The organism is Bradyrhizobium iriomotense (genome assembly GCF_018129405.1).
GTDB lineage: Bacteria > Pseudomonadota > Alphaproteobacteria > Rhizobiales > Xanthobacteraceae > Bradyrhizobium > Bradyrhizobium iriomotense_B.
The window spans coordinates 1-51,621 of record NZ_JAFCLP010000034.1 but is presented as its reverse complement, the minus strand read 5'-3'; the positions used below and the strand labels follow the sequence as shown (position 1 = coordinate 51,621).

Annotated in this window: 50 protein-coding genes and 2 pseudogenes; 32 read left to right on the top strand and 20 right to left on the bottom strand. The window is 62.1% G+C overall.

Annotated elements, in window-relative coordinates; translation table 11 throughout:
- Window positions 1-1,497: adenylate/guanylate cyclase domain-containing protein (locus JQ592_RS36930; RefSeq protein WP_349630524.1), on the top strand; the 1,497-nt coding region annotated here is incomplete at its 5' end.
- Between the two features lie 228 nt (window positions 1,498-1,725).
- On the top strand, window positions 1,726-2,652 hold the full coding sequence (locus JQ592_RS36925; protein ID WP_211407617.1) for a dienelactone hydrolase family protein: 927 nt from the start codon (window positions 1,726-1,728) through the stop codon (window positions 2,650-2,652).
- A gap of 326 nt (window positions 2,653-2,978) precedes the next feature.
- Here JQ592_RS36925 and JQ592_RS36920 read toward each other — a convergent pair whose 3' ends face one another.
- The gene (locus JQ592_RS36920; RefSeq protein ID WP_211407616.1) at window positions 2,979-3,803 is read right to left on the bottom strand and encodes a VOC family protein; all 825 of its coding nucleotides are present in this window, start codon (window positions 3,801-3,803) and stop codon (window positions 2,979-2,981) included.
- Window positions 3,804-4,393: 590 nt separating this feature from the next.
- Between JQ592_RS36920 and JQ592_RS36915 the strand changes: the two genes are divergently transcribed.
- Complete coding sequence (locus JQ592_RS36915; RefSeq protein WP_211407615.1) at window positions 4,394-5,239, top strand: class I SAM-dependent methyltransferase; 846 nt, start codon at window positions 4,394-4,396, stop codon at window positions 5,237-5,239.
- Window positions 5,240-5,481: 242 nt separating this feature from the next.
- A complete protein-coding gene (locus tag JQ592_RS36910; protein ID WP_211407614.1) occupies window positions 5,482-5,871 on the top strand; it encodes a hypothetical protein in 390 nt (129 codons plus the stop codon).
- A gap of 953 nt (window positions 5,872-6,824) precedes the next feature.
- Here the strand turns inward: JQ592_RS36910 and JQ592_RS36905 are convergent.
- Both JQ592_RS36905 and JQ592_RS36900 read right to left on the bottom strand, forming a co-directional pair.
- A complete protein-coding gene (locus JQ592_RS36905) occupies window positions 6,825-7,166 on the bottom strand; it encodes a cupin domain-containing protein (protein WP_211407613.1) in 342 nt (113 codons plus the stop codon).
- A gap of 211 nt (window positions 7,167-7,377) precedes the next feature.
- Window positions 7,378-7,887, bottom strand: a complete 510-nt coding sequence (locus JQ592_RS36900) for a methyltransferase family protein (RefSeq protein WP_211407612.1) — start codon at window positions 7,885-7,887, stop codon at window positions 7,378-7,380.
- 121 nt (window positions 7,888-8,008) lie between these two features.
- On the opposite strand from JQ592_RS36900, the pseudogene JQ592_RS38515 reads away from it, so the two are divergent.
- Window positions 8,009-8,101 (top strand): annotated as a pseudogene (locus tag JQ592_RS38515) (methyltransferase); the annotation flags it as partial.
- Between the two features lie 12 nt (window positions 8,102-8,113).
- Here JQ592_RS38515 and styB read toward each other — a convergent pair.
- Together styB and styA are read right to left on the bottom strand one after the other, a co-directional pair.
- Window positions 8,114-8,617 (bottom strand): styrene monooxygenase NADH-dependent flavin reductase subunit StyB, encoded by a 504-nt coding sequence (gene styB / locus JQ592_RS36895; protein WP_246821017.1) that lies wholly within the window; start codon window positions 8,615-8,617, stop codon window positions 8,114-8,116.
- 6 nt (window positions 8,618-8,623) lie between these two features.
- A complete protein-coding gene (styA, locus tag JQ592_RS36890; protein ID WP_211407611.1) occupies window positions 8,624-9,874 on the bottom strand; it encodes a styrene monooxygenase subunit StyA in 1,251 nt (416 codons plus the stop codon).
- Between the two features lie 105 nt (window positions 9,875-9,979).
- Between styA and JQ592_RS36885 the strand changes: the two genes are divergently transcribed.
- Genes JQ592_RS36885 through JQ592_RS36875 form a run of 3 tightly spaced genes read left to right on the top strand, consistent with a single transcriptional unit; the run spans window position 9,980 to window position 12,405 of the window.
- Window positions 9,980-10,933, top strand: a complete 954-nt coding sequence (locus JQ592_RS36885) for a LysR family transcriptional regulator (RefSeq protein ID WP_211407610.1) — start codon at window positions 9,980-9,982, stop codon at window positions 10,931-10,933.
- Window positions 10,934-10,938: 5 nt separating this feature from the next.
- Window positions 10,939-11,961, top strand: coding sequence for an LLM class flavin-dependent oxidoreductase (locus tag JQ592_RS36880; RefSeq protein ID WP_211407609.1), 1,023 nt, complete (start codon window positions 10,939-10,941; stop codon window positions 11,959-11,961).
- 15 nt (window positions 11,962-11,976) lie between these two features.
- Window positions 11,977-12,405, top strand: coding sequence for a Rid family hydrolase (locus JQ592_RS36875; protein ID WP_246821016.1), 429 nt, complete (start codon window positions 11,977-11,979; stop codon window positions 12,403-12,405).
- A gap of 13 nt (window positions 12,406-12,418) precedes the next feature.
- Here JQ592_RS36875 and JQ592_RS36870 read toward each other — a convergent pair whose 3' ends face one another.
- The 5 genes from JQ592_RS36870 to JQ592_RS36850 all read right to left on the bottom strand — a co-directional run bounded on the left by JQ592_RS36870 (window position 12,419) and on the right by JQ592_RS36850 (window position 18,222).
- Window positions 12,419-13,462 (bottom strand): zinc-binding dehydrogenase, encoded by a 1,044-nt coding sequence (locus tag JQ592_RS36870; protein WP_211407608.1) that lies wholly within the window; start codon window positions 13,460-13,462, stop codon window positions 12,419-12,421.
- Between the two features lie 13 nt (window positions 13,463-13,475).
- Window positions 13,476-14,141 carry a class I SAM-dependent methyltransferase gene (locus tag JQ592_RS36865; RefSeq protein WP_246821014.1) on the bottom strand — a complete coding sequence of 222 codons (666 nt, stop codon included), beginning with the start codon at window positions 14,139-14,141 and terminating at the stop codon, window positions 13,476-13,478.
- Window positions 14,142-14,249: 108 nt separating this feature from the next.
- Window positions 14,250-15,317 carry a tripartite tricarboxylate transporter substrate-binding protein gene (locus JQ592_RS38880; protein WP_433996449.1) on the bottom strand — a complete coding sequence of 356 codons (1,068 nt, stop codon included), beginning with the start codon at window positions 15,315-15,317 and terminating at the stop codon, window positions 14,250-14,252.
- Window positions 15,318-15,339: 22 nt separating this feature from the next.
- Window positions 15,340-17,427, bottom strand: coding sequence for an acetate--CoA ligase family protein (locus JQ592_RS36855; protein WP_211407606.1), 2,088 nt, complete (start codon window positions 17,425-17,427; stop codon window positions 15,340-15,342).
- Window positions 17,428-17,430: 3 nt separating this feature from the next.
- On the bottom strand, window positions 17,431-18,222 hold the full coding sequence (locus tag JQ592_RS36850; protein ID WP_211407605.1) for an enoyl-CoA hydratase/isomerase family protein: 792 nt from the start codon (window positions 18,220-18,222) through the stop codon (window positions 17,431-17,433).
- Window positions 18,223-18,418: 196 nt separating this feature from the next.
- On the opposite strand from JQ592_RS36850, the gene JQ592_RS36845 reads away from it, so the two are divergent.
- Window positions 18,419-19,204 (top strand): IclR family transcriptional regulator, encoded by a 786-nt coding sequence (locus tag JQ592_RS36845; protein ID WP_211407604.1) that lies wholly within the window; start codon window positions 18,419-18,421, stop codon window positions 19,202-19,204.
- 60 nt (window positions 19,205-19,264) lie between these two features.
- Window positions 19,265-19,618, top strand: coding sequence for a hypothetical protein (locus JQ592_RS36840; protein ID WP_211407603.1), 354 nt, complete (start codon window positions 19,265-19,267; stop codon window positions 19,616-19,618).
- 64 nt (window positions 19,619-19,682) lie between these two features.
- Here the strand turns inward: JQ592_RS36840 and JQ592_RS36835 are convergent, their stop codons facing one another.
- Together JQ592_RS36835 and JQ592_RS36830 are read right to left on the bottom strand one after the other, a co-directional pair.
- On the bottom strand, window positions 19,683-20,057 hold the full coding sequence (locus JQ592_RS36835) for a hypothetical protein (protein WP_211407602.1): 375 nt from the start codon (window positions 20,055-20,057) through the stop codon (window positions 19,683-19,685).
- Window positions 20,058-20,201: 144 nt separating this feature from the next.
- Window positions 20,202-21,104 carry a hypothetical protein gene (locus JQ592_RS36830; protein ID WP_211407601.1) on the bottom strand — a complete coding sequence of 301 codons (903 nt, stop codon included), beginning with the start codon at window positions 21,102-21,104 and terminating at the stop codon, window positions 20,202-20,204.
- A gap of 386 nt (window positions 21,105-21,490) precedes the next feature.
- Here JQ592_RS36830 and JQ592_RS36825 point away from each other — a divergent pair, with 386 nt between their 5' ends.
- The 4 genes from JQ592_RS36825 to JQ592_RS36810 all read left to right on the top strand — a co-directional run bounded on the left by JQ592_RS36825 (window position 21,491) and on the right by JQ592_RS36810 (window position 30,193).
- Window positions 21,491-23,788 (top strand): MHYT domain-containing protein, encoded by a 2,298-nt coding sequence (locus JQ592_RS36825; RefSeq protein ID WP_211407600.1) that lies wholly within the window; start codon window positions 21,491-21,493, stop codon window positions 23,786-23,788.
- 549 nt (window positions 23,789-24,337) lie between these two features.
- Window positions 24,338-29,161 (top strand): NAD-glutamate dehydrogenase, encoded by a 4,824-nt coding sequence (locus tag JQ592_RS36820; protein ID WP_211407622.1) that lies wholly within the window; start codon window positions 24,338-24,340, stop codon window positions 29,159-29,161.
- Between the two features lie 57 nt (window positions 29,162-29,218).
- On the top strand, window positions 29,219-29,539 hold the full coding sequence (locus JQ592_RS36815; protein WP_211407599.1) for a hypothetical protein: 321 nt from the start codon (window positions 29,219-29,221) through the stop codon (window positions 29,537-29,539).
- Window positions 29,540-29,866: 327 nt separating this feature from the next.
- Window positions 29,867-30,193, top strand: a complete 327-nt coding sequence (locus JQ592_RS36810) for a GYD domain-containing protein (protein WP_211407598.1) — start codon at window positions 29,867-29,869, stop codon at window positions 30,191-30,193.
- A 263-nt stretch (window positions 30,194-30,456) separates the two neighbouring features.
- Here JQ592_RS36810 and JQ592_RS36805 read toward each other — a convergent pair whose 3' ends face one another.
- Window positions 30,457-31,035 carry a hypothetical protein gene (locus JQ592_RS36805; RefSeq protein ID WP_211407597.1) on the bottom strand — a complete coding sequence of 193 codons (579 nt, stop codon included), beginning with the start codon at window positions 31,033-31,035 and terminating at the stop codon, window positions 30,457-30,459.
- A gap of 180 nt (window positions 31,036-31,215) precedes the next feature.
- Here JQ592_RS36805 and JQ592_RS36800 point away from each other — a divergent pair, with 180 nt between their 5' ends.
- The 4 genes from JQ592_RS36800 to JQ592_RS36785 all read left to right on the top strand — a co-directional run bounded on the left by JQ592_RS36800 (window position 31,216) and on the right by JQ592_RS36785 (window position 36,792).
- Window positions 31,216-34,065: a penicillin-binding protein 1A gene (locus tag JQ592_RS36800; protein ID WP_211407596.1), complete on the top strand. Its 2,850-nt coding sequence runs from the start codon at window positions 31,216-31,218 to the stop codon at window positions 34,063-34,065.
- A 10-nt stretch (window positions 34,066-34,075) separates the two neighbouring features.
- Window positions 34,076-35,083 carry a hypothetical protein gene (locus JQ592_RS36795; RefSeq protein WP_211407595.1) on the top strand — a complete coding sequence of 336 codons (1,008 nt, stop codon included), beginning with the start codon at window positions 34,076-34,078 and terminating at the stop codon, window positions 35,081-35,083.
- Between the two features lie 472 nt (window positions 35,084-35,555).
- Window positions 35,556-35,990 carry a CBS domain-containing protein gene (locus JQ592_RS36790; protein ID WP_246821012.1) on the top strand — a complete coding sequence of 145 codons (435 nt, stop codon included), beginning with the start codon at window positions 35,556-35,558 and terminating at the stop codon, window positions 35,988-35,990.
- Between the two features lie 427 nt (window positions 35,991-36,417).
- Window positions 36,418-36,792 (top strand): hypothetical protein, encoded by a 375-nt coding sequence (locus JQ592_RS36785; RefSeq protein ID WP_211407594.1) that lies wholly within the window; start codon window positions 36,418-36,420, stop codon window positions 36,790-36,792.
- A 36-nt stretch (window positions 36,793-36,828) separates the two neighbouring features.
- Here JQ592_RS36785 and queD read toward each other — a convergent pair whose 3' ends face one another.
- Both queD and JQ592_RS36775 read right to left on the bottom strand, forming a co-directional pair.
- Window positions 36,829-37,185, bottom strand: a complete 357-nt coding sequence (gene queD, locus JQ592_RS36780) for a 6-carboxytetrahydropterin synthase QueD (RefSeq protein WP_211407620.1) — start codon at window positions 37,183-37,185, stop codon at window positions 36,829-36,831.
- 668 nt (window positions 37,186-37,853) lie between these two features.
- Window positions 37,854-39,443, bottom strand: coding sequence for a recombinase family protein (locus JQ592_RS36775; protein ID WP_211407593.1), 1,590 nt, complete (start codon window positions 39,441-39,443; stop codon window positions 37,854-37,856).
- A 187-nt stretch (window positions 39,444-39,630) separates the two neighbouring features.
- On the opposite strand from JQ592_RS36775, the gene JQ592_RS36770 reads away from it, so the two are divergent.
- Window positions 39,631-39,837 (top strand): hypothetical protein, encoded by a 207-nt coding sequence (locus JQ592_RS36770; protein ID WP_211407592.1) that lies wholly within the window; start codon window positions 39,631-39,633, stop codon window positions 39,835-39,837.
- Between the two features lie 408 nt (window positions 39,838-40,245).
- On the opposite strand, the gene JQ592_RS36765 is transcribed toward JQ592_RS36770, so the two are convergent.
- On the bottom strand, window positions 40,246-40,467 hold the full coding sequence (locus tag JQ592_RS36765; protein ID WP_211407591.1) for a cold-shock protein: 222 nt from the start codon (window positions 40,465-40,467) through the stop codon (window positions 40,246-40,248).
- Window positions 40,468-41,432: 965 nt separating this feature from the next.
- On the opposite strand from JQ592_RS36765, the gene JQ592_RS36760 reads away from it, so the two are divergent.
- The 5 genes from JQ592_RS36760 (at window position 41,433) to JQ592_RS36740 (ending at window position 45,468) form a co-directional block, all read left to right on the top strand.
- Window positions 41,433-41,615, top strand: coding sequence for a hypothetical protein (locus JQ592_RS36760; RefSeq protein WP_211407590.1), 183 nt, complete (start codon window positions 41,433-41,435; stop codon window positions 41,613-41,615).
- 363 nt (window positions 41,616-41,978) lie between these two features.
- Window positions 41,979-42,221, top strand: a complete 243-nt coding sequence (locus JQ592_RS36755) for a DUF6894 family protein (protein ID WP_211407589.1) — start codon at window positions 41,979-41,981, stop codon at window positions 42,219-42,221.
- Between the two features lie 72 nt (window positions 42,222-42,293).
- Window positions 42,294-42,428: a hypothetical protein gene (locus JQ592_RS38690; protein WP_283816235.1), complete on the top strand. Its 135-nt coding sequence runs from the start codon at window positions 42,294-42,296 to the stop codon at window positions 42,426-42,428.
- Window positions 42,429-43,104: 676 nt separating this feature from the next.
- Window positions 43,105-43,695, top strand: a complete 591-nt coding sequence (locus JQ592_RS36745) for an RNA ligase family protein (RefSeq protein ID WP_211407588.1) — start codon at window positions 43,105-43,107, stop codon at window positions 43,693-43,695.
- A gap of 489 nt (window positions 43,696-44,184) precedes the next feature.
- Window positions 44,185-45,468 (top strand): amidohydrolase family protein, encoded by a 1,284-nt coding sequence (locus JQ592_RS36740; RefSeq protein ID WP_246821010.1) that lies wholly within the window; start codon window positions 44,185-44,187, stop codon window positions 45,466-45,468.
- 203 nt (window positions 45,469-45,671) lie between these two features.
- Here the strand turns inward: JQ592_RS36740 and JQ592_RS36735 are convergent.
- Window positions 45,672-45,772, bottom strand: a pseudogene (locus tag JQ592_RS36735) (transposase); the annotation flags it as partial.
- Window positions 45,773-46,070: 298 nt separating this feature from the next.
- Here JQ592_RS36735 and JQ592_RS36730 point away from each other — a divergent pair.
- From JQ592_RS36730 to JQ592_RS38810, 3 genes are all read left to right on the top strand, one after another.
- A complete protein-coding gene (locus JQ592_RS36730; RefSeq protein ID WP_211407587.1) occupies window positions 46,071-46,235 on the top strand; it encodes a hypothetical protein in 165 nt (54 codons plus the stop codon).
- The gene (locus tag JQ592_RS36725) at window positions 46,232-46,456 is read left to right on the top strand and encodes a hypothetical protein (protein ID WP_211407586.1); all 225 of its coding nucleotides are present in this window, start codon (window positions 46,232-46,234) and stop codon (window positions 46,454-46,456) included. Before JQ592_RS36730 ends, JQ592_RS36725 begins: the two co-directional genes overlap by 4 nt.
- A gap of 161 nt (window positions 46,457-46,617) precedes the next feature.
- Entirely contained in the window at window positions 46,618-46,935 is a 318-nt protein-coding gene (locus JQ592_RS38810) for an NAD(P)H-binding protein (protein ID WP_349630523.1), read from the top strand.
- 156 nt (window positions 46,936-47,091) lie between these two features.
- On the opposite strand, the gene JQ592_RS36715 is transcribed toward JQ592_RS38810, so the two are convergent.
- Both JQ592_RS36715 and JQ592_RS36710 read right to left on the bottom strand, forming a co-directional pair.
- Entirely contained in the window at window positions 47,092-47,838 is a 747-nt protein-coding gene (locus tag JQ592_RS36715; RefSeq protein WP_246821006.1) for a C13 family peptidase, read from the bottom strand.
- Window positions 47,839-48,088: 250 nt separating this feature from the next.
- Complete coding sequence (locus JQ592_RS36710) at window positions 48,089-48,553, bottom strand: MaoC/PaaZ C-terminal domain-containing protein (protein WP_211407585.1); 465 nt, start codon at window positions 48,551-48,553, stop codon at window positions 48,089-48,091.
- A 515-nt stretch (window positions 48,554-49,068) separates the two neighbouring features.
- Here JQ592_RS36710 and JQ592_RS36705 point away from each other — a divergent pair.
- The 5 genes from JQ592_RS36705 to JQ592_RS38875 all read left to right on the top strand — a co-directional run bounded on the left by JQ592_RS36705 (window position 49,069) and on the right by JQ592_RS38875 (window position 50,988).
- Window positions 49,069-49,281, top strand: a complete 213-nt coding sequence (locus tag JQ592_RS36705; protein WP_211407584.1) for a hypothetical protein — start codon at window positions 49,069-49,071, stop codon at window positions 49,279-49,281.
- Between the two features lie 380 nt (window positions 49,282-49,661).
- Window positions 49,662-50,114 carry an Hsp20 family protein gene (locus tag JQ592_RS36700; RefSeq protein WP_211407583.1) on the top strand — a complete coding sequence of 151 codons (453 nt, stop codon included), beginning with the start codon at window positions 49,662-49,664 and terminating at the stop codon, window positions 50,112-50,114.
- A gap of 83 nt (window positions 50,115-50,197) precedes the next feature.
- On the top strand, window positions 50,198-50,521 hold the full coding sequence (locus tag JQ592_RS36695; RefSeq protein WP_211407582.1) for a hypothetical protein: 324 nt from the start codon (window positions 50,198-50,200) through the stop codon (window positions 50,519-50,521).
- Window positions 50,522-50,543: 22 nt separating this feature from the next.
- Window positions 50,544-50,762 (top strand): hypothetical protein, encoded by a 219-nt coding sequence (locus tag JQ592_RS36690; RefSeq protein ID WP_211407581.1) that lies wholly within the window; start codon window positions 50,544-50,546, stop codon window positions 50,760-50,762.
- A 1-nt stretch (window position 50,763) separates the two neighbouring features.
- Window positions 50,764-50,988, top strand: coding sequence for a Lar family restriction alleviation protein (locus tag JQ592_RS38875; RefSeq protein WP_211407580.1), 225 nt, complete (start codon window positions 50,764-50,766; stop codon window positions 50,986-50,988).
- Here the strand turns inward: JQ592_RS38875 and JQ592_RS36680 are convergent.
- Window positions 50,917-51,459 (bottom strand): tyrosine-type recombinase/integrase, encoded by a 543-nt coding sequence (locus JQ592_RS36680; RefSeq protein WP_246821003.1) that lies wholly within the window; start codon window positions 51,457-51,459, stop codon window positions 50,917-50,919. The two genes, JQ592_RS38875 and JQ592_RS36680, sit on opposite strands and share 72 nt — an antisense overlap.
- Between the last annotated feature and the right edge of the window lie 162 nt (window positions 51,460-51,621).

Genomic DNA, 51,621 nt, shown 5'->3' with positions numbered 1-51,621 from the left:
GTGCTCCTTGTCTTTGGCGCCCCTTGCCAGCTTCGCTTGCTGGCGGGGCAGGAGCACGGCCGGACCATCCCATTAGCAGACATGAGCAGCTGGGGCCTCGCCTCACTAACCCATGAGCTTCTCGCCGCTCAGTTGCACTGCTTGGCCGTTAACCGTAAGCTACCCAGCGGGCTAGGCTTGAGGGAAGCCATGGTTGTCGAGACGCGCTATGTGACCAGCGGCGACGTCTTCGTCGCGTATCAAATATCCGGACAGGACGGTCCGGACTTGCTCATGACGCCGGGCTTTGTATCGCATCTCGAGCAGGCGTGGGAGAATCCCAACGTCGCGCGCTTCCTCAACGACCTCGGCTCGTTCTCGCGACTGATCCGATTCGACAAACGCGGCACGGGTCTCAGTGATCGTGGTGTCGGTGTCCCGCATCTCGATGAAAGGATCGACGATATCCGCGCCGTGCTCGACGCCGCGGGTTCTAAGAGGGCCTATTTGTTCGGTGTCTCGGAGGGTGGGCCGATGTCTATCCTGTTCACGGCGACCTATCCTGGGCGGGTCGCTGGTCTCATCCTGTTCGGCACGTATGCGCGCACAGTGGGCGCGTCCGTTCCGTTTGACGATTTTGCGGCCTTGGAGCGCGATATCCGGTCCAACTGGGGAACCGGCAAGAGTCTGCCAAGTTTCTCTCCGTCGGCAGCCGCAATTCCCGGGGCCATTGAGCGGTTCGCCAAGTTCGAGCGCTCGGCGGCCAGCCCGTCTGATGTGATCAACTTGATGCGCATGAACCGCGAGATCGACGTGACGGCCATCCTGCCGTCGGTCCGTGTTCCTACGCTGGTCATGCATCGGCGCGACGACGTGCGCATTCGCGCACTCGCCGGCCGCGAGCTTGGAGAGAGAATTTCTGGCGCACGCTACGCCGAACTACCAGGTAACGATCACCTCCCATGGTTCGGAGATCAGAATCGGCTCGTCGAGGAGATCAGACAGTTCATGGGTGTTTCCGCTACCGCCATCGAGGTTGATCGCGTCCTCTCGACTGTGCTGTTCACCGATATCGTCGATTCGACAAGGAAAGCCTCGTTGGTGGGCGACAGGCAGTGGCGTTCAACTCTGGAAGCGCATCATGCAGCGGTGCGTTCGGAACTGGAGCGGCATCGCGGTCGCGAAGTTAAGACTACGGGCGACGGATTTCTGGCCCTATTCGACGGCCCGGCGCGCGCTGTTCGCTGCGCCCAAGGGATCGTCAGCGCGGTGCGGCCGCTCGATCTCGAAGTGCGGGCCGGCGTTCACACGGGTGAGGTCGAGATGATGGGCGACGATGTGGGCGGCATCGCTGTGCACATCGCAGCACGGGTAGCTCAGCATGCGAATGCGAGCGAAGTGCTGGCCTCGAGCACGGTAAAGGATCTAGTGGCAGGTGCCGGCCTCAAGTTCGTCGACCAAGGACCGGCCGAGCTTAAGGGTCTCGCCGAGCCCATGCGCCTATTCGCAGCCGTCTGAATGAGTTTCGATGTCGCCGGAAGTCGCCCGGCGTAGCCATCGTCGATGGCTTGTGACCCCGAGCAGACATTCGGTCACCATTTTTGCGCCGACTGCCCAACGTGGAGGCTGAGCTGCAATACCCCATGCGCATAACGCAATCAGAGCCACCAGTCAGCGAATTTATCAATAGCCGCCGACCGCATAGTTGTAAGTGCGTACCTGAGGCAAACAATCTGGGAGGGGGCGATGCCTGCACTCAATGACTTGGTGGCACGCACGGAATTGCGCCCGTTCGAAAGCCTGACTCTGACGGATCAACAGTTTCTGACAGGCGACAAGAACGGAAAGGCCGTTACGCTCGCCGGCGAGTTGCGGCTGCCGCGAGGCGCTTCGGACCGCTTGCCGGCGGTCATCCTCGTACATGGGTCGGGAGGCACGGGGTCTCGCGAGGAATTCTGGGCGAAGTACTTCAATGAGATGGGGATCGCGTCCTTCGTAATCGACAGCTTCTCCGGACGTGGTTTGGTCGACGTAAATCCCGATCAGGAACAACTCGGACGGTTCAACATGGTGCTAGATGTGTACCGGGCCTACGACGTGCTCATCGGTCATCCCAGGATCGACCCCGCACGCATCGTACCGATGGGGTTCTCACGCGGCGGACAAGCCGTGCTGGCCGCCAGCTTTACGCGCTTCCAGCAGACCTGGCATCCAGGCATCGAATTTGCGGCGTACATTCCGTTTTATGCGTCATGCAGTATCGCGATCATCGGCGACACCGAAGTCAGCACGGTGCCCATCCGGCAGTTCCATGGCACGGCAGACGACTACAACCCGGTAGCTCCTTGCCGTTCCTATTTCGAACGCCTCCGCGCCACCGGCAAGGACGCCAAGCTGATCGAATTCCCGGACGCACACCACGTCTTCGATAATCCGCTCGCACCGAAGACACCGACCGTATTGAAGGGGGCGCAGACTGTACGTGCGTGTAAGTTGAAGGAAGAGCCTCTCGGCATCATCATCAATGTCGAGACCGGCCAGCCGTTTACGTACGCGGACCCTTGCGTACAGACCGATCCTCACATCGGCTACAACGAAGCCGCCGCAGCTGCGGCCCGCGAGGCGGTGAAGGGACTCCTGCAGACAGTGTTCAGGCTCCAACGAGACCCTTAGTAAGGCTTCGAGGTCCGGAATTGGCCCTTAGGGTCGAACCTCAACCCTCACCTTGGTGTCGGCTCTTTGGGGTAACCGGACGTGGTCGCGCTCTTGGCCAATCGACGCGAATGACCCGACTGAGACATCGAGGTCCGCAATGCTTTCAGCGCCGGGCACGGCATTAGCGGGTCTTGCCGCGTATCGCATCCCACCACGGACAGGTGCCCGCCATGCGTTCGTAGTTGCCTTCCATCACCTGAACAGGGGCGCGACGTGGACCGATCTCCGGCGCGCCCGAGGGAGGCGCGCCAATATCTTCAAATAGGCCCTTGTGGCCCCAGAAGCTACCGACGCTGGTCATCTCCACCGGCGGGCGTTGTGTCGTCGACCTCCTTGCCGCCCCAGCCGCACTCCACGTAGATCTCTGACGGAGTGCGCATGTAATACGACGTCATGAGATCATTCGGGTGGCGGCCGAGAGTGGCGACAATTTTCTCCGGGCTACCCTGTAGCAGGTCATACCCCTGACCGACGTCGTCGAGCAGATAATATTCGACAAGCAGGTGATGCATGCTGCGCACTGGCGCGGCCACGAGAGCCACGCTGTGGTGGCGTGCGTTGACATGCATGAAGTAAGCCTTCAGCGGGGCAACCATGAAGTCGCTAATGCGAAACCCCAGCAGGTCCTTGTAGAAGGCCAGGGCGGCATCGATGTCTGGGAATGTCAAAAGGGTGTGGCCCATGCCTAGTGGGCCGGTACGGAAGCCGGAGACGTCGCGGCCAGGCTTAAAGACCGTGTCAGCTACTTGGGCGCCGTGGAAAGCTTCCAAACGATTGCCGGCGGGATCGGCAAAGGAGATCAGCTCCGTCACACAGCGCTGGTCCGCCAGCTCTGCGGGTTCGCGCTTCACGGCGACGCCAGCGGTTTCGAGGCGGGCAGCGAGTGAGTCGAGAGCCGCGGCATTGGCGACTTCCCAGCCGAAGACCTGAGCGCCCGGCTCAACGGCTCGGTCGATGAACAGGCGCTGTTTGCGGTCGTCCATACGGAAGGCACGCATCGAGCTGACGCGGTCCACGGCCTGCATGCCAATGTTTGATGTGGCGAATGTGGCCCAATCATCGAGGTTCGACGCGCCGACGCCGAGATAACCGAAGGCCTGGATTTCCATGGTGTATCCTCCCCGGTTGTTTTCTTGACAAGGGTAAGAGACAGCGAGCGCCATTGCAATCGGAGTATTGGGGCGTTCGCTCGTCACAGGACAGCTAAAATTCCTGTGGTCGCGACAGCCGGAATAGCGAACATCACAAATTCACGCCGCCAAGTTGGCTGGGCCCAGGCTGTGTGAGAACCCAACCTCGACGCTGCTTAGGCGTCTGCTGCTGTCGGCGGACAGCATCGAAATAGTCAAGGCGCGGTTGCGAGCGCGCCTTCCGGCCGACGCCCAAGGCCGGATTACGTACAGCGCTCGCGCCAACATGATTAAGTGACGAGTCCCGGTTGGCCCCATGTCGCAATTGTTCGTCGCACTTGACGGTGAGGAACCGTGAGCACGATGGAGTCCGGATTTGGCCCGTGGCTGACCCCAGCTCAGAGCGCCGCGAAGTCTGCTTCCTGATGGTGACCCGAACAGGGCCATGCAAGCTAGCCAAGGCAGCCTTTGACCCGTTGCAGACATTTCAGTCTTGCGTTCGATCTGAGATTTCGTGCAGCCTGTGAGGATAACTCCATCGACCATTTCAGAACGAAGGACATTTGCCAATGCCAGCACCCACGCCAAACACCCGTGGAGCAGAGTTTTGGAACAGCACCATGGGTCACTCATGGGTTGCGCAGCAAGCCGTGATCAGTGACGTCTTCACGTCAGTCACGAGCGTCAGCTTAGACGCCGCGGCCGCAAAGCCGGGCGAGCGCGTGATCGATATCGGATGCGGCACCGGCGACACACTGTTGGCCTTTGCCAGGATTGTTGGACCATCAGGCGCTGTGTTGGGCGTCGACGTCTCGGTCCCGATGCTTGACTTCGCCAAACATCGTGCCGCCGAGGCGACACTTAGCAACGCCGCCTTTGCACTGGCCGACGCGACGAGCTACGCCTTCGAACCGCGCTGGGCGGATCTAGTTTATTCGCGATTCGGCGTGATGTTCTTCGATGACCCTATCAGGGCCTTCACCAATATCCGCAGCGGCATGAAGGCAGGCGGGCGGCTGGTGTTCGTCTGTTTTCGGACCATGCCGGAGAGTCCGTGGTTTCGCGTACCGATCGAGGCGGCACGGCCGCATGTGCCGCCTCAGCCGCCGGTGGATCCATTGGCGCCGGGGATGTTTTCACTCGCGAGCGAGGAGCGCCTGCGCGGCATCCTGACTAGGGCTGGGTTTCGCGAAGTGGTGCTCAAGGCGACCGATGTGCCAATTGACGGCAAGGACACCGAGCAAAGCATGGCATTCATCACGCAGGCTGGTCCGTTGCCTGCTCTGCTCGAAAATGCCTCTAGCGAGCAACGGATGCGCGCCACAGAAGCGGTTCGCAACGCGCTCGCCGCAAATATCGGAGCAGACGGGCGCGGCCTGCATGTGGGTCTGTGGCTTGTGTCGGCGTTAGCCTAGCGAAGCCAATCCGCCTCAAGAGCAGCATTTGCCAAGTCTGCTCGTGGCCCCAAGCTGAACACCACGAGAGCCGTCTCGACGTCTGCTGTCTGAGGGAAACCGGACGCCGCCCAACCGATAGGCTGAGCCCGCTTTTGACCCTGGCTGTGTTTGCACACAACCAAGACCCAAAGCAGACATCGCATTGCACACACAGAGGCCACACCATATGCTTAGCGAGATGGAGCGATTGGAGGCCAGGGATGAAGTGCCTGCGCATATATGCAACGCCTGACGGGGAGTCCCATTTCGGAGAAGTCGATATCGCGACGACACTAAAGCCATCATTTCCCAATGAAGCGCCGTTTGAACTGTCGGCTTTCTACCCAGCGTCACGCATCCGTTTTTCTCACATCCCCGCCGGGGTGCGCGATGTGGGCTTTCACACGCCGCCGGATCGACTCCTCGCCATATGGCTGGATGGCCACGTGGAGTTTGAAACGAGCGATGGGGAGGTGAGACGCGTTCCAGCGGGAAAAGCTGTTCTCGTCGAGGATACGCACGGAAAAGGACACATCTCGCGCCACCCCGAGGAAGGACAGAACGTTATCATAGTCATACTGCCGAGCGGCCTTGATGCACCACTTGATTAATCGGCTTATGGCCCATCAGCGAAGTGACGGGACACTCATTGAGGTCCGCTAGTGGGGGCATAGCGGACTAGATTTGCTCAGGTTGAGCTCTTCGCATTTTGCCCCTTAGCGGTCCTCGACACGCAGTCAATCGAAGGGTGACCAGACCGGGCCCGCTACCGCAATAGGATGTTAGCGTTGGATGATGTCCGGCGGGTATGATCGAAGAGGACGCCCAGCCACAAAGGCTTGAGCCAAGGCTCCACAGCGCTGCGATGCCGGTGCACTCATCGCATGCTTCCAAGCCTCACCAGCAGCGTTACGCAATCGTAACACCTCGGCGCACGGCGCCTGCGCTTTGGCCTGAACTCCGAGCCCGAGGAGCACGATTATCGTGAGGACTGGCACTCCTCTCATCGGACTTCCTCCAAGCGTCCGCGCAAGAGTTTCACTAACTCGGCGGGTTGCTGGTGGCAGCGCTGACGAGTGTCTTCGTTCCATTAGATGGAACCATCGCACTCTTCGAAGGTGCGCGAAACATTTCCCATCCCTGTAACTTAAGTTAATCGTGGGGCCCAATCGAAAAAGGTCGCGATATGGAACCGACCAATCGAATATCGGACCACATCGACCATAAGACTGCCCGGTCGATCTGTGACGAGGTGGGTGAGAGATTGCAACAGAAACTATCTCACGAAGTCTCGCCTCTGCCGCCCTACCTCGAACGTCTAGTCGATGAATTGCGCAAACAGGAGCGTCGTCCAATTGATGGCGTCTCAGCGCCCGCTAACCGTTTCCTTCATGCGACGCGGCGGGTAGTCGCGGCCGTCTGAGCGCGAAGTCATGGCGGGAGGACTGAACCGACGCGATTGACCAAAAGCGGTCCTCATCCACGGCGGTGCATCACCGTGCGCGGATGCGGACCAATAGACTGGTCGATCTCCGCACTCGGCTGATCCGATTGCGATAAGCGCTCACTCGAAATGGACGGCGAGCCAGACAGTTGGCTGTTGCGGCTCCGTCCACTCGACGCGATGGCGTTTCCTTGCAGGGATGAAGACGTAATCCCCCACGCCCAGCGATCGCGCGGCAAGCTCATGTTCGAACTGCAATGTGGCGCGCCCTTTCAGCACGATCACCCACTCGTTCCACGCCTGATCATACCAGAAGCCCGGCGGACTGGTTTGCCCCTGCGATACAATCCGCTCGATCTTCAAGCCAGGCCGCGCGAGGATTTCGCTGAACGCCTCTTTCCCTATGTTGGCGGCCGAAACATCCGCCACATCCGCGAATAGATTGCCTGGCTGGATTGTCATCGATATTCCCACGCCTTTCCAGAGCCGAAATACCTACAAGCCCACGTAGCGCCCCATTCAGGTCCGTTCAACGGAGCATAGCGGACTGGATATGCTCACGTTGAATTCTTCGCATTTTGACCCACAAGAGACATTAGCCGGATCGAAATCCCGCAATGCGAGATGGGCGCTACGCGCCCCCGATCTGGGACATGTTGCCCCTCGCGGTCGATCAGGACGACGCCGACGTAGAGCCGGGCAAGCGTGGCAACCAGCGCGACACGTTGGCGCAATAGGTGTCGTACTCCGCTCCAAATGTCCTACGCAGCGTCGGCTCCTCATAAGCCAGAACGAAGATGTGGAAGCCGATCCACAGGAGCGCGCCGTAGACCAGAAGCCTCGCGTTTCCGAGGATCAGTCCTTGGCCAAGTACAATCGCCACCAGGGCAAGATAGATCGGATTGCGGACATAACGATTGGGGCCGGTGATCACCAAATGTTGCGTTGGTGCGACCGGCGCTGGCGTGCCGCCGCCTTGCAGCGCAAATCGTGTGAAGGTTTCGACCAACACCGGAATGCCGAGCAGGATCAGAACCACGCCGAACCATCGGATGACCTGGAGATCGAAGAACGGCGCTTGCAGACGCCATTGCGAAATCCACCACGGCACGACACCGGCGACCGTTGTGGGGGCAATCAGAAAAAAGACCGCCGACCCCAGAGCTGCCGAGCCTCTCGTCATGAAGTTGCTCCGGCCTCACAAATCCCAACGTGCACCCGCGACAGCGACGCGGTCGCGAAACGCCGGCCTCATCGTAGCAGCCGGCGATTGGGGCGACTAGGATTGACTGGCCCGGGTCACGCGGGATGAAGCAATTTTGCGCGACGCCGGCTTCTCCGATCCAACCCCGTTTTACACCGGCTTCACTTTCCGCGGCTGGGTCGCCTACGCCTGAGGTGCGCAATTCTCACCGATCCACCGGCACGCCCGGCCCGAAATGATACCGGCTGGAAAAGAACACCAGCGGCGTGGTGTCGCGATAGTCGCAAGCCGAGACCTCGGCGATGATCAGCGTGTGGTCGCTGACGTCGACGTGGCGCGTGACCTCGCAGGCGAACCAGGCCATGCAGCCGGACAAGCGCGGCAGTCCGTCCACGATGTCGTAGTCGGGAGCGGCTCCGCTGTTCGGCTGACTGGCGAAATGCAGTGACAGGTCCCGGCCATGGTCCGGCAGGACGTTGACGCAATAGCGGCCGGTCGCCGAGATCGCGCGGTGCATGCGTCCCGGCATGACCGAGACCAGCACGGTCGGCGGCGACAGACTGACGGTGACGAAGCTGTTCGCGGTCATGCCGCAGACGCGCCCGTGCTCGTCCAGTGCGGTCAGCACCGCGACACCGGTCGCAAAGCGCGAGGCGGCTTCGCGGAAGGACGCCGGATTGGCGCGCGGCATGTCACTTGCCGTCCGCATCGATCCTCACGCAATGGCCCTGACCGGCTGCGATGGCGCCGACATGCGCTCAATCCAGGCCTGGATGCGCTGCGGCGTGGAGATGCGGTCCCACTGCCGGTCCGGGTAGTTGAAATTCTCGGTGAATTCGTTGGCCAAAGCCGGATTCTGGCTCATCGCGCCGATCAGCATGCCCAGCGCTTCGGTCGGCGGCTGCAGCATCACATTGGTCCAGCGCGAGGCCGCCAGCACGCGGTCCTGCCGCTTCAGGTCGATCTTCTCGCAGAGGCGCGCATCACACGCGTCGGAACTGACGATCTCCTCACCGAGCACGAAGGCCGCATAGGAGGCCACATTGGCGCCCTGCCCCATCATGGGATCGACGATGGCATGGACGTCGCCGAGCGCGATCGCGCATTTGCCGTCGTCGAACGCGACCACCGTGTTGCGCACGGTCGGGACCACGCCGCCCTGCAGAAGATCCTGCGGCTGCGCGAGATCGAAACGCGCGGTATCGATGCGGTCATAGGTGGTCGGGTGATGCTTCTCCAGCTTGCCCAGCAGCACCTTCAGGAAGTGCTTCGGGTTGTCGTCGTAGCTGAGCGTCGCCAGTTCCTCCATGTCGCCGCCCGGTACGTTCTCCATCAGCAGCGCGTTGGCGATGCCGCCGAAGGTGACGGTGGGGATCACGATCATCTCGCCATGGCCGGGCGACACCGAGAGTGTGACGTTCATGGGATCGGGCTGGTGCACGCCGGTGTAGAGGCCGACGCACAGCCGGCGCTGCGGCTGTGAATAGGGGCTGTGCTCGGGACGATAGGTGAAGAGCTGGCCCAGCGGACCCTTGCCGGTCGAGACGACCAGCAGGTCGAAACGGGCAACCAGCGGACTGATGTCGCGCTCCTCGATCCGCCTGTACTCGATCTTGCCGCCTCGCTTCGTAAAATCCTGCATCAGTGCGGGAAGATAGAGCCTGTAATCGACGGCGCGGCTCGGCTTCGAGAAGTCACCGCGAAAGCTCAGCGGCTGCGGAAAATTGAAGACGTGATCGTGGTAGTAATAGTGATCCTTCGGATCGGTCCAGTGGTTGACGCCGAGATAGTCCTCGCGCGCGATCGTCACGTGATGATGCGCGACGGTGTTGAGCAGCCGGATGCCGCGGTACTCCTCCGGCGGCCGGTCGGTGATAATGGTCGCGTCCACGCCATGCTTTTGCAGATAGAGCGCGAGATGCAGGCCGGCGATTCCGGCGCCGACAATTCCGATATGGCGTGCCACGTTGGTCTCCTCCCCTGATCTGCTTGTTGGGGGAAACCTAGCGGCCCGCCGGATTGCGCACTATGGAATATATGGGATATAATTTATTCCAGAACGGAATGAATCATGGACCGGATCGATTGCCTGCGCGCTTTCGTTCGCACCCTCGAGGGCGGCAGCTTCTCGGCGGCGGCCAGGGAGCTCGGCATCGGCCAGCCCGCCGTCAGCAAGCGCATCGCGATGCTGGAGAGCGAGTTCGGCACGCAGCTGTTCTCGCGCACGACGCGCACGCTGAAGCCAACGGCCGAGGCGCACCGCATCTACGATCTCGCGCGCCAGATCCTCGACAGCTTTGACATGGCGCGGTCGAGCGTCGAGCAGTCGGCGCCACGCCCCAGCGGCACACTCCGGATCGGCGTGCCGTCGTCATTCGGACGGCGCTACATGATGCCCGTGATCGCCGACTATGTGCGGCACCATCCGGAAGTGCGGGTCGACATCCGCTTCAGCGAGCGGTTCGTCAACCTCGTGGAAGAAGGCATCGAGCTGGCGCTGCGGATCGGAAACCTGGAGGCGAGCACGCTGGTCGCGCGCCGGCTCGGCACCGTGCAGCGCTATCTGGTCGCGACACCCACCTATCTGCACGGCCGCCCGTTGCCGCGGACGCCCGACGATCTCAGCTCACACCAGTGCATCGTCTATTCGCGCATGTCGCCGGCGCACCAATGGGCCTTCGAATCCGAGCATGGCCGCCACGTCGCGTCCATTAACGGCCCCATTCACGTCGACGATGCCGATGCGATGCAGGAGGCGACGATGCAGCATCTCGGGATCGCCATCCTTCCCGAGTGGAACGCGGCGGACGGTCTTCGCAGCGGCGAGCTCGAGCATGTGCTTCCTGACTACGCCATCGCCGCACTGCCGCTGCATGCGGTCTATCCGGAGACGCAATGGATGTCGCTGCGTGCGCGAAGTTTTCTGGACCTGCTGGTCGAGCGCGCCGGGCATTTTGCGGTCGCATCGTCGCATACCCAACTGCCGGCGCAGGCGGTTGACGCCGTCCCCGCCATCATTAAATGACGCCCATGAAAAAGATCGGATTCCTCTCCTTCGGGCATTGGACGCCCTCGCCGCAATCGCAGACCCGCTCGGCGGCGGATACGCTCCTGCAATCAATCGAGCTTGCGGTCGCCGCCGAACAGTTAGGGGCGGACGGCGCCTATTTCCGCGTCCATCATTTCGCGCGGCAGCTGGCCTCGCCCTTCCCGCTGCTTGCGGCCGTCGGCGCGAAGACGAGCAGGATCGAGATCGGCACGGCCGTGATCGACATGCGCTACGAGAACCCGCTCTACATGGTGGAGGACGCCGGCAGCGCCGACCTCATCGCCGGCGGACGGCTGCAGCTCGGCATCAGCCGCGGCTCGCCCGAGCAGGTGATCGACGGCTGGCGCTATTTCGGTTATCGGCCGGCCGAAGGCCAGAGCGATGCCGACATGGGCCGGCGCCATGCCGAGGTCTTCCTCGACCTCTTGCGCGGCGAAGGTTTTGCCGAGCCTAATCCGCAGCCAATGTTTCCCAATCCGCCGGGGCTCCTGCGCATCGAGCCGCATGCACAAGGCCTGCGCGAACGGATCTGGTGGGGCGCCGGCTCGAACGCCACCGCGGTGTGGGCCGCCAAGCTCGGCATGAACCTGCAGAGCTCGACGTTGAAGAACGACGAGACCGGCGAAGCCTTTCACGTGCAGCAGGCGGCACAAATTCGCGCCTATCGCGCGGCGTGGAAGGAGGCCGGCCACAGCCGCGAGCCGCGCGTGTCCGTCAGCCGCAGCATTTTTGCGCTGATGGATGATCGCGACCGCGCCTATTTCGGTGGGGAGCGCGGCGGCGAGGACCAGATCGGCTTCATCGACCCGCGCACGCGCGCGATCTTCGGGCGGAGCTATGCGGCGGAGCCGGATGTGCTGGTCGAGCAGTTGCGTCAGGACGAGGCCATCGCCGAGGCGGATACGTTGTTGCTCACGATCCCGAACCAGCTCGGCGTTGCCTATTGCGCGCATGCGATCGAGGCGATTCTCACGCATGTGGCACCGGCGCTGGGGTGGCGGTGATTAGCGAGACGAAGCATGTCCATGCCCTTCGGGGCCTTGTGCGCGAACCGTGCAGGAGAACTCCGCTTGCCAAGACAGAACTTCTCGTCCGGTTACGCATTTGAAGACGCGTACGGATATTCGCGGGCCGTCCGCGTCGGAAACCAGGTCTTCGTATCCGGCACAACGGCCCGCCCGCCGGAATTGGGGCGCGATGCCTATATGCAGGCGAAAGCCGCGCTGGCAATTATTGCCGACGCGCTAGCCCGGACCGGCGCGGACATGCGGCACGTCGTTCGCACGGTGGTGTACGTGATTGACTTGGCAGACGCCCCGCATATTGCCCGCGCCCATTCCGAAGCCTTCGATCAAGTCCGCCCCGCGAGCACGCTTGTCCAGGTCGGCGCCCTCACGCCCGCCTCCGCACGGGTCGAGATCGAGGCAACGGCGATCATCCACGACTGACTGGCCGCAACGCTCAGCTGACGTTCAGAAGAATCCGCCCGGATTCGCCGCTGCGCATCAGGTCCAGCGCGTCGTTGATGTCGTCGAGCGCGAACTCGTGGGTGACGATGCCGCGGTAACTGACCTTGCCGGCCTCGTCGAGGCGAACCAGACGCGGGATATCGCGCGCCGGCTGGCATTGCCCCCCTTCGGAACCCTTCAGCACCTTCTCGAAGTGCAGGGGCAGCGTGTAGATCTCGACCTTCTCGCGGGGAACGCCGACGAGGATGCAGCGGCCTTTCTTGGCGGTGACCTCGTAGGCGATCTCGATCAGTTTCCTGACCCCGGTAGTCTCGACGACCTTGTCGGGTCCATCAGTCCCCGTGATGGCGCGAACCGCGGCGGCGACATCCTCCACCGCGTCGGAGTTGATGGTGTGGGTGGCGCCGAACTGCCTCGCCATCTCCAGCTTGTTGTCGAGGCGGTCGATCGCAATGACCGGGTGAGCGCCGACCATCGCGGCGAATTGCACGATGTTCAGGCCGACACCGCCGACGCCGAACACGACGACGGCTTCGCCGATGGCGATCTGCGCGTCGTTGTTGACGACGCCGAGCGCGGTCGTCACGGCGCAGCCGAGCAGCGGCGCACTGGTGCGATCGATCGAGGATGGCACGGGCGTGACGCGGTTTTCCGACACCACGGCATATTCGTTGAAGGTGGTGACCCAGCCCGCATTGAGGCGCTTGCCACGCCAGGAATAGACCGGCGTGTTGGACTGGATGCCCTTGCCCGGCCGCCAGTGCATGACGACGGTGTCGCCCTGCTTGCACGAGACGACGCCGGGGCCGGTTTCGACGATGGTCGCGAGCGCTTCGTGTCCCAAAAGGTGCGGCAGGAACTTGTCGACGCCCTTGACGGCGTCGATCTCGTTGATCTGTGCGCCGCAGATGCTCGAGGTGTGCACGTGCGCAAGCACCTGGCCGTGCTCGAGCGTGTCAGGCAGGGTGAACTCGTCGACGATCAGCGGCTTGCCCGATTCGACCAGAATCGCAGCCTTGGCAGTCTTGATATCCATGAGGCGCGCCCGGTCACTCGAAATAGATGAATTCGTAATCGCCGGTGTAGCCGAGCTTTCCGTACAGCCAGATCCATTCCGAGGTGTGCAGGATGGATTCCGCCGTCAGCGCCCAGCATTCGAGGTTGTGCAGCTCGGCGACGTTCCGGTACCCCTCGACCATGATGTACTTGTTCTTGCCGACCCGCTCGATCTCCTTGAGTGCGGCGTCGAGCTCATAGAGCCTGAGATTGTGCAGGGTGCCGAGCGAGATGACGAGGTCGAAACTGTCGTCGCCATAGGGATAGACGTCCTGGGCGCGATAGTTGAACAGATATGGCCTCACCTGCTCGTGCGAATTGGCAAGACCGTGTTTTGAGATATCGAAGCCCGTGACCTTCAGGCCCGGCAGGATCTTCTGCATTTCGTACAGCAGAAAACCCTTGCCGCAGCCGACGTCGAGCACGCTGGACCCGTCCTTCAGGCCGTAGGTCTCGATCAGCGCCTTGGCGACCGGCGCCCAGCGCCCCTCGATGAAGCGGTAGCCGCCATAGCCGAAGCGGCGGTCGCCATCCCAGTAATCGGCCTCGTATTCCCGCGCCTTCAGCGAGCAGCCGATCTTGTCGTCGTTCATGCGACCCATGTAGTCGCGCTTGGTCGCGGTATGCAGTGGCGTCACTATATTCAGCAGTCGTCCCATTGAGCCCTCGGATTCCATCACGCGCGGAGATTAAGGCCTCGGGGGCCCTGCGTCGTGAACCGCGACTCAACCCTAGCACTTTCGCCGGGGGGCTATCGTTGTTTCAGATCAATGACTGCACGTGGGCGGCGCGCCCGCCGCTATTGCACCTCGATGCTCGCGTCCTTGACCAGCTTGCGCCAGCGTTCCTCCTCCTGCCGAACGTAGCGATCGAGCTCTTCCGGAGGGCTGCCAACCATGATGAGGCCTTCGTTGGCCTCGAGCTGCTTGAAAGCACCGGACTTGACGGCCTTTGCGACCGCCTGATTCAGGCGCGCAATCACCGGAGCAGGCGTCTTGGCCGGAGCGTACAATCCGTACCAGGACTCGGCGGCGTAGCCGGGCACCCCGGCCTCGGCGACAGCAGGCAATTGCGGAAACGCTGGCGAACGCTCGGCCGATGTGACGGCCAGCGCCCGGAGCTGACCCGCAGCCCACCAGCGAGGCCGCGCTGGCCACGGTGGTGAACATCACGTCGATCTGCCCGCCCAGGAGATCACTGATCGCTGGCGCCGCGCCCTTGTAGGGCACCGCCGTCATCTTGACCTTCGCCATGGAATTGAACAGCTCGCCGGCGAGATGGGCCGAGGTGCCGGTGCCGAATGTCCCGAAATTGAGCTTGCCCGGATTGGCCCGGGCTTCAGTGATCAAATCGGCGATCGAGTTGATTTTGGAGGCGGGGTTGACGACGACGATATTGAAGGATCGCGCGATCAGCGAGACCGCCGCAAAATCCTTGTGCGGGTCAAACGGCAGCTTGTTGTACAGGCTCGGGTTGACCGCGTGCGCGAAGGTCGCCATCAGCAGCGAATAGCCGTCAGGCTCGCTCGTCGCCACCGTCTGGGTCCCGATGATGGTCCCGGCGCCCGGCTTGTTCTCGATGATGACGGATTTGCCGAGGTCCGTCTGGATTTCCTGCGCTGTCGTTCGCGCGATGATATCGGTCCCGCCACCGGCCGCGAAGGGCACCACGATCCTGATGATCTTGTCGGGATACTCGGCCCGCGCCGGCGCTACTCCAAGCCCCGCGACGACTGGCAAGACGGCGCAGGCGAGGATGGTGAGGTTCAGCCAGCGCCGCACGGCATAACCCTTCCCGCGCGCGCTGTGGTGATTGATGATTTCGCCAAAGGCCATCTGGAGCTCCATCCGATCTTGTTCAGACATTGAGAACAACCAATCCGTCTGCCGCCTTCACGCCCTGGCCGGCCGGCAGCACGAAGACCGGATTGATCTCGGCCTCGACGAGACGGTCGCCGAGCTGCGCAACCATGTGCGAGAAAGCGACGACCGCTGCTGCGAGCGCTTCGACATCGCATTTCGGCCGGCCACGGAAACCGTCCAGCAATGGCCAGGTGACGAGATCGCGCGCCATCGCGCGAGCCTCGGCCAGGCTGAGATCGCCTTCCGGCGGAAGCAGGCGCATCGTCGTGTCCTTGAACAGTTCGGCGGCGACGCCGCCCATTCCGAGGAGGATCGCCACGCCCAGGGGATCGCGATGCATCCCGAGAATGATCTCGACGCCGCCTGAAATCATCTGCTGAACCAGGAATTGGCCCGGCCGCTTCCCGGTCCTGAGTGCGACCTCGTCAACCATCTCCGTCAGGCGGCCGCCAATCGTCTCGGCCGTCAGGTTGACTGCGACGCCGCCGACATCGCTCTTGTGCGCGATCTCGCGCGAGAGAATCTTGAGCACGACGGGGCCGCCGAACTCTCGCGCCGCCTGTTCGGCTTCTTCAGGCGTTGCGACCACCTTCTCGGCAGCGACGGGAATACCAAAGCGGGCGAACAACGCCTTGGCCTGTGCCTCATCCAGCGATCCCGCCGGGAAATCGCTGATGTCGACCGCCATTCCGATCGCGCCGGATGTCTGGATCTGTTCCGGCAGTCCGGCCTGCAAAAGCCCGTCGAGCGCAGCGGCGCAGCTTTCAGCAGACGTGTAGGCCGGGACGCCGCGCCGGGTGAGGACGGAGACCACCTCGGGCGCGTAGGGACTCACATAGGCGATGACGGGCTTGTCGCTGAGCGGCAGGCAGTCGTGGATGGCATCGGCCATCAGGGCCGGCGATCCCACGGCTGAGGAGCCGGCAATGACGGCCAGCGCGTCGTAGGAGAGACTTGCGAGCAGGATGCGGATTGCGGCGCGCAGCAGATCCGGCCGCAAGCCGGCCAGGGTCACGTCGATCGGATTGCGATCGAGCATGGCGTGCGATCCCGACTGCAAGGCGCGCAATTGCGCGGCCGTCTCCGCATCGGGGGCGGGCGTTGCGAAGCCTGCTATTCCCAGGCTGTCGGACACGATCGTGCCGGCGCCGCCGGTCGAGGTGAGGATCGCCACGCGTCTGCCGCGAAGCTTGCGGTCTGCCGAAAGAGCTGCGGGAATGTCGAGCAGATCTTCGAACGTTTTCGCGCGGATCACGCCGAGCTGCCTGAACAGGGCGTCATACATGCGGTCGGAGCCCGCAAGCGCTCCCGTGTGCGAGACGGCCGCCTTTGCCCCCGCCTCCGATCGCCCGATCTTGAAGGCGACAATTGGTTTGCCGGCGCGTCGTGCCTTGAGCGCCGCTTCGCGGAAGCGAGAAGGATTGCGGATCGCCTCGATGTAGAGCGCAATGACCGTGGTCGCGCTGTCGTCGGCGAGAAAGTCGATGAAGTCGGCGAGCTCGAGATCGGCTTCGTTGCTGGTCGACACCAGCTTGGACAGCCCGACCCCGCGCGCCGCAGCGCGCGATAAGACGGCGCCGAGAATGCCTCCGCTTTGCGAGACCAGCCCGATCGGGCCTGCCGGAAAATGATCCATCGCCAGCGCGCCGGATGCCGACAGCACGATATTGTCGGTGAGATTGACGAGGCCGATCGTGTTCGGCCCGAGAAGGCGCATGGATCCGGCGGCCTGCATGAGCTGCTGCTGGCGCGCGACGCCTTCCGCGCCCGTTTCGGTGAAGCCGCTGGCGAGAACGATCGCCGCCGCAGTGCCGCGCTCGGACAATTCGCGCACCGCGACGTGGGCGCGTTCCGCGCCGAGCAGGACAATGCCGACGTCGGGCACATCAGGCAGCGAAGCGACGTCGGCGTAGCAGGTCAGACCGCCGATCTCCCCGACCTTGGGATTGACGGGATAGATCGCACCCGCAAAACCGTGCTTCTGGAGATAGGAGACCGGTCGCCCCGAGGTCTTGCTCGGGTCCGCTGATGCGCCGATGACCGCGATGCTGCGTGGCCGGATCAGGCGTTCGATCGCATTCATCGCTCAATCCTTCGACGAGGATTGCGCGAGGAACGCCGTCACGGCGTCGCGATGCTCCGCGCTGGTGTAGCAGATGGCCTGCGCCTGGCTGCCGAGATTGAAGATATCGTGCGCGGAATGCTCGAACGTCTCGTTCAGGATCTTCTTGCTCAGCGCCAGCGCGGTGGGCGACCCCTGAGCCAGTTCGGCCGCCCAGGCCTGCGCGGCCGACAGCAGTTCGGTCGCGGCCACCTTGCGATCGACGATGCCGAGCGCGAGCGCTTCGTCGGCCTCGACGACGCGCCCGGTGAAGATCAGCTCCTTTGCCCTGGGAAGCCCGACCCGGCGCGGCAGGAAATACAGGCCGCCGCCGTCGGGGATCAAGCCGCGCTTGACGTAGGACCAGGTGAATTTCGATCGTTCCGTTGCCATGACGAAGTCGCAGGCGAGCGCGGTGTCGGCACCGAGGCCCGCCGCGGCGCCGTTGACGGCCGCGATGGTCGGCTTCGGCAAGCCCAGCAGCAGCGATTGCACGTGATGCACGCCCTGCTGACGGCTCCATCCGTTGAACGCGACCTCCCCCTGCGGCGCCTCGAGCCGGCGCTTCATTCCGCTGATGTCGCCGCCGGCGCAGAAGGCGTTGCCGCGCCCCGTCAGCACCAGCGCCTTGATGGCTTTGTCGCGGGACACGGTTTCGAGCGCGCCTGCGAATTCGGAGCGCATCTCGTCGCTCATGGCGTTGCGCCGTTCCGGGCGGTTGAATGCGATCGTCGCAATGCCGGCCTCGACGGAAAATTCGATGAGCTGATAGGGCATGGCAAGCTCCGTGGCTGGGGTCGGATCGATCACCGCGAGGCGATCCGCGCGGGCTCCCGAATGCCGGTTTCAGGCCGTGCCGTTTCCTCATTGAGCCGTGCGCGGCCTGGCATTCTTCTTCCCGGTGCCTATAGCGGCTTGCGCCCTCTCGAACATCCCCTTAATTCCACTTAGTGGAAATGCCAGGAGGCTGGATGTGGCGCAGGCGCGAAGATATGCGGGCGGAGTCGATGGCAACCGGTCGCTCGAAAGAGGCATCGAAATCCTCCGGGCGTTCCGGCCCGGTGTCGACACGCTGGGCAACGGCGAGATTGCGGAGCGATGCGGCTTGCCGCGATCGACGGTCAGCCGGCTGACACGAACGCTGGTCAATTCCGGAATGCTCGACGAAGTCCGCACCGAGCGGAGCTACCGCCTCGCCGCGTCCGTCATCAGCATCGGCCACGCCATGCGGACGGGATCACCCGTGCTCAACGCGATCGGCCCGATGATGCGGGCGGAATCGGCGAAGCGCCGGCTGAACGTCGGGTTAGCTACCGCGGATCGAACCATGATGGTTTATCTGGAGTCGATCCGCTACAGCCCGCGCGCGGCGCTGCGCAACGTGGTCGCCGGCCAGCAGGTGCCGATGGAGCTGACGTCGCTCGGTCGCGCCTACCTCGCCGGCATTGCCGAGACCGAGCGCGAGCGGTTGCTAAAACTGTTCAAACGGCGCAGCACTGCTGCCACCAAGGCGCTGCTGGCGGACGTCAGGAGATCGATCAGCGCCGTCGAACGCGACGGCTATTGTGCCGTGTCGTGGCAGCCCGCCGTTCTTGCGGTCGCAACGCCCATGGTGTTGGACGGCGTTCCGGTCTACGCACTCAACATGAGCCTGCAGAATGTCGACCGGTCCGACGCGCTGGCGAGCGAAATCGGCTCGTACCTCAACGCCTTCGCGGCCAAATGCAAGGAGGTGCTGGCGGGCCGTGAACCCGAATGACGCGACGGCCGACGAAGAGGGACGCCGCATCTCCGTGGCGCCTCTGCTGTCGAGCGACATATGAGAAAGCGAACTTCCCTGGTGGTTCTCGTTGCGGCTCTGCCGCTGCTGGCAGCATGCGGACAGCCGGTGCCGGAGGACAAGGCCGACTATGTCGGCGAATGGCACGCACCGGCGATGGACGTCGAGCTGACCAGGGACGGGATCGTCCACTACAAGCGCGTCACGGACGGCACCGCGGTCGGCGAGGTCACGACAACGATCAATGCGCCGCTGCGGCGATTCGAGGGCGATAATTTCGTCGTCGGAATTCCATTCCTGTCGACGACATTCGAGGTGTCGACGCCGCCTCACCAGGAGGCGGGGGCATGGAAGATGGTCGTCGATGGCGTGGAGCTGACCCGCGCTCGGTAGCGAAACGTGCCTGTCGAGACCTCGTCAGGTCCGGCCGCGACATCCAGCTAAGCAATGGGCGCGACTAGTTTTTGGCGTTCCGCCTCTTGCTCGCTCCCCTGAGCGGGGTCGCCGGCGTGGCAGCCGGGTTCACCCAGCCTGCCATCTGCAGACAGGTGAGCAGATCGACATAACTTTGTATTCCTGCTGCCGCCGCCTCGCCTTCGCAACTATCGCGCGCTGGATTCGGAACGGTCGGCCAAGTCGAACTTAGCTGTTGCTGCGCAATTGTTTCGTCACGCATGCATTCGCTAGCGTCCTGCGCAAGGGCGAGCCCTGACGCTTTGTCGTCAGCGGAAACGTCCCTGCAAAGAGCTTCCACATTGAAGATGGGCACACGGTCCGAGATCGGTATCGCGGGCTGGCCAAGAAGCAACAGCGCCAAAAGTGCTGCTTTCATGACATCCTCTCCCTTAGATCGGGTTGGACAAGGCAGCTCTCGGGGAGGTTAGGCCCGGTTTGTTTCCGGCTGGCTTCGCCCGGCCGGCAAATGGTTTCGTCCTTGCCCGAACCGTGCGATGGCCGGCAATGTCACGCGGCGCCGTTACAGTTTTCCATAGACCCGCCTGGCGACCGCCTTCAGGCGCTCGACCGAGCCGGATTCAGAATGCGGCTTGACCGGCGCGAACAGGATCGAAGCCTGCCTGCCGTTCTTCCAGACATAGATGGTGACGGCGTTGCCGTTGCCCTTGGTGCAGGAATGCTCGCCGAACGCTTCGCTGCCGAGCTCGGGTATCGCCACGTGCTGGCACGGGCCCGTGCGTTTCATCATGCCGATGACGGTGTTGCGCGAGATCTCGATCACCCCGACGGTCATGGTGTTGGCCTCGCGATCGAACATCATGCAGCTGCCCGCGCCGGTCCGTTGCACCGTCAGCGTGCTCTTGTCGAGAAAGCCGTCGGCATCGGCGGCCGTGAGCCACTCGCAATTGCCGAACCGCTCGCTGCTCTTGCTCACGCTCCCGATGGCGACGCGCGCGGCTTCGGTGAGCGGTCCGAGCAGCGCATCGTCGGCACGCCGGCCGGTCGGATACACGGTGATCTGCAGAATGTAGTCGCCGGACAAGGCGACGACCGAGGCCTCCTGGCGCTCCGCGCCGGCGGCGCTCGTTCCGCCCTGGCCTTCGTCGCCGATCCCCGCGACTGCGTTGAGCGGCATGCGCTCGCCAAGCGTCTTGACGAAGGTCGCGTACAATTCCCTGGCGCGGTCCTGGTCGGGATTGCGGAACACGCTCAACATCATCGTGTCGCCGCGCCCGGCCTGGTAGATGCAGCCGCGGCCGTCCTGATTTGAGATCAGCGACCATTTGAGCGCCGGCATCGCACTGGCGAGCTGCTGGGCGCTGATGAACGGGCAGGTTTCGGCCGCGCGCACGGGAAGCACGGGGACGGCTGCGATGGCGAGGAACAGGACGAGGCGGGAGAGCAGACGGTCGGTGGTACGCATGGGGCAAGTTACTACCGCAAATGGTTACTACCGCAAATGGCGCGCCACTCAGAACAAAAACACGAACTCATACACAATTGAAATTCCTCATCATTCTTCGCCGCCATCGCCGGCGCCCAGCTCCTTGCGCGGAGCTGCTCGGATCTCTCGCTCTACGACGCCTTGATCGACGCTACCGCGCGGCCGGTCTGCTGCCGGCATGGTTCCCGCGGGCCGGGGCGATGACACCATGAGAGTGGCGGCACCGCAGGATTGCGTGCACCATGGCAGCCGATTCGAACGTCGTGGACGCCTGCGGCGCCCATCTTGGTGCCGCGGACGATTTCGGTGTCGGGGGAGGACCTCATGCGTAAGCCCGAACGCAACTTCGGCTAGCGTTGGCCGAAATGCATCATCATGCGGCTTCTCACGATCCCGTTCTGGTCGCGCTGTCGATTCTGATCGCGGCCCTTGCCTCCTATACGGCTCTGGACCTGGCGACCCGAATGCGAGCTGCCTCGGGAAGGGCCCGCCGATCCTGGCTGGTCGCCGCTGCGATCGCCATGGGCGGAGGCATCTGGTCGATGCATTTCGTCGGCATGCTGGCCTTCAGCCTGCCTGGAATCGAGATCTCGTACGATCCATTCCTGACGCTGCTCTCGCTCGTCATTCCGATCGTCGTCGCCGCGGCCGCCTTTGCCGTTGTCGGACGGCGCCCGCAGGCGCTGCTCGCATCCGGCTTCGCGATGGGACTTGGCATCTCCGGCATGCACTATACCGGCATGGCCGCGATGCGGATGGCGGCCCTCATCCAATACGATCCCCGATGGGTCGTGCTCTCGATCCTGATCGCGATCAGCGCCTCGATCGTGGCGCTCTGGCTCGCCTTTCGCAACACCAACGCGGTCCAGCGGCTGTTCGCCGGCCTGGTGATGGGCCTTGCGATCTCCGGCATGCACTACGCCGCGATGGAAGGCGCCATGTTCCTGCCGACGAGCGCCATGGCACGCCCGGCAGGACATCTCGGCGTCGGCCAGGCGCCGCTCGCGTTCCTGCTCGCCGGCATCACCATCCTGATCCTGAGCATCGGCATCGCGGCTGCCGTCTATGACAGGGCATCGGCGGAGCGCGCCCAACGCGAGGCCGCCACACTGAGGCGCAGCGAAGAACGCTTCCGGCTGCTTGTCGAAGGTATCGCGGACCACGCGATCTTCATGCTCGATCCGGACGGGCGCGTGGGCAACTGGAATCTCGGCGCGCGCCGGCTGATGGGCTATGGCGACGACATCGTCGGGACGAGCTACACCATTTTTCACACCGAGGAAGATTGCGTGGCCGGGGCGCCCGCGCGCGCGCTCGTTGAAGCCGAGCGGGAGGGGAAGTCCGCCATCGAAGGCTGGCGGGTGCGCAAGGACAGCAGCCGCTTCTGGGCGGAGGCAACGATCGTCGCGGTCCGGAACGAAAGCGGCGCAATCGCCGGCTTTGCGAAGATCGTGCGCGACGTCAGCGAACGGAGACGGGCGCAGGAAGCGCTGGATCGCGCGCGCGAAGCCCTCATGATGTCGCAGAAGATGGAGACCATCGGCCAGCTCACCGGCGGGGTGGCCCACGACTTCAACAACCTGCTCGCGGCCGTTCTCGGCAGCCTCGAGCTTCTGAAGAAGCGCCTGCCGACGGACGATCCGAAGATCCTGCGCCTGGTGGAGAACGCGATGCAAGGCGCGGTGCGCGGCGCCTCCCTGACCCAGCGCATGCTCGCTTTCGCGCGCAAGCAGGATCTCAGGCCGGCGGTCGTCGACATCAGCGAGTTGGTGCGCGGCATGGCGTCATTGCTGAAATTCGAGGCCGGAATTGATGTCGAGACGCGGTTCCCGATGCACCTGCCGAAGGTGAAGGTCGACGCGAACCAGCTCGAACTGGCGATCCTCAACCTGGCGGTCAACGCGCGCGATGCGATGCCAGACGGCGGCCAGATCACCATCGCCGCGCGCGAGGAGCAGGGCGAAGGCGGCCTTTCGTCCGGCGGCTATGTCGCGCTCTCGGTGAGCGACACGGGCTGCGGCATGAGCGACGAGATCCTCAAGCACGCCCAGGAGCCGTTCTTCACGACCAAGGGCGTCGGTAAAGGCACCGGGCTCGGCCTGTCGATGGTCCACGGACTTGCCGAGCAGTCCGGCGGCAGGCTCGTCTTGAAGAGCCGTCCCGGAGAGGGCACGACCGCCGACATCTGGCTGCCGATCGCCGCCGAGGAGACCGCGGTGCCGGACCTGCGCACGGCGGCTCCGGCAGCCGTAGCCCGGCCCAGCCGGCAGCTTTCCGTACTCGTCGTCGACGACGACCTCCTGGTGCTCGAGAACACGGCAGCGATGCTGGAGGATCTCGGGCACATCGTGGTCGAGGCGCGTTCCGGCGACGAGGCACTGGCTTTGCTCCGCCGCACGCGCACCATCGACCTGGTCGTGACCGACTATGCCATGCCCGGCATGACCGGCCTGCAGCTTGCCGGCGCCATCGCTGCCGAGCGCCCGGAGGCGATCATCCTCCTCAGCACGGGATACGCGGACCTCCCGAGCGACACGCGATCCAGCCTGCCGCGCCTGGCAAAGCCGTTCGACCAGGCCGCACTTGCCAAGGCCATCGAGGCGGCGATGGGCGAGGAAGAGCCGGCCGGATCCGTCGTCGCGTTTCGGCCGAAGAGCGCATGATTGCCTGATGATGAATGGCGCGCCAACACACGCGCCGGCAGCGGCATGATCAGAGGCACGAATTCTTCACTGGCGGCCGCTTGACGGACAAGAGCGTGTTCAAGGTTTCAGGCTGATAGTTGCATCAACTGCCAACGCAACCCGAACTTGCGAAAAATGAGTTTGGATACAGCCTCTCTTTGCGCAAGGGCGCCTATGACGCCCTGCCTGAAGAGCCGACGGCGGTCTCGTGAACGGCGGCGCAGAAGCCGTATCGCCTTATGCAAAATCGGAAAATGGCGCGCCATCCAGAACACCACGAGCTCCTACACAATTGAAACCCCTTGTGATTTTGCAAGCGCTCACGGCGCAGCGATGCTCGCCCCCGACTACGGCCTTAAACACGCCTCATAACTCTGCGCGCCATGGCGGCTTCGGGATGCTAGTATCGTGAAGGCCGCAAGACCGAAGATTTCGCCGAGGCGATTGAAACGCGGTCAAGAAGATGCGCTCGAAGAGGCGCACTCCAAGAACAATGCCCGGCCGTCATTGCGGCTCGTCGGCCGGGAGATGGAGGACGCTATGGCTTGGCGTGACGACAAGGCCCGGGCAACTCTGATCCGCGAGGCAGCAGGAAGCGTGCAGCCGGGGAAGGCCCCCCAAAACTTTGCCGAGCTTCTGTTCGCCTTCACCAATGTCGAGGATCTCGCTAGTCACGATGCCTCCTCGCTTGCGTTCCTCGCGGAGCAAGCCTGGGAGCATGTGCAGCGGCGCACGGCGGGGCGTGCCGATATCCGCGTCGTCAATCCGCTGATGCCGGACGGGCGCGAGATCTCCGTGCTCGAAATCCTCAACGACAACATGCCCTTCCTGTTCGACTCCACCATGGCGGAGCTCACCGAGCAGGGCATCGAAGTCACCCTCGTCGCTCACCCCATCATCGCGGTGGAGCGCGACGACCAGGGCAAGCTCCTGCGCTTCTACGGCGAGGCACTGCCGGAAGGGGCAAAGGGCGCGCGAGAAAGCCTGATTCACCTCCACATCACCCGCCTGGACGCCGACGCGGACCGCGAGAGGCTGATTGCCGGCCTCACCAGGACCTTGAGCGACGTGCGCGCCTGCGTCGCGGACTGGCGCGCCATGCGCGACCGCGTCGAGGACGCGGTCAAGACGTTCTCGTCCAATCCGCCGCCGCTGCCGATCGACGATGTCGCCGAGGCCAACCAGTTCCTGCAATGGCTGTGCGCGGACAATTTCACCTTTCTCGGCGTGCGCGAATATCGCTTCTTGCCCGGCCGCGATGCGTCGGACGACGTCACGACCGCCGAGGGCCTCGGCATCCTCCGCGATCCCGATGTGAAGGTCCTGCGCCGCGGCAGCGAAATGGTGATGATGACGCCCGAGATTCGCGAGTTCATGCGCGAGCCGACCCTGCTCATCGTCATCAAGGCCAATGTGAGCAGCCGCGTTCATCGCCGCATCCGGATGGATTATGTCGGCATCAAGCTCTACACGCCCGACGGCCGGCTCGAGGGCGAATTGCGAGTCGTCGGCCTGTTCACCTCGGGTGCCTATACGCGCTCGGCACGACAGATCCCCTATGTTCGCCACAAGGTATTGCGGGTGCTCCAGCGCGCCGGCTTCGACCCGAACAGCCATTCCGGCAAGGCCCTCCAGCATATTCTCGAGGAATATCCGCGCGACGAACTATTCCAGGTCGACGTCGATACCCTCTTCGATTTCGTCATGGAGATCCTGATCCTCTATGAGCGGCCTCGCGTCCGGGCGCTGGCTCGGGTCGACAAGTTCGATCGCTTCGTTTCCATCCTCGTCTTCATTCCGCGCGACAAATACGACACCGACGTGCGCATGCGCGTCGGCGCCTTCCTGGCGCAGAGCTACAAGGGGACACTGTCGGCCTCCTACGTGTCCTTCCCCGAAGGAGCATTGGCGCGCGTCCACTACATCATCGGACGCTACGAAGGTAAGACTCCCGCGGTCGAGCGCGCCGTGCTGGAAGCCGGGATCAGCGCCATTGCCGCGACCTGGGCCGACAAGCTGAAGGCGGCGCTGACTGCGTCGACCGACGGCATGCGGGCGCGCATGCTCGCAAATCGCTATGCCCAGGCCTTCAGCGGCGGCTATACCGAGGCTTCCACGGCAGAACAGGCGATCGCCGATATCGCCACCATCGAGAAGCTCACACCGGCCCGCCCGGTGACGATTTCGGTTCACCGCTTCGAGGAGGACGATCCCAGGCGCTTCGGCCTGAAGGTGTTTTCGGACGCCGCACCGCTGTCGCTGTCCTATCGCGTGCCGGTGATCGAAAATCACGGCCTGCGCGTGGTCAACGAACGCACCTATCAGATCGTGCCCGGCAACAGGCCCGAGCCGGTCTGGCTGCACGACATGACGATCGAGACCAGCGACGGCCAGCCGATCGAGATCAGCCCGGACTTCAGCCATCGGCTGGAGGCCTCGATCATGGCGGTGGTCACCGATCGCGCCGAATCCGACGGGTACAATGCCTTGATCCTGCGCTCGGCCCTGGGCTGGCGGGAAGTCTCGACCATCCGGGCGCTGTCGCGCTATTTGCATCAGATCCGCGCGCCGTTCACCCAGGACTACATGTGGGAGACCTTGCGCAAGAACGCCGCGATCACAGCCAACCTCGTCGCACTGTTCCAGGCCCGCCGCGATCCGCGCCTCGTCCTGACCGATCGCGAGCGTTCGGCGCGCGAGATAACTCTCCTTGCCGAGATCGAGGAGCAGCTCAAATCCGTCGCCTCGCTCGATGAAGACCGCATCCTGCGCCGTTTCACCAATCTGGTGCAGTCGACCATCCGCACCAATTTGTGGCAGCTCGGCCCTGACGGACATCCGCGCCCGGTGATCTCCTTCAAGTTCGACGCGCGCAAGATCGAGGATCTGCCCCCTCCCCGACCGCTCTACGAGATCTTCGTCTATTCACCGCGGGTCGAAGGCATTCACCTGCGCTTCGGCAAGGTTGCGCGCGGCGGCTTGCGCTGGTCCGACCGGCCGCAGGATTTCCGCACCGAGATCCTCGGCCTCGTGAAAGCGCAGCAAGTCAAGAACGCCGTGATCGTGCCGGTCGGCGCCAAGGGCGGCTTCGTGCCCAAGCGCCTGCCGCCGCCCTCCGATCGCGAGGCGTGGCTCGCGGAGGGCACCGAAGCCTATCGCATCTTCGTGCGCTCGCTGCTCGAACTCACCGACAATCTCGACGGCGACATCGTGGTGCCGCCCGACTTGACCGTGCGGCATGACGGCGACGATCCCTATCTGGTCGTCGCCGCCGACAAGGGCACCGCCACCTTCTCCGACGTCGCCAACGCGATCTCCGCCGAGAAGAACCATTGGCTCGGCGATGCCTTCGCCTCCGGCGGCAGCCAGGGCTACGACCACAAGAAGATGGGGATCACGGCGCGCGGCGCCTGGGAGGCGGTCAAGCGCCACTTCCGCGAGCTCGGCTCCGACATTCAGACCACGCCTTTCACCGTGGTCGGCGTCGGCGACATGTCCGGCGACGTTTTCGGCAACGGCATGCTGCTCTCGCCGGCGACGAAGCTCGTTGCGGCGTTCGATCACCGCGACATCTTCATCGATCCCTCCCCCGACCCGGCGATCAGCTTCACTGAGCGCAAGCGCCTGTTCGACCTGCCGCGATCGAGCTGGCAGGACTACAACAAATCCCTGATCTCGCAGGGCGGCGGCGTGTTCTCGCGCTCGCTCAAGGCGATCCCGCTCGCGCCTGACGTGCGCACCCTGCTCGATCTCGACAAGGAGCAGGCCACGCCGTTCGAGGTGATGACGGCGATCCTGAAGGCGCGCGCGGACCTGTTGTGGTTCGGCGGCATCGGCACCTATGTCCGGTCGTCGGCGGAGAGCGACGATCAGGCCGGCGACCGCGCCAACGATCCGATCCGCATCACCGGGACCGACGTTCGCGCCAGGGTGATCGGCGAAGGCGCCAATCTCGGCGTCACCCAGCGCGGGCGCATCGAAGCGGCGCAGAAGGGCGTCAAGCTCAACACCGACGCGATCGACAATTCGGCCGGCGTGAATACGTCCGACGTCGAGGTCAACATCAAGATCGCATTGGCGCGCCCCGAGCGCGAGGGACGCCTCAGCCCGGCCGACCGCAACACGCTGCTTGCCGCGATGACCGGCGAGGTCGGCACGCTCGTGCTGCGCAACAACTATCTGCAGACGCTGGCGCTCTCGCTCGCCGAACGCAAGGGCATCGCCGAGACCGGCTTCCTCACGCGCCTGATGCAGTCGCTCGAGCAACGCGGCCTGCTCAGCCGCGCCGTCGAATTCCTGCCTGACGACGCCGCGATCGCCGAACGGACGAGGCGCGGGCAGTCCCTGACACGGCCCGAGCTTGCCGTGCTGCTCGCCTACGCCAAGCTGACGCTCTACAGTGACCTGCTCGAAACCGGCGTGCCTGACGATCCTTATCTCGCCCGCAGACTGTCCCTGTATTTTCCGCGCGAGGTTTTCGACAAATTCCCGGCCGCGGTCGAGCTCCATCGACTCCGACGCGAGATCATCGCAACCAGTCTCGTCAATGCCGTGATCAACCGCGGGGGCCCGGCCTGCATCGTGCGCCTGACCGACGAGACCGACGCCGATATCTCGACCATCGTCATGGCCCAGGTGGCGGTGGACGCGATCTACGAGCTCAGGCGGCTCAATGACGGGATCGACGCGCTCGACACCCTCATCGACGGACAGTTGCAGCTCGGCCTTTACGCGGCGATTCAGGATCTCCTGCTCTCCCGCATGGTCTGGTATGTGCGCAATGTCGATTTCGGGGATGGCTTGAGCGCGGTCATCGCCCGGTTTGGCCCTGCCGTCCGTGAGGTCGCGGCCTCACTCGACAACGCCCTGCCACCGGACTTGCAGGCCGCGCGCAGCAAGCGCCGGCAGGACCTGATCGATGCCGGCGTCCCGACCGGGCTCGCCGGCGACCTGGCCGACCTCGACGCCCTGGTCTCGGCGCCTGATATCGTGACGGTCGCCGAGCGCACCAGCCGCAGCATCGGTGATGCCGCCGCGACGTTCTTTGCCGCCGAGGCCAGTTTCCGTCTCGACCGCATCACCGCCGCCGCGCGCAGCGTGCCGGCCAGCGATCATTTCGAGCGCCTCGCCATCGACCGCGCCGTCGACCTGATCGCGGCGGCCGAAAGACGCCTGGCCGCAGACATGCTGACGATCGGCCAATCCGGCCAGCAGGCTGCGGAGACCTGGCTTGCAGCTCATCCCGAGGCGACGCGCATCCGCCGTACGGTCGAGGAGATTGCCGCCGGCGGCCTGACGCTCGCGAAGCTGATGGTGGCGGCGAACCTGCTGGGAGACCTGGTCAAAGCCTGAGGGCGTGCGAGACAGCGATGCGAGACGTGCAATGCTAGCTCAGGACGGAGGAGCCCGATGATCCACGCCACTTGCCATACCGCCGACAATGTCCGCTGCATCGAGTTCGATGCCACGCCGTGGTTCAGCGAGGCTGATGCTCCGAGCATCATCGATTTGGCCCAACGAGGATGGACCAGCGCGGCGATCGCGGAGTCGCTCGAGCACCGACGCGGATACGAAGGCCTGCACGACCTCGTCGAATATGCGGCGAAGCGACTGCAATTGGAATCCCTGGAGGACCCGACCTGGGAAACCTTCGAGTGCGTCGTCGATGGACCCGAGGCCGTCGCCTGGCTCAAGCAGAACCGGCCCAACGTCGCGGCAGGGATCCGGTAAGCCACGGGAAGCGCAGCAAAGGCCACCATTGACTGGCGGCATCGCAAGCGAAGCGGAAATGGCGCGCCCCGGCCGATGAAGATGGGCGCCACTCGTTCGCCCTGCCCCTATGCTGTCGCAGCCCCGCCACGCGCTCCAAACGGCAAATCTGCGACCTCGTGCGATTTTGTGCTCCGCCTCACGCGGCAATGAATGGCACGGGGGTGAGAAGAAGATTGTGGGGCCGGGACGCGCCTTCGGCGGCCAGTAGCGAGAACGGCCTGCGGCCAAGTCGCACCAATTCGCACTTGATATCGTGATATAAGGTGATGAAGGGAGGATCTTGCCATGGCTCTCTATCTAACGCGCTTTAGCTACATGCCGGAGACCTGGGCTCGATTGATGAAGAACCCGGAAGATCGCCGCGAAGCTGCAAGCAAGTACATCGAATCTGTCGGCGGCAAGCTACATGGCTTCTGGTACGCATTCGGAGCGTACGACGGCTACAGTCTCTGGGAAGCGCCTGACAACGTCTCGATGGCCGCAATCGCAATCGCGATCGGCGGCGGTGGCGCATTGTCGAAATTCGAGACGACACCGCTGCTCACCGTCGAGGAGACCCTGGAGGCACTTGGCCGTGCGCGAGCCGTCGCCTATCGGCCGCCTGGAGCGTAGTCAGGCAGCACCGTCGTCTGCGAACGACCGCCGCGACGCGCGTGCCGCCGCACGAGCGCGTCAATAGAATGCATACGGTGATAGCGGGCCGCGGCCGATGAAGATGGGCACTATTGCTTCGCCGTGGCGCTATGATGCCGCGGCCGACCAAGCGATCCGACTGAATAAATTGCGATAGTCTACGATTGCGCACTACGCCTAACGCAGCGCCGCATTTAGCTTCGCAAGTCCAGGCCCCCTTCGACGGCGGCCCGCGCATAGCCTCATTCATCCAATTTCTTGCTCAGTTCAGGATCGAGCTTGGTCCGGTCGACAGACTGATAGAACGTGATAGGTCTGCATTTTCCCTCGAAATCCGCGAGAACGACGGCCGTCCACGGATTCGTGGTCTCGCTCGAACCGTCGCGGGGGTCCGGCATGACCTTGCGAGCAGCGACCACATACCAAGCGCGGCCAGCCGTTGCCGCCTTCGCAGCCGCAGCGAATTCATCCAATATCCCGCGCAGATTTTTGCGCATTTCTTCTTCAGTGTCCCCGCGGAGGTATTTTCGAGACGACTTTCCCGCCTCCCCGTACTCATGATGGATGTTCAACTGCAGTCGGGCATCGTCCACTTCGATCTTCGTCACCCGTGCCACCGCTCCGCCTTCGCGAAGATAATCTCGCACCCGGACATCGCAGGCCAAAAATCTGTCCGTGGGCGGCTGAGCAACGTTGGCTGCAGGGGAGACTGCGGCAAGTGTCCGGGTGTTCTTTTTTCGAGGAGCAGCATCCGCAGGCATCGTGGCGACGGCGGCGCTGAGGAGCGCCACGGCAAGCACGACTGGAAGAGGGGCATTCATGAGTGCGCTGCCAATTCGGTCTTTCTAAAACGCGCGGGCCTCGGCGTTGGTTCCGCGGCCGGGTCGGAGCAATCATGAAGGCGCGGGGCGGCGGCCCCCAGGAACTTTTTCCTCAACACAGTCTTGTTTGTTATTGTTCTACGACCTTACGGAGGCGGCTTTTTCGACCGTCGGCCGGTCATGGACTCGATACTCATCAAGATCTTCGCCACGGCGCTTGCCTTCAGCCAGGTCACTACCCGGCCGGATGGGGTCAAGACGGAGTTCGATGCGGTGCGCGACCGCTTCGAGGTGGCGCAGCTTTTGAGTGCCGGCTGCGCCCACATGCGCAAGGCTTTCGACATCGAGGACATCAACCTGGACGATCTGATTGCCACTGCCATGGATGACAAGGAGGCGTTGAACAGCGAGGTCAAGGCGCTCAAAGGACTCAATCTGGCCGATCTCCAGGTGGTCTATAGGCAGTTCTGCAAGGTCGAAAATGTGGAAGAGTCTCCAGTCGATCTTGGTCAGGTCATCGCCTTCTACAACAGCGCGGTCAAGGATCTGCCCGACGCGGCGCAGCTGAAGCACCTCAGGCTTTCCGGCACCAGCGTAGTCCTCGACAACAAGAGCGAGCGCCTTGCTGAGATCTACGCGCCGAACAACCGCCGCATCTCGGTCAAGCTTGCGGATATCCCGGAAGCGGTGCGCAACGCATTTGTCGCCGCCGAGGACAAGCGCTTCTTCCAACACGCCGGCATTGACGAGCGCGGACTGGTCCGCGCCTTCATCGGCAACTTCACGCACCCGGGCCGGCCGCAGGGCGGCTCGACCATTACGCAGCAGGTCGCCAAGAACCTGCTGGTGGGCAACGACATCACTTACGAAAGAAAACTGCGCGAAATGATCGTTGCCTCGCGGATGGAGCGGGCCCTGACCAAGGCGGAAATCCTCGAGCTTTATCTCAACTCGATTTATCTCGGTCGCGGAGCCTGGGGCATCGAGATGGCGGCGCGCAGCTATTTCGACAAGCCGGCCAAGGCGCTCTCCGCCGTCGAGGGCGCCCTCCTCGCCGGGCTCGCCAAGGGACCGAACTACTTCAACCCCGACCACCACCCCGAGCGCGCGCGCGAGCGCCTTGCCTACGTGCTCGGCCGCATGCGGGACGACGCCATGATCGACGCCGCCACGGCGAAAGCAATATTGCCGCAGCTGGTCGAGTACCGGCCGACGCGACGGGACTTCGGCTTTCACTTCGTCGATCACATCGCCCGCGAGGCAAAGTTGGCCGCGGGCCTCGATACTCTCACCGACTCCTCCTACACGGTGCGCTCGACCATCAACTCTGCCCTGCAGCGCGTAGTCGAAGCGACATTGCAGGAGGGCCTCGCACGGTACGAGCTGAACACCGGTCGCTACAAATTTGAGGGACCCGAGGCGAACATTTCCGATGCCGTCCGTCGCATTGCGGCAGACCTGAAGGCCACGGAACCGGCCTGGCTCGCGGCGTTGAAGGCGACGCGGCTACCTCTCTACGACGTTCACTGGGAATCGGCGGTCGTCCTGGAGAATGCGCGTGGCAAGCGTGGCCACGCGATCAACGTCGGACTGACCGACGGAAGAATCCTGCCGCTGAACACCTGGAGCGCCGCGATCCAGCGCGGCCTCAAGCCGTACGATGTGGTCTACGTGCAACTGCGCGAAGCCAAGGGCAAGGAAGCGGCGGGTGCCGATCTGCGAATTCGACCAACCGTGCAGGGAGCGGCGCTCGTACTCGGGAACGAAACCGGTCGCATTCTCGCGATGGCGGGGGGCTTTTCGTATCCGGCGAGCCAGCTCAACCGCGCCGTCCAGAGTCTGCGCCAACCCGGCTCCACCTTGAAGCCGCTGACCTATCTCGCCGCCCTTCGCAAGGGATTGCAGCCCAACACGCTGGTGATGGACGAACCCATTACGCTGACACCGATCGGCGCGCATCGGGGCGATTTCTGGTCGCCGAAGAACTATGACGGCGGCGCCTTGGGCGCCATTACACTGCGGCGTGCGCTGGAAAACTCCCGCAATCTCGCCACCGTGCAACTGCTCGCGTCCGGTCTCGACGACAGTGCCGAGCGAGGCCTCGACCGGGTCTGCGAGCTCGCGATGGAAGCGCAGCTCTACAAGAACTGCATGCGCTACTACCCGTTCGTGCTCGGTGCCCAAACCGTGCGACTCATCGACCTTGCGGCGTTCTATGCAGCGATCGCCAACGAGGGCGCCCGGCCCCGGCCCCATGCGATCGAAACGATCGAACAGGACGGCCGACCAATCTACCAGCACGATCCGCGTGCGGTGGACTGGATCGGCTCCGCCGACCGCGCATCGTTTTACCAATTGAAATCAATGCTGCAGGGCGTGCTCGCGCGCGGAACCGCGCGCGTGGTGAAGCATCTTTCTCCCTTTGTCGGCGGCAAGACTGGTACCACCGATAATGCGGTCGATGCCTGGTTCGTCGGTTTCACAAATGACGTTACCATCGCCATCTGGGTCGGCTACGACAACAGCGACGGCGGGCGCCGCTCCCTTGGCCGCGGCCAGACCGGATCAAAAGTGGCGCTACCGATGTTCGAGCCGATCGCGCAGGCAGCCTGGGAGCTGCACGCGCCCAAGATGGCATTGAACGGCCCTTCGCGCGAAGCCATGCGTCAGCTCGGTACTCTGTCGATCGATCCCTATACCGGCGATCCTGCACCGGCCGGCTCCGGGCGCGCTTTCACCGAGTACGTCAAGCGAGATCCGTCGGGCAGAATCGATGATACGCAATTTCGGATCGTTTCGCGTGCAGAACGTTACGCCTATCGTGGCGGTTATGACGAAGACGGGCCATTCGAGCAGTGGTCCTACGACAACCGCCACTACGGCGATAACCGGCCGCCCTTTCCATTCCCGACCTGGCGTCTTGGTCCGCACGAATATCCCTCCTGGCGCGGACCTCCCGATGACGAGGACCGCCTCCCGCGACCGCCGCTCCGAGTCGATCCCGATTATTTCTGGCGGCGGTTGAATTGAGCATTGACCCATGAGGCTCCACCGTACCGCTGTCCTCATCGTCGCCTGCGTGGCCGCTTGCGCGGGTGCGGCCGCGCAGGAATTCCAGCTGGAGGAGGTGCCCGCAGCCACCAGCGTCCCGATCGCACAGATCAAACCGCACACCGTCATCTTCGCCGACCAACGCAACGACAAGCTCGCCGATTCCTCGACTGAGCTCATTCCTTTCGACGATTGGGCCCGCTCACGTCCGGTTCAGCGGCGCTTCCTCTCGCTCTTTCCGAGCTTCGTTGAGCCCACGCTCAACCAGCAAACGAAGCTGAAGCTTTCGGTCTACCAGGCGGAGGCGCGGTTTCGACTTCCAAGACCGGCAGCGGCATTGGATCTGTCACGGTATGCGAATGTCGCGTTCCTTGAGCAGATCGATCCGGCAGTCAAGCACTGGCCGATCAGTGCGGGCGACGATGTTCCCAACAAGGACGCGGGCGCCGCGCACAACCGTCCGCCGGATCGCCGCTGGTGCGAGGACGCGAACGCGATCTGCGTGCGGTCCCGCTACATGTTCGAAGGGAAAATTCCGGCGGGCATTCAGCTTGCCAACAAGCTGCGCGAGGAGAGCAAAAAACCGATTCCGGATTTCATCGAGTTCCAGAGTGAGATCATGTTGGTCACGCAGCCGCGCCTTGCCGAGCTGCCGACGCTGACAGGGCTCGACTCCACAGTCACCAGCGCGCTCGAGCAGAACATCTTTTGGGTGAACCAGGTCATCCAGTTCGGCAAGCTGCTTGCGGTTCTGCAACAGCATCCGACCGAGCGGGAAGCCGCTATCGCAACGGTCTACATCCTGATTGCGGTCAGGAACGACGTGCTGAACAAACAAAGGGGATACAGCAATACACCCGTTCTGCGAAACCTCGTGCCCGCGCAACTGCTCATGGGCAAGAGCTCCTTCAACAGCGGCGATTCGCTGAGCGCCGGCCTGCCGAGATACGCCAGAAGCCGCATCAAGGCGATCGCCAACATGATGGAGCGGGAATGAGTGGATCGTGTGCGGCAACGACAAATCGCGTTTGCAGTCGACAGGCGTCTGCCCCCGAAAACTGGCAAACAGTCTCCGAGCCAGGGCAAGTCCCCTGCCCGCCGCCGCTTGCACGATCAGTCGATCAAGAGGCTGGCACTCCCGATCGGGACTCCCATCTCAAAAATATCGCGGAATATCGTGCAATTGGCGCGCCATTCAGGACAAAAGTAAGAACTCTTATATATTTGATATTGCTATATAATTTCAAAGGAACCGAATTCGTCAACCACCGCCCACACGCGCCATCAGACATGCCGGACGTCATTCCGTTTTTCGGAAACCTCCCACAGCCGCACCAACGAGTTGCTGCGCATCTGCCGCAGGCTCGATGCCACCGATCCTCATCACATCGTCTTGACGCATGATCTGGATCAATGCGCGTCAACCGAGGTGGTCATTGAAATATGGTTTGCAGTGAGGGTTGCGTCCCATGGCAACCATTGGGCAGTTGCTGGACAAGAAAGGCCGTGAGGTCTTGTCCGTTCGTCCCGACGAGACTGTGTCTGATGCCATCAAGAAGATGGCGGACAAGAACGTGGGTTCTCTGGTCGTGATGGAGGGCGACAAGCTCGTAGGCATCATGACGGAACGCCACTATGCGCGGAACGTGTTCTTGAAAGGCCGCGCATCGCCCACCACTCCCGTTCGCGATATCATGGAATCGAAAGTCGTCTTTGTGCGGCCCGATCAATCTGTCGAAGAAGCCATGGCCATCATGACCGAAAAGGCCGTGCGCCATCTTCCCGTTATTGAGCAGGGAAACGTGGTAGGAATGATCTCAATCGGAGATTTGGTGAAGGACAAGATCAGCGATCAAACATTCGTCATCGAGCAACTTGTGCATTACATACACGGCACGAGGTGAAGCGAGTTCGAAAACCCGCTCGTTGCGAACGTCGCGATGCTCCCCAATTCCGGAGTCCTTTTCAGGCGGGGCTTGATAGCATCTCCTGAAGGACGAGCTCGATCGAGCGCGGCGAAATTTCAAGTTCAGCAGACCCAGGCAGTTGCGGCGACGAGATGGTGTCGAGCTGCATCAGTTCCACTTGATTGCGAGTGAGTTGCGGACTCGGTTTCGCCTGGCCGGAGCGTGCACGATTGCGGCTTCCTTGCCCTCGAATGGCAGTGTCCGATCTTACAAAGCACGATCCGCGCGTCATCATACTTTAGTCCTGATCGTACTTTGGTCCTGATGCGGGGCCGTAGTGGCCCGGGTACATAGCATTGCGCTTGATCAATTCAGGCGGGTCCCGTCCGGACAAATTACCGGCTCTATTGCATTGGAGACGCGTATGGCTGGAAATGGATTGACGTCGATGGCCGCTCCATGCGCGGCTCATAAAGGCGCGGCTCATCAGGATGCGGCAGATCGAATCGTCTATCTGATCGTCGACAACATTGCCGGACGGCCCGGCAGAGCCGGCCGGAAAACCGAGGTCGAGCGGACTGACATCGAAACCGTCATCTCGAACCTGATCGCCGGCCGTTTCAACGACCCCGTCCGCATCGTCGCCTTCGATTCAAAGGGTCGTTGGTCGAAGGATATGTCGAGAGAGCTTGCGGAAGAAATCCAGACGCGTTGCGACATCGACGCCGTGCCCGTGCCGGAGCACATCCGGGACTTCGTGAGGAGCCATTGGGCCGCCCCGGCAGCGGTCGCTTTTTGATCTGGTCGTGCTGAACGGGTCAGCTTGCGGTTGCCGTCATCGCCCTTGATATTCGGCCCAACAGTCCGCCGTTTCGTAAACTCGAATTGCGGAAAGCTGGTGGAGACGCGAGCCCAACCGGTCCCATATCCAGATCGCGATATTCTCAGCGGTTGGGTTCTCGAGTCCTTCGACGTCGTTCAGGCATCTGTGGTCCAGGGCCTCCAGGACGCCGGCAAAGCATTCTTCAATATCGAAGAAGTCCGCGACGAAACCCGTGTGCGGGTCCACGGGTCCCTCCAACTGAACCTCGACCCGATAGGAATGACCGTGCAGCCGGCTGCACCGGTGCGTTTCCGGCACGTTCGGCAAGCGATGTGCCGCCTCGAATTTGAATGCCTGCGATATCTTCATCTGATTTCCAAGGGCGCGCGCCATCTGCGATCTCGGGCGAGCGACCGGACGCTGCATTGCTTTTGCCGGCATCGGAAGAAGCTGGCGCGCCCGGAACGATTCGAACGTCCGACCCTCAGATTCGTAGTCTGGTCCGGGCCGTTGAAATTGCTAGGATTTGTTACCGTAACGCGAAGCTCAATCCCTCAAGAGCATGCAAATTCAGCCTTGTCGCTTGGGCGGTGTTACCGGGCATCGATCAGTGCTGATCGTCAGGTGGCGGAGAGAGTGGGACTCTCTGCCACCCAACGAAAGATGCCAAAATCCGCAGAAAAATCAGCCTGTTACGGACGCCCGATATTCGGACCGTGTACCACAAACGTGTACCAGGGACAAGCGTGTCAGCGAGCCGGACGCAGCGACCGAATCCCTGGAAGGCGATGCTTCGTCAAACGCAGTACAGGCGTTTTCCGGTGACGACCGGACGAACTGTGCCCCGCCTCGGCGGGGCATTTGCGCAGTCCGATGCCGCGGCAACGAAAGCGCCGCATCAGAGGACTCACCTGAGCAGAAAGCTAAAGCGATCTGGCCGCTGCAGACCGTAGAACGGCGCTGTCTCGACCTGTGCGCGCCCTGCGATAGTGGGCACCAGCTGCTCGATCTCATCGCATCGCAGGGATGGATGACTGTCAATGGGAGCAAAGCCGCGGTTCGCGGGCCAGCTTCCGCCTTAACCCATGGATCAGTTCCGCTGCACTCTTGAACCTGAGCCGATATCGCTTTTTCACGACCGCTTCGGTCATGATCAGCGGACGCTCCGGAAGGCCGGTCACAGACGTTAAGATGAAGTCTACGGGCTGGCGGTTCTGCTCATCCAACCTGACCATGACCGCGAGACCAGGACGGGCCTTCGAGCCACGCCGCAGTGTCCACGCCAGGCAATGCCTTTGAGAATGTTTCCAGGATCGGACCACGCGTAGCGATACGAAAGACCCATCTTTCACAGCCATGCAGCCACCGGCTCGCTCCGCGATGAGATCAGGACCCACGCCCGGCACGCGGCCGATGATCTCGGCAGCTAGCTGCTTGATCAGATTGGCACGCTCGCCGCGCGTGTCCAGGTAGCTGTAGTCGGCATCCGGAACGTAGCCGATCAGCGCATAGGCGTTACGAAGGCTGCCGAACCTCCGCTCGTACAGGTCGGCGCTGGGGGCTCCCTTTACTCGATTGATCGCGTTGTGAGACAGCGTGCCCAGCCGGTGCTGAAGAACGCGCAGTATCTTGAGCAGCTCGTCCGAGGACACCCGGTGCCGTAGTCGTCGCTCAATAATCCGTTGAGCGGCGTCAAAGACGTTCCGCGGCACAATCTGCTCAAGTGCGGCAACCCCTCGTATCCATTTGGCCTTGGCGTTAATGACACGGCGCCCTCGCAAGTAGTTCGATGTCCGGCAGTAGACCGTATTGCCCGTGTAATTCTCGTTGCGAAGGATGCGACCGATCATCTGAAGATTCCACGGAACGCGGCGATGATTGGCAACGCCTCTCGCGTTCAGCTCGCGGGCGATAGCGGTCTCCTCCTTCCCGCCGACGAAGCTCTCGAATATCCATCGCACGACCGCGATCTCATCGGGTGGTCCGGCCCGCAGCAATACCCTGTCAGTCTGCAAGGCCTTCTGCTGGCCATGTTCGAGAAATCCCCTTGACTTGCCAGTTGCGTCGATCAGCTCTCTGCGCAGCGCGAAGCCGGGCCGACCGCCCACCCAATAGCCAAGCCCTGCAATTCGGCTCTGCCCCGCAAAAACCTTCGCCGACTGATTCCGGCTGTCCTCCGCTGCCATCAGGCGCTTCATGTTTTTCCAGAGGCCGGACATCGGGCTTCCGTCGTTGTCGAAGACCTCGGCGCAATAGAGCACCTTCACACCGGACAACTTGCAAATGAACTCGTAATATGCGCTCTCGTCGGTGTCCTGAAATCTGCCCCAGCGACTGACGTCCCGCACCAGGACATTCCCGAAATCGGCGGCTCCCGATTGAACGTCCCTGATCAAACCGATGAGTCCCCGTCGGTTGTTGATCCTCAATCCGCTGATGCCCTCGTCGATATATGTGCGCACGATCGTGAGCCGATGCTCGGCTGCGTAGCCCGCGATCACAGCCATCTGGTTTGCGATCGAATATTGCTGCCGATCCGTCGACATCCGGACGTACTGCGCAGCCCGGAGCTCGCGCTCCCGACGCCGGGGCAGCTTGGCATGCTGGACAGTGAGCTCTGTTCCCATGGAAGGCTCCCGACCTGTGCAGCTGTCAGCCTATTCCAACCCGCCTGAAAACCAAGAAGTGTGAAGCCGCTCACCTCCGCCGAATCTCTCCTCGCCTACAATAGGAACGTCCCCGTCGGGACGCATATCCGGGAATGGACGAGTCGGGAGGTGGCGAAGCTGGAGGCCGGCCGTGAAGCGCCACGCCATGAGCAAGTATTTCGGTAGTGGCGCCGGCCACGTTCTGCGCCAGCACAACAGCGCCGTGTTGCTGTTCAGCTGGCGCGGCAAGCCCGACGGTTCGGCCCGCTATGTCGAGCGCGTCAACCGCTACGCTCGCAATGGCGCAGAATATCCCAGCCTCGCCGCCCTGCTGCGCGCCGTCGAGGCCGAGCACGCTCCGAGGGTGCCCTGATATGCAGCTGCCCAGCTCAACATCAACGGCACCGCCCCCAGCGACCTCTTGGATCTGTACATCGACGCCAGGCGCGCGAGGCAAGCGATCGGCGCCGGCCTTACATGCTCATGGAGATGATGGCTGCCAAGCCCACGGCGGCCGCACCCCACGCCAGCGCATGCAACATCCAAGGCCGCATTGTCGCCTCCCACAGCATGGGAGGATGCGGGCGGCTCACGTGCGCTGCTTGAGATAGATCAAAGGCTAAAGATGAGCGCCGTTGCCGCGGCCATGGTGAAAGCACCAGCGCCAATGGCAAGCACACGCACTAGAAGTTCTTTGCGCATGCCTCCAATCTTAATCTACGTTAAGAAGGCTGCCTATGCAGTTTGTGCCACATTATCCCGAAGCCAAAGGTCGAGCATCTCATTCACACCGTGCGCGAACTGGCCTCGCCCTTTGAGGGGGCGGTTGTGCTGATCCGCAGATGACCAGCTCATAGCTCACCCTTTGCCCCGCGACTAACGTCTGAAGGCCAGCTTGCTCGACGGCCGACATGTGAACAAATACGTCCTTCCCTCCGCCATCGGGTCTTATGAACCCGTAACCTTTAAATCTATTAAACCAAACGACAGATCCAATCGTCAAAGTACCTCCCGGCGTTCATCGATAGAAAACTCCAACGACATCAGCAGAGCGACGGAATAGTAGTGGCCCGCCATCAAAAACCCCGAGGCCGTTTAGTTAGTCCGCACATCTGTCCGGTCGGTTCTTGGTCGTCGCACAACCCCGCCTCAGTCGGCAGCTGTCCAAAAGACGGCCCCAACTCGGGGCTGGCGGGAGTTGAGGCCGAGGTACTGAGCCAGGGCGTCACGCCAGCTCAGGGCTCCAACAACCTGCATCGGCGGCGGCGAACTAGCGATGGGGTAACTGACGTACCTCGGAAGTGCAGTAACCTAAATTCCCATCTGCGGGTGCCGTACTGTCCGCTTGCTGGTTTCGGCGGAGCTGTTCCAACCCATCTTCGATCAATCGGAGATCAGCATGAACGTGCTTGACTGCGGAGCCGGACACGCACTTGAACAATTCGAGCCGAAGATCTCTCATATCTTCGAGCGCCTGCTGGTTCCTCAAGCGTACGTAAGCCGAGACAATTGCCTTACACGACATGGCTTTCCAAATGCATTAGTGAAAATGAGTTCTCAAAAACACGGCAACTGCAATGAGCCGCGAGCACGCATGTGAATCGGCCAAGATCTCAAATATCATGTGTGTCAAAACCGCACACGGCGAGATTGTAAACTCAGGTCGCAATCTTTGGCAACCTGCGGACAGGCCGGGAGAATACGGAACCGCTTTGCTTCGAGAGTGGACCACATCGGCCCCAGCCTGGAGGTTTTTCCGGATCGAAAAACGAGCTGGGACCGAGAGGTCTGCCACTGTCTGGGCGGCAGACAGAGACAAACGCATCTTCATCCCAAAAAACGATCCCAATTGGATTCACATTTGTGAATCCGATGCAAGAACGACAGCTCCAGCCGCCCCGGGGGTGGATCCGCGGAACCAAGGAACCTTAACATGAGTTAAGCCCCCGGCTTGACCGGGAGGCGCTTATGGCGACGGGCGACTTGGAATGGCTCGCCGAACAGATCGAACTAAAACTGGAGCGGATGCGCGCCGCGACCAAGCGCGAGACGGAAATGATTCAGCGGTCGGTCGAATTGCTTGCCAAGGCCAAAGCGCTGCTTAGCGAGCCGGCCCCCGAGGTCTGGCCATCGAGACGGCCCCAAGAGTGAGGCCGCCTCAGTTGCGGCCATTCCTAACGTCGATCTGCACGCCTCCTTCACGATGAGACGCAGCCGCAGGAACGATCAAGCGGCGAATGAATCCTATAGCAGTTCTCGTCAATCTGGGAACGGCGATGCGATATGTTGCGTACGCGGTCGATGCAGGAGGCGTTGTCCGTGCAGTATATGAAATCGATTGCCCAACCGACAATGACGCCCAAGCTCGAGCCGAGAAATTCTTAGAAGCCCACCCTACTGTTGAGGTGTGGGAGGGCCCTCGCCGAGTTGCTCGTCTGGTGCGTGAGAGCGGAGTAGGACAACAAGGGTGAAGACGCTGGAAAGCGCGCAAGCTACTGCGCGTCGCGGTGTCTCATGGCGCGGTATTATTTCGATCTGATGGACCAAGACGGTCTCGTGGTTGACGAGGAAGGCTCGGAGATTGCGGACATGGAGGGCGTGGAGCAGGAGGCGTCCCGAGCAATGGCGGATGCCGCCCGGGAAAGCTTCCAGCGCCCGATCAAGCCGGGAGAAGCCGCTATTGAGGTCCGCGACGATTTTGGTCCAGTGATGCGGGTCCGGTTCACCGTCCAGATCGAACGCCTCAGGAGACAGTAAGGTGCCTCCGTTACCGCCGTCCCATTGATGTATCGCAACGGTTCTACCCCCTCCGCCCGGTGACGCTGGAGCATGACCGAGCTGGAGAAACAGACCGAAGCTAGAGAAGCCAAGCCGACCCGGCTGGAGGAGTCACGGCGGGTCATTGAGGAGTACACAGCCGAGCTGCGCGCAATCATCCAGAAGCTGCGCCGCAAATTGAACTAAGGCCGCCCTGCCAAGCGCCCAAAAGGTGGCCCCAACTCGGGTTGGAGGGAGCGAACCGGGCCGAAGTTACCCGGCCAGCCGAGGCTGTCTCGCTAGCCCGGACGCAATAACTCGCATGGGCGCCGGCTAACTAACGATTGGGCAACCGGCGTACCCCGGATTTGCAGTTTATACTGCCATCCGTGTCGCTGCTTCGACAGTCGCATAGGTGAAGCGATTCGCATTCCCGCCGAACGTTGCCTATATTGGACTCCGGTCAGTGGAGTTCTCGCGTATGGCTTCGCCAAATGATCGTCTCGACAAGGATTTTTTCACCGTCCTCGAGGAGTTCCGCGACTTCGCGTGGTCGCATTCAACCCGGTCGAGGGCTGGTCGCTCGACGCGTCCGAGGACGTAGCCCACGAGCTCGAGCGCAGGATTACTGCCGAAGGTCACGAGATCTCGGACCCTTGAAGGATTTCGTCGAGAGCCAGCTTGGCCGCTCGATCGGCGTGCAGCTGGCGCTTCCACGCCGATCCTAAAGCACTCGGCTCACTAACCAGACCGCGAGCGAGCAGCAGACCGCAATTCCAAGGTATGGCAATGCAATTGTCATCGGTCCCTCACTGACGAAATCCCGACGCTTAAATCGAGCGCGAGATTCGCATATTCGCGGCCGCGTGACTATCTCGTTCTCATGTCGAAGGCGTTCGAGTTCTGCCTGCCCACCTCCGCCAAGGCCGTCCCCGATGGCCCCGACTGGCTCCACGAGATCAAGTACGACGGCTATCGCCTGCGCGTCGAGCGCAACGGCCGCACTGTGCGCCTGATCACCAGGAACGGGCACAACTGGACCGACCGCTTTCCATGGATTGTGCAAGCGGCGCTGCGCAACCGCGAGCAGCAGTTCGTCATTGACGGCGAGGCCGTGGTGCTCGGCGTCGACGGCGTCTCCGACTTCGACGCGCTGCACTCGCGCCGGCACGACGACGAGGTGCAGCTCTACGCCTTCGACATCCTCGCGCTCGGTGGCGAGGATTTACGCCAGCTGCCGCTCGAAATGCGCAAGACCAACCTCGCCCGGCTGCTGCGCGGCCGGCCGGACGGCATGTTCGTCGCTCCATTTGAGAGCGGCGCGATCGGGCCCGACCTGTTTCGCGCGGCTTGCGACCTCCGCCTCGAGGGCATCATCTCCAAGCGTCGCGATCGCCGCTACATCGCCGGCCGCACGAAGGAATGGGTCAAGGTGAAGAACCGCACGCACCCGGCGATGAGCCGCGAGCTCTAGTAGGTCGCAAGGCCGCTTGCGGAACTAAGGCACTCGTGCGTCCATCTCTCCAGCCCTAACAACGGCGGCCGTTCCGGTAAGCCCGCCGACGCCAAAAGCGTGTTTACAGACGATAGAGAGACCGTGAGGCAAGTGTGATGGCTTCATACGTAGCTGAATAGGGAGGGTACGACTAGTCGGTGCACCTAAGTGATCGGGAGTGGCCAACCGCGCAGCCTCATGCGCGCGCTGACCAGCACTGTCGATGGCGAAAAGGGAGGAGAACAATGGGTACCTGGCTCAGTGAGCGAGAACAGCGTCTCGTCGCGGGCGCGGAGGCGGCATCGGCGGCAACGCCGATTCCCACTCAGATTGTTTCCAACGGCGAGTATCCCGCCCCCGCAAAGCGCTACGCAGAAGAAGGTCGAAGCACGGATCAACGAGCTCGCCGACGTGAACGGCAAGCACCTGGGTCTGAGCCGCAGGCAGTTCCTGCACACGAGTTGCGGCATGGCGTCGGCATTCCTCGCCATGAACGACATCTACGGCAATGTCTTCCAGGTCGCGCCCGCAGAGGCCCGCGAGCCCGAGCTGATGTTGGCGCGCGCGCAAGCCCTCGCCGGCCAGTTCATCTTCGACGTCCAGACCCATTTCGTGCGTGACGACTTCGATCACAAGGAGCTCTTGGGGCTGGCGGACTTTGCGAGCCAGCACTGGAACCCGAAGATGAAGGAGGAAGGCGTCTCCTCGCTCGCCCGCTACAAGTTCCAGAACTACGTGAAAGAGGTCTACTGCGACAGCGACACCAACATGGCACTCTTGAGCGGCGCGCCGTTCGACGATCCGAGCTGGTGGCTTCTGTCCAACGAGCAGATCGTAAAGGCGCGCGAACTCATCAACGACTTCGCCGGCTCGCGCCGCCTGCTGGCGCACAGCGTCATCACTCCCAGGCAGCCCGGCTGGATGGAGGAGGTCGACAAGGCAATCGACGTCTACAAGCCGGACTCCTGGAAGTCCTACACGATCGGCGACCCGCTGGCGCCCTCCAAGTTCCCATGGCGGCTCGACGACGAGCAGCTGATGTACCCATTCTACGAAAGAGCGGTGAAGGCCGGCATCAATACGCTCTGTATCCACAAGGGGCTGCTGCCGCCCGATTACGAGAAGTCGTTCGCCGGCGTGTGGGAATACGCAACCGCTTGGGACATCGGAAAGGCTGCCAAGGATTGGCCGCAGATGAACTTCGTGATCTATCACTCGGCGCTACGGCCATTCCTCGAGCTGCCGGACAAGGCGTGGGCGGAGTTCGAGCAGACAGGCCGCATCCAGTGGGCCTCGGATCTCGCGGAAATTCCGCAGAAATTCGGCGTCACCAACGTCTATGCCGAGCTCGGCACGTCCTTTGCCAACTCGGCCGTGGCGCATCCGAAGTTCTGTGCGGCCCTGGTCGGAACGCTGATCAAGGGCATGGGGGTCGACCACGTCATGTGGGGCACCGACTCGGTCTGGTACGGCTCGCCGCAGTGGCAGATCGAGGCGTTGCGCCGGCTCGAAATCCCTGAGGACATGCAGAAGAAGTACGGCTTTGCGCCACTCGGCGACGCTAACAGCGGCACTAAGCAGCTGATCTTCGCTGGCAACGCAACCAGGTTTTACAAGATTAAACTGAAGGCGGCCGATAACACCAGGATGCCAGCCTTTTCCGAGGACCGCCTCGCAGCGCTCAAGAACGAGTACACCCAAGCTGCGAAGCAACCCTCGAACCTTCGCTACGGCTACGTTCGCGCCGGCTAAGTGCCAATGGTTGCGGCGGTGGAGCGGGCAAGCTTCGCCGGCGCAACGAACGCCCGGCTGCCGGGACAGGGATATCGATCGACAAAATCCAACTTCGGCCTCGGGTCATGAACGACAAAACTCAAGGTGAGCATAATAGGTCCGTTTTCGGGTGCATAGCGACCAGTTGAGCCTGACAGCCGAGCCGTGATTCAACCCAACAGACGCGCTCATAAGATTGGCCCACACGCCCGCACGTCGCCAGCGAACGAACCGATTGTAGCAACGGACCGAAGTTTTCTGGCAGGTCGCGCCATCGTGCTCCACCCATCCTTCCTTGGGAGAGTAGACACAATGAAGCTGATCATAAGTGCTGTCGCCTTTGCGCTGACGGTGCTGCCTTCATCGGTATTAGCGCAAACGACCAAGCCGGACGTCTCCACTGCTCCAAGCGCGCAGAGCTCCGGCGCGGGAATACCGGGTCAACCAGGAAACAAGAGCGGTCCTGCCGTCAAACCAGGAGAGACCGTCGGCTCCAGCTCAGCAACAAACCAGGAGAACCCGACGGTTCGGTCGCAGGACCCGTCTGCGGAACAACACTGTGGCCTCCAAATTAAGCTCCTATGGCAGCTGTAAAGGACATCCGCAAGCAGGCTGAGGTGGCCGAAAAGGCAGCCGCGCGCGCTGCTGATGCCTTTGTGGCAAATCAGATGAAGACCTTGGCCGAGGCATTCCGAGCCCAGGCAGATACCATGAAAAAGAACAAAAAGAAGAAGAAGAAGAAATGAGTTTCACCGTCAAAGGCATGTGCAAGCACGGCGAGCTGGCGCACCGGAGGAAGACCGCCGAAGCGGCCCTCACGAAAGCCAAGGAGCTTGCTAAGATAGGCTGCTATGACGTTCACATCATCACCCCGGAAGGCCGGGACTACGCCTCGTCCGAGTTCGGAGACCTTCCACGATCACCCGTCACGTGGCGACCCATTCAGAAAACCAACCCCCATCCGTGAGCTGGGCCTCGACACTATTCGATGCAGATGCCTAAACGCATCTTCCTCGAGGGAGATGAGATGAAACCGACTGCCGTTGCTAGGCGCCGCTCTCGTTAGAATAAACGACCGCCTCCGCTGGCCGTGCCTGCGTGAGACGGTCTCTCAGTACGAGTTGCGCCATGGCGGCCGCAAATAATCGCCTTGTTACGGTGTTCGGTGGAACGGGGTTTCTCGGCCGCCGCGTTGTTCAACGCTTGCTCCGGGCGCCCGAGTTTTTCGTTCGGATTGCATCAAGACATCCCGAACGAGGCAGACAGCTTTTTGGCCACGAAGACCTACGCCTCCAATCCGTGAACGTCGATCTACGCGACGAGGGTTCTATAGCCGCTGCTGTTGATGGCGCATACGGACGGGGGGCATCGTGTTCATCGACCCAGCCGACGATCCGCGCAAGAAGTAAAAACGAAGCGCAGAGAGCACGACTGAGGCCGACTTAACGGGCGGCCTCTTTCGTCATTCTGGCAAGGGAGCGCGATGTCGCATAGTGGCCCGAATGCGAAGTCTAAGCGAGCAGTCAAATAGTTGCCTATCGGGGGCGACCGGAAACGGCGATGCGCCCGCGAGCAATAACCTCTGCGCTCACGGCGGGTTGTTCAAGGGCGTCCGACGAGCAATGGCAGCACGTCTGCACCGCCCGCCATGAGCGGATTCGACGGCTCGAAATGTTCCCGCAATTCTCGCTTCCGGACGAGTGAGCGCGCATCGAGAAACGCATCCTTCAGGCTGACGGCTTTCCGGAGCGCGACGTTGAAAAAAGCGTCCCCAAAATAGGTCCACTTGGCCTTGTCCTGGCAGCCGAACGACGGATGCTTGTCATCGGCCGCGGTGATGACCAGCACATCGGAGGTCGCGAGGCGCGGGATAAAGACCCCGGAATAACAAGCCGAGATGACCACGACCTTGTGTCGCACACCTGTCTTCGCGAGCATGTCGCGGAGCCGAGATGGTGTAAGCGTTTCTGTCAGCCGCCCCGCTTTGATTGCAAGGCCATCAGGAGATCCATGCGAGGTGAGAATCAAAAAGAGAACATCTTTCTCGGGATCCAAGCGGTTGGCTGCCGTCTGCAACGACTTGGTCAGAGCTTCGATCGTTGCATTTCCCCCTTTCTTGGAATTGTACTCCACGTTGATCGGTCCAGTCTCGAAACGGCCGGCCACAACCTGAGCCGCGCCGGTCGCCTCGGATCTAAACACGCCTTGATCCCCATACAGGCCAAAGGACACCACGCCGACCTTTGCAGCGTCCTCAATAGCGTGTACCGGAGGAACCAATGGCCAGATGGTCAGAAAAAAAGCGACGAGCGGGGCGCCGAGCCGCCTGATCGAGGACCTGGAGGTCATCGCGAACCTCGTTTCGAGATCGCCGCTTCAGAACTGCGGCTCAACACAAAATAGCGGAAAGCCAGTGGATTTTCATCCTTCGGAATGGAAGTGCAAGGGTCCGGACATGGCCGACGGCGACGGTCGATGCGCCTCAAAAAGGTCAGCTTGTCAGGGAGGACCGGAAGCCCCGATCCGGCACATTGAGGGCCGAGTCTGCCCCACAAGAGACATCGGAGCGAAACCAACCGACGGCACCTTGTAGAACGGCTTACGCCGATGCTTTCGCGTCCAGTCGCCTCGCAACGAGGATGGTGCCGATGCATTGCAAGGCGATTTCGTTTCTTTGATTACATAATCGGATTTGATTGCGCACGATGCCGCGATCAGGTTTCGTTTTTGATTCCAGCTTCTCCAAGATAATCGCTTCGAGATTAAGTTCATCTCCCGGGCGTACCGGGTTCGGCAACCTCAGCTCATCCCAGCCCATTCCGGCGAGGACATGGAGAGGCCGAGGCTGGAGCTTGGGCGTAAGCGAGATGAAGACTGCAAACGTGTGGGCGCCCGATGCGGTTAATCCACCAAAAATTGAGCGTGCTGCTGCCTCCTCATCGATGTGGCGCGGTACCGGATCGTATTGCTTGGCGAACTGAATAATCTCTTCCTTCGAGACCAAATACGGACCCGCCTTTCTGGCGGTACCAATTTCGGCATCTTCGAAATATATACGGGTCATTGGTCATTCCTTTGCGAGCGGACTAAACTATAGGGATGGCAAACGCCACTGTAGCCTCGGTGCCGCTCAAGGTCAGCACGTCCGGGTCTGGCCTGATGCTGCCTATCTCGAAGTTCGTCCAAGTGTCGGCTGTCGAGTGTAGACCGGAAGCGCTTGGCGGGGAGCTAGACCGCCGATCTTGACCCGGAACGGACTACGAACGTAGTGGCGTAAAAATTTCGTCCGCGCGGGGAACTGAATCCCGGCCGACTGCATATTCGGATTGCTAAACCCTACGGATTAGGACCCGTAAGCACGAGGTTGTGTCATGCAGCACCGTCGTCGTTTCAAGCAGATACAATCCCTTGAAGAACGACTTTCCGAACAAGCAAAACGCCTAAGAGCCGAAGCCAAATTGCTTCCACCAGGCGCAGCGCGGGACCAAATGATCCGCAAAGCCCGGCAGGCCGAAACAGCCTCTCATATGAACGAGTGGCTTACATCCCCGGGGCGTCGTCCACCAGAATGAAATCGCCATGAAAGGATCTGCAGGCGCATTCCAGGAAAATGCTATGCCTTACTGCGGCACTGTGACCCGGGAAGAGATCGAGGCTGCGAAGCAGGCCTATGAACGAGCGCAGCAAGCGCTAGTGCACACCAGTGAAGTTCTTCGACGTTCCCGAGAGGTATTGGCGCAGTCGTTCAAGATTCTTGGCATCAATCCAGACCAAGAAAGCCCGCAAGAGTAGGGCCGCCTCAGTTGGCGGCCTCTTTCATATGTCGCCTTGTGGGCCCTTAGCCGACCCGAGCTGAGGCATTTACCATGTCGGCTATTTGGACGGAGAGCGGTCGCGGGGCCGGCAACCCCGACCGCCGCTTGTGCCCCCGAGCGGCCATAGAGCGCAGCGAAGCGGATGTGACCTTGCATGACAACAACGCTTAAACCAGGCCGCCCGTTAAGGCGCTAAAATTTTTCGTCACCCTCTTGAAACTTTTTTGCCCGTGGCAGATTTTTTTGGTCGCCGCAGACATGGCGGCCGGGGCGCCTTCGGGGCCCCGAAATCAAGGCGGGCGCCGGAAGGTGTCCGGTGCCAGCTCGTACCCAACTTGCTCTTTGGAGGATTTGGCTATGAGGTATGATTGGACTCCCCTGTGGAGGTCAACCATTGGTTTCGACCGCCTGTTTGATGTTCTCGACGAAGTCCAGCGGACCGCCGAAGAGACCTATCCCCCCTATAACATCGAGCGGCTCGACGAGAACCGCTTCCAAATCTCGGTGGCGCTCGCCGGTTTCACACCGGACGAGGTGGGCCTTACGGTGGAGCAGAATGTCCTTACGTTGGAAGGCCACAAGGCTGAGAAGGACGAGAAGACCTTCCTGCATCGCGGAATGTCGACACGCTCGTTCAAGCGCCAGTTCACCCTGGCTGACCACGTCGAGGTCAAGGGCGCGCACTTCGAGAATGGTCTGTTGGTCATCGAGCTTCAACGCGAGATTCCCGAGGCCATGAAGCCGCGGCGCATCGCCATCGCGGGCGCAAGCGCTGGACAGGTCAAGCAGATCGAGGGCAAGGCCGCCTGAGCAACGCGGCTTGGTTCCGATCGCCGCCGCGCGGATGCTCCCGCGCGGCCACCTTGATGCGTCTTATGATGGGAGGTTTAGCCATGCGGACGACGCCCGCACACGATAACGTCTTCGATTTAAATGCCCTTCTTCATCCCGGCACGGTGTTCTCGCATCCGCGCGAGGTCGTCGCTGACCCGAATTTGAGTCTGGCCGAGAAGCGGGCCATCCTCGCGTCATGGGCTTCTGACGCCTCGGCGATCGCGTCCTGTCCAGCGTTACGCTCACCGGACGGACTAAAGGCGCCTGTTCATATCGACGAAATTCTGGAAGCGCTACGCGCGCTAGACGGAAACGGTCCACGCAACCCGCCGGGCGGCAAGCCCATGCGTCTGCGCTCGGCCGAGCGCCGCGCGGCGGCGTGAGCGAGAGGCCACAAGTGATTCCATGCCTGACGTCACACAGTTGATTCCAGGTCGCTTCTATTGGGTCCTTGTGCGCTCAAGCACGAAACATCCCGAGTGGCAGCCGGCACGTTTCACCGGCACTACTTGCCAAGACGACGGCGCGAAGTGGGACTTCATCGGCTTCAACAGCGACGTCGGTCATCATTTCGTGGAGGTCGTCGACATCGGCCCAGAACTACTGCCCAAACGCTCATGTTAAGATGCCTAGGAAGCCTAGCGACAGCCCAGCTATCGATCCACTGCGCGGATTCCCCATTTCCGTACAACCGCTGCGGCCCTGTCCTTTCTGCGGCAGTTCGGAAGTTTGGATCAACAGCGACATCGATCCAAAATTTGTAGTATGTAAGGAATGTTCAGCGTTCGGCCCCAATGCGCCGACCGTTAGGCAGGCGGCCGAGCATTGGAACAAACGAACCACCCCCTAAGGCGTCCGCGATACATGCCTGCTCCGCGCCGCTCGATCTCGCATATGGGATTTTTTGCCGCAGCGATGTCCGCTCGTGGCCCATCTGCGAAGTTGCGCCTCGGCGGTCGGTAGTCGCCTTGGTCCGCCGAAGGGAATGCGTCCCGAACAGATGCGGGTCCAATCCGATGTCGGCGAGCCAGCGGGATAGGAGGCGGGCATACTGGCGGGTCGTCATGTGTCCGCTTAGCCGCCGGCCAGTGAACAGGTATTCTCCTGACCTCTTGCCCGTAACCCGAAGGTAATCGTCGATTGCCTGCCGGCTCGATTCCGTCAGTTCAAATTTGACTGGCCGGCCGGTCTTCTTCTGTCGGACGGTCGCGCGGTCGGCCGAGTATCCGCCCGGCGCGAGATCATCAACTTTTAAGGCCACGACGTCGCACCCGCGCAGCTTGCTATCGATAGCAACGTTGAACAGTGCCAGATCGCGCATTCGGCCTTCGACCTGGAGCTTGGTTCGGATTGACCAGACGTACTTCGGACGGAGCGGCGGCTTTGCGCCGACGATTTTTCCCTTGGGCCGTGCGTTGCAAGTGGTTTTGCCGAGCTGGCGGTAAGCGGTCTTGCATCAATGTATCCGGCCTTTGATTGGAGC

Coding starts and splice junctions, on each gene's coding strand:
- JQ592_RS36915 (WP_211407615.1), top strand. CDS start 4,394: ATGCCAGCACCCACGCCAAACACCCGTGGAGCAGAGTTTTGGAACAGC.
- JQ592_RS36865 (WP_246821014.1), bottom strand. CDS start 14,141: ATGGGACGACTGCTGAATATAGTGACGCCACTGCATACCGCGACCAAG.
- JQ592_RS36775 (WP_211407593.1), bottom strand. CDS start 39,443: ATGGGAACAGAGCTCACTGTCCAGCATGCCAAGCTGCCCCGGCGTCGG.
- JQ592_RS36850 (WP_211407605.1), bottom strand. CDS start 18,222: ATGCCCTATCAGCTCATCGAATTTTCCGTCGAGGCCGGCATTGCGACG.
- JQ592_RS38875 (WP_211407580.1), top strand. CDS start 50,764: ATGCCTAGGAAGCCTAGCGACAGCCCAGCTATCGATCCACTGCGCGGA.
- JQ592_RS36785 (WP_211407594.1), top strand. CDS start 36,418: ATGGCTGGAAATGGATTGACGTCGATGGCCGCTCCATGCGCGGCTCAT.
- JQ592_RS36835 (WP_211407602.1), bottom strand. CDS start 20,057: ATGAAAGCAGCACTTTTGGCGCTGTTGCTTCTTGGCCAGCCCGCGATA.
- JQ592_RS36680 (WP_246821003.1), bottom strand. CDS start 51,459: ATGCGCGATCTGGCACTGTTCAACGTTGCTATCGATAGCAAGCTGCGC.
- JQ592_RS36795 (WP_211407595.1), top strand. CDS start 34,076: ATGAGGCTCCACCGTACCGCTGTCCTCATCGTCGCCTGCGTGGCCGCT.
- JQ592_RS36885 (WP_211407610.1), top strand. CDS start 9,980: ATGGACCGGATCGATTGCCTGCGCGCTTTCGTTCGCACCCTCGAGGGC.
- JQ592_RS36800 (WP_211407596.1), top strand. CDS start 31,216: ATGGACTCGATACTCATCAAGATCTTCGCCACGGCGCTTGCCTTCAGC.
- JQ592_RS36740 (WP_246821010.1), top strand. CDS start 44,185: ATGGCGTCGGCATTCCTCGCCATGAACGACATCTACGGCAATGTCTTC.
- JQ592_RS36875 (WP_246821016.1), top strand. CDS start 11,977: ATGTCCATGCCCTTCGGGGCCTTGTGCGCGAACCGTGCAGGAGAACTC.
- JQ592_RS36715 (WP_246821006.1), bottom strand. CDS start 47,838: ATGACCTCCAGGTCCTCGATCAGGCGGCTCGGCGCCCCGCTCGTCGCT.
- JQ592_RS36840 (WP_211407603.1), top strand. CDS start 19,265: ATGAGAAAGCGAACTTCCCTGGTGGTTCTCGTTGCGGCTCTGCCGCTG.
- JQ592_RS36820 (WP_211407622.1), top strand. CDS start 24,338: ATGGAGGACGCTATGGCTTGGCGTGACGACAAGGCCCGGGCAACTCTG.
- JQ592_RS36905 (WP_211407613.1), bottom strand. CDS start 7,166: ATGACAATCCAGCCAGGCAATCTATTCGCGGATGTGGCGGATGTTTCG.
- JQ592_RS36910 (WP_211407614.1), top strand. CDS start 5,482: ATGAAGTGCCTGCGCATATATGCAACGCCTGACGGGGAGTCCCATTTC.
- JQ592_RS36710 (WP_211407585.1), bottom strand. CDS start 48,553: ATGACCCGTATATATTTCGAAGATGCCGAAATTGGTACCGCCAGAAAG.
- JQ592_RS36690 (WP_211407581.1), top strand. CDS start 50,544: ATGCCTGACGTCACACAGTTGATTCCAGGTCGCTTCTATTGGGTCCTT.
- JQ592_RS36700 (WP_211407583.1), top strand. CDS start 49,662: ATGAGGTATGATTGGACTCCCCTGTGGAGGTCAACCATTGGTTTCGAC.
- JQ592_RS38690 (WP_283816235.1), top strand. CDS start 42,294: ATGACCGAGCTGGAGAAACAGACCGAAGCTAGAGAAGCCAAGCCGACC.
- JQ592_RS36815 (WP_211407599.1), top strand. CDS start 29,219: ATGATCCACGCCACTTGCCATACCGCCGACAATGTCCGCTGCATCGAG.
- JQ592_RS36830 (WP_211407601.1), bottom strand. CDS start 21,104: ATGCGTACCACCGACCGTCTGCTCTCCCGCCTCGTCCTGTTCCTCGCC.
- JQ592_RS38810 (WP_349630523.1), top strand. CDS start 46,618: ATGGCGGCCGCAAATAATCGCCTTGTTACGGTGTTCGGTGGAACGGGG.
- JQ592_RS36880 (WP_211407609.1), top strand. CDS start 10,939: ATGAAAAAGATCGGATTCCTCTCCTTCGGGCATTGGACGCCCTCGCCG.
- JQ592_RS36760 (WP_211407590.1), top strand. CDS start 41,433: ATGGCGACGGGCGACTTGGAATGGCTCGCCGAACAGATCGAACTAAAA.
- JQ592_RS36810 (WP_211407598.1), top strand. CDS start 29,867: ATGGCTCTCTATCTAACGCGCTTTAGCTACATGCCGGAGACCTGGGCT.
- styB (WP_246821017.1), bottom strand. CDS start 8,617: ATGCGGACGGCAAGTGACATGCCGCGCGCCAATCCGGCGTCCTTCCGC.
- JQ592_RS38880 (WP_433996449.1), bottom strand. CDS start 15,317: ATGGCCTTTGGCGAAATCATCAATCACCACAGCGCGCGCGGGAAGGGT.
- JQ592_RS36705 (WP_211407584.1), top strand. CDS start 49,069: ATGAAAGGATCTGCAGGCGCATTCCAGGAAAATGCTATGCCTTACTGC.
- JQ592_RS36870 (WP_211407608.1), bottom strand. CDS start 13,462: ATGGATATCAAGACTGCCAAGGCTGCGATTCTGGTCGAATCGGGCAAG.
- JQ592_RS36730 (WP_211407587.1), top strand. CDS start 46,071: ATGGCAGCTGTAAAGGACATCCGCAAGCAGGCTGAGGTGGCCGAAAAG.
- JQ592_RS36920 (WP_211407616.1), bottom strand. CDS start 3,803: ATGGAAATCCAGGCCTTCGGTTATCTCGGCGTCGGCGCGTCGAACCTC.
- JQ592_RS36855 (WP_211407606.1), bottom strand. CDS start 17,427: ATGAATGCGATCGAACGCCTGATCCGGCCACGCAGCATCGCGGTCATC.
- JQ592_RS36925 (WP_211407617.1), top strand. CDS start 1,726: ATGCCTGCACTCAATGACTTGGTGGCACGCACGGAATTGCGCCCGTTC.
- JQ592_RS36695 (WP_211407582.1), top strand. CDS start 50,198: ATGCGGACGACGCCCGCACACGATAACGTCTTCGATTTAAATGCCCTT.
- JQ592_RS36725 (WP_211407586.1), top strand. CDS start 46,232: ATGAGTTTCACCGTCAAAGGCATGTGCAAGCACGGCGAGCTGGCGCAC.
- queD (WP_211407620.1), bottom strand. CDS start 37,185: ATGAAGATATCGCAGGCATTCAAATTCGAGGCGGCACATCGCTTGCCG.
- JQ592_RS36770 (WP_211407592.1), top strand. CDS start 39,631: ATGAGCAAGTATTTCGGTAGTGGCGCCGGCCACGTTCTGCGCCAGCAC.
- JQ592_RS36900 (WP_211407612.1), bottom strand. CDS start 7,887: ATGACGAGAGGCTCGGCAGCTCTGGGGTCGGCGGTCTTTTTTCTGATT.
- JQ592_RS36825 (WP_211407600.1), top strand. CDS start 21,491: ATGCATCATCATGCGGCTTCTCACGATCCCGTTCTGGTCGCGCTGTCG.
- JQ592_RS36805 (WP_211407597.1), bottom strand. CDS start 31,035: ATGAATGCCCCTCTTCCAGTCGTGCTTGCCGTGGCGCTCCTCAGCGCC.
- JQ592_RS36790 (WP_246821012.1), top strand. CDS start 35,556: ATGGCAACCATTGGGCAGTTGCTGGACAAGAAAGGCCGTGAGGTCTTG.
- JQ592_RS36755 (WP_211407589.1), top strand. CDS start 41,979: ATGGCGCGGTATTATTTCGATCTGATGGACCAAGACGGTCTCGTGGTT.
- JQ592_RS36745 (WP_211407588.1), top strand. CDS start 43,105: ATGTCGAAGGCGTTCGAGTTCTGCCTGCCCACCTCCGCCAAGGCCGTC.